At 71.4% G+C, this 56,296-nt stretch carries 49 protein-coding genes and 2 pseudogenes (1 of these 51 cut by a window edge); 26 read left to right on the forward strand and 25 right to left on the reverse strand.

The window, feature by feature from the left end:
- Positions 1-287: 287 nt before the first annotated feature.
- The 3 genes from ACZ4Z1_RS37130 to ACZ4Z1_RS37140 form a co-directional block, all read right to left on the reverse strand.
- Positions 288-1,820, reverse strand: coding sequence for a hypothetical protein (locus tag ACZ4Z1_RS37130; RefSeq protein WP_468491086.1), 1,533 nt, complete (start codon positions 1,818-1,820; stop codon positions 288-290).
- A gap of 482 nt (positions 1,821-2,302) precedes the next feature.
- The gene (locus tag ACZ4Z1_RS37135) at positions 2,303-2,938 is read right to left on the reverse strand and encodes a hypothetical protein (RefSeq protein ID WP_468491087.1); all 636 of its coding nucleotides are present in this window, start codon (positions 2,936-2,938) and stop codon (positions 2,303-2,305) included.
- A 521-nt stretch (positions 2,939-3,459) separates the two neighbouring features.
- Positions 3,460-3,735, reverse strand: coding sequence for a DUF6087 family protein (locus tag ACZ4Z1_RS37140; RefSeq protein ID WP_468491088.1), 276 nt, complete (start codon positions 3,733-3,735; stop codon positions 3,460-3,462).
- A gap of 525 nt (positions 3,736-4,260) precedes the next feature.
- On the opposite strand from ACZ4Z1_RS37140, the gene ACZ4Z1_RS37145 reads away from it, so the two are divergent.
- Positions 4,261-4,632 (forward strand): hypothetical protein, encoded by a 372-nt coding sequence (locus tag ACZ4Z1_RS37145; protein WP_468491089.1) that lies wholly within the window; start codon positions 4,261-4,263, stop codon positions 4,630-4,632.
- Positions 4,633-4,828: 196 nt separating this feature from the next.
- Here the strand turns inward: ACZ4Z1_RS37145 and ACZ4Z1_RS37150 are convergent, their stop codons facing one another.
- Positions 4,829-21,130, reverse strand: a complete 16,302-nt coding sequence (locus ACZ4Z1_RS37150) for a hypothetical protein (RefSeq protein WP_468491090.1) — start codon at positions 21,128-21,130, stop codon at positions 4,829-4,831.
- Positions 21,131-21,293: 163 nt separating this feature from the next.
- Here ACZ4Z1_RS37150 and ACZ4Z1_RS37155 point away from each other — a divergent pair, with 163 nt between their 5' ends.
- The 3 genes from ACZ4Z1_RS37155 to ACZ4Z1_RS37165 all read left to right on the forward strand — a co-directional run bounded on the left by ACZ4Z1_RS37155 (position 21,294) and on the right by ACZ4Z1_RS37165 (position 23,820).
- A complete protein-coding gene (locus tag ACZ4Z1_RS37155) occupies positions 21,294-21,998 on the forward strand; it encodes a hypothetical protein (protein ID WP_468491091.1) in 705 nt (234 codons plus the stop codon).
- 155 nt (positions 21,999-22,153) lie between these two features.
- Entirely contained in the window at positions 22,154-22,933 is a 780-nt protein-coding gene (locus tag ACZ4Z1_RS37160) for a ParA family protein (protein ID WP_468491092.1), read from the forward strand.
- A complete protein-coding gene (locus tag ACZ4Z1_RS37165; RefSeq protein ID WP_468491093.1) occupies positions 22,933-23,820 on the forward strand; it encodes a hypothetical protein in 888 nt (295 codons plus the stop codon). Before ACZ4Z1_RS37160 ends, ACZ4Z1_RS37165 begins: the two co-directional genes overlap by 1 nt.
- Before the next feature lie 166 nt (positions 23,821-23,986).
- Here the strand turns inward: ACZ4Z1_RS37165 and ACZ4Z1_RS37170 are convergent, their stop codons facing one another.
- The 18 genes from ACZ4Z1_RS37170 to ACZ4Z1_RS37255 all read right to left on the reverse strand — a co-directional run bounded on the left by ACZ4Z1_RS37170 (position 23,987) and on the right by ACZ4Z1_RS37255 (position 38,174).
- Positions 23,987-24,466 carry a DUF3307 domain-containing protein gene (locus tag ACZ4Z1_RS37170; RefSeq protein ID WP_468491094.1) on the reverse strand — a complete coding sequence of 160 codons (480 nt, stop codon included), beginning with the start codon at positions 24,464-24,466 and terminating at the stop codon, positions 23,987-23,989.
- Between the two features lie 92 nt (positions 24,467-24,558).
- The gene (locus ACZ4Z1_RS37175) at positions 24,559-24,873 is read right to left on the reverse strand and encodes a hypothetical protein (protein WP_468491095.1); all 315 of its coding nucleotides are present in this window, start codon (positions 24,871-24,873) and stop codon (positions 24,559-24,561) included.
- Positions 24,874-24,960: 87 nt separating this feature from the next.
- A complete protein-coding gene (locus tag ACZ4Z1_RS37180; RefSeq protein ID WP_468491096.1) occupies positions 24,961-25,353 on the reverse strand; it encodes a hypothetical protein in 393 nt (130 codons plus the stop codon).
- A 5-nt stretch (positions 25,354-25,358) separates the two neighbouring features.
- Positions 25,359-25,826 carry a hypothetical protein gene (locus tag ACZ4Z1_RS37185; RefSeq protein WP_468491097.1) on the reverse strand — a complete coding sequence of 156 codons (468 nt, stop codon included), beginning with the start codon at positions 25,824-25,826 and terminating at the stop codon, positions 25,359-25,361.
- A 165-nt stretch (positions 25,827-25,991) separates the two neighbouring features.
- Positions 25,992-26,486 (reverse strand): hypothetical protein, encoded by a 495-nt coding sequence (locus tag ACZ4Z1_RS37190; protein WP_468491098.1) that lies wholly within the window; start codon positions 26,484-26,486, stop codon positions 25,992-25,994.
- An 89-nt stretch (positions 26,487-26,575) separates the two neighbouring features.
- Complete coding sequence (locus ACZ4Z1_RS37195; RefSeq protein ID WP_468491099.1) at positions 26,576-27,982, reverse strand: ATP-binding protein; 1,407 nt, start codon at positions 27,980-27,982, stop codon at positions 26,576-26,578.
- Complete coding sequence (locus tag ACZ4Z1_RS37200; protein WP_468491100.1) at positions 27,982-28,824, reverse strand: hypothetical protein; 843 nt, start codon at positions 28,822-28,824, stop codon at positions 27,982-27,984. The genes ACZ4Z1_RS37195 and ACZ4Z1_RS37200 overlap by 1 nt, the downstream gene beginning before the upstream one ends.
- A gap of 94 nt (positions 28,825-28,918) precedes the next feature.
- Positions 28,919-29,338, reverse strand: a complete 420-nt coding sequence (locus ACZ4Z1_RS37205; RefSeq protein WP_468491101.1) for a hypothetical protein — start codon at positions 29,336-29,338, stop codon at positions 28,919-28,921.
- 4 nt (positions 29,339-29,342) lie between these two features.
- Positions 29,343-31,895, reverse strand: coding sequence for a hypothetical protein (locus ACZ4Z1_RS37210; protein WP_468491102.1), 2,553 nt, complete (start codon positions 31,893-31,895; stop codon positions 29,343-29,345).
- 144 nt (positions 31,896-32,039) lie between these two features.
- Positions 32,040-32,261, reverse strand: a complete 222-nt coding sequence (locus ACZ4Z1_RS37215; protein WP_359294115.1) for a hypothetical protein — start codon at positions 32,259-32,261, stop codon at positions 32,040-32,042.
- On the reverse strand, positions 32,261-32,728 hold the full coding sequence (locus ACZ4Z1_RS37220) for a hypothetical protein (protein WP_468491103.1): 468 nt from the start codon (positions 32,726-32,728) through the stop codon (positions 32,261-32,263). The genes ACZ4Z1_RS37215 and ACZ4Z1_RS37220 overlap by 1 nt, the downstream gene beginning before the upstream one ends.
- 97 nt (positions 32,729-32,825) lie before the next feature.
- Positions 32,826-34,814: a coiled-coil domain-containing protein gene (locus ACZ4Z1_RS37225; protein ID WP_468491104.1), complete on the reverse strand. Its 1,989-nt coding sequence runs from the start codon at positions 34,812-34,814 to the stop codon at positions 32,826-32,828.
- 62 nt (positions 34,815-34,876) lie between these two features.
- Positions 34,877-35,329, reverse strand: coding sequence for a hypothetical protein (locus ACZ4Z1_RS37230; RefSeq protein WP_468491105.1), 453 nt, complete (start codon positions 35,327-35,329; stop codon positions 34,877-34,879).
- Complete coding sequence (locus tag ACZ4Z1_RS37235; protein ID WP_468491106.1) at positions 35,326-36,135, reverse strand: hypothetical protein; 810 nt, start codon at positions 36,133-36,135, stop codon at positions 35,326-35,328. Before ACZ4Z1_RS37235 ends, ACZ4Z1_RS37230 begins: the two co-directional genes overlap by 4 nt.
- Positions 36,132-36,449, reverse strand: a complete 318-nt coding sequence (locus ACZ4Z1_RS37240; RefSeq protein ID WP_468491107.1) for a hypothetical protein — start codon at positions 36,447-36,449, stop codon at positions 36,132-36,134. Before ACZ4Z1_RS37240 ends, ACZ4Z1_RS37235 begins: the two co-directional genes overlap by 4 nt.
- Positions 36,446-36,772, reverse strand: a complete 327-nt coding sequence (locus ACZ4Z1_RS37245) for a hypothetical protein (RefSeq protein WP_468491108.1) — start codon at positions 36,770-36,772, stop codon at positions 36,446-36,448. Before ACZ4Z1_RS37245 ends, ACZ4Z1_RS37240 begins: the two co-directional genes overlap by 4 nt.
- A 109-nt stretch (positions 36,773-36,881) precedes the next feature.
- Complete coding sequence (locus tag ACZ4Z1_RS37250) at positions 36,882-37,298, reverse strand: hypothetical protein (RefSeq protein WP_468491109.1); 417 nt, start codon at positions 37,296-37,298, stop codon at positions 36,882-36,884.
- A gap of 216 nt (positions 37,299-37,514) precedes the next feature.
- Complete coding sequence (locus tag ACZ4Z1_RS37255; RefSeq protein ID WP_468491110.1) at positions 37,515-38,174, reverse strand: hypothetical protein; 660 nt, start codon at positions 38,172-38,174, stop codon at positions 37,515-37,517.
- Positions 38,175-38,625: 451 nt separating this feature from the next.
- Between ACZ4Z1_RS37255 and ACZ4Z1_RS37260 the strand changes: the two genes are divergently transcribed.
- The 8 genes and pseudogenes from ACZ4Z1_RS37260 to ACZ4Z1_RS37295 all read left to right on the forward strand — a co-directional run bounded on the left by ACZ4Z1_RS37260 (position 38,626) and on the right by ACZ4Z1_RS37295 (position 45,536).
- Positions 38,626-39,420 (forward strand): GntR family transcriptional regulator, encoded by a 795-nt coding sequence (locus ACZ4Z1_RS37260; protein WP_468491111.1) that lies wholly within the window; start codon positions 38,626-38,628, stop codon positions 39,418-39,420.
- A gap of 56 nt (positions 39,421-39,476) precedes the next feature.
- Positions 39,477-40,034: a UTRA domain-containing protein gene (locus ACZ4Z1_RS37265; RefSeq protein WP_468491112.1), complete on the forward strand. Its 558-nt coding sequence runs from the start codon at positions 39,477-39,479 to the stop codon at positions 40,032-40,034.
- A 63-nt stretch (positions 40,035-40,097) separates the two neighbouring features.
- Positions 40,098-40,454: a hypothetical protein gene (locus ACZ4Z1_RS37270; RefSeq protein ID WP_468491113.1), complete on the forward strand. Its 357-nt coding sequence runs from the start codon at positions 40,098-40,100 to the stop codon at positions 40,452-40,454.
- Between the two features lie 700 nt (positions 40,455-41,154).
- Entirely contained in the window at positions 41,155-41,301 is a 147-nt protein-coding gene (locus ACZ4Z1_RS37275) for a hypothetical protein (RefSeq protein WP_468491114.1), read from the forward strand.
- Complete coding sequence (locus ACZ4Z1_RS37280) at positions 41,298-42,521, forward strand: hypothetical protein (RefSeq protein ID WP_468491115.1); 1,224 nt, start codon at positions 41,298-41,300, stop codon at positions 42,519-42,521. The genes ACZ4Z1_RS37275 and ACZ4Z1_RS37280 overlap by 4 nt, the downstream gene beginning before the upstream one ends.
- A gap of 68 nt (positions 42,522-42,589) precedes the next feature.
- A complete protein-coding gene (gene dnaB, locus ACZ4Z1_RS37285; protein ID WP_468491116.1) occupies positions 42,590-44,017 on the forward strand; it encodes a replicative DNA helicase in 1,428 nt (475 codons plus the stop codon).
- A 758-nt stretch (positions 44,018-44,775) separates the two neighbouring features.
- A pseudogene (locus ACZ4Z1_RS37290) lies at positions 44,776-45,174 on the forward strand (transposase); the annotation flags it as partial.
- A gap of 86 nt (positions 45,175-45,260) precedes the next feature.
- Complete coding sequence (locus tag ACZ4Z1_RS37295; protein WP_468491117.1) at positions 45,261-45,536, forward strand: hypothetical protein; 276 nt, start codon at positions 45,261-45,263, stop codon at positions 45,534-45,536.
- Between the two features lie 8 nt (positions 45,537-45,544).
- Here ACZ4Z1_RS37295 and ACZ4Z1_RS37300 read toward each other — a convergent pair.
- A pseudogene (locus ACZ4Z1_RS37300) lies at positions 45,545-45,880 on the reverse strand (NF041680 family putative transposase); the annotation flags it as partial.
- On the opposite strand from ACZ4Z1_RS37300, the gene ACZ4Z1_RS37305 reads away from it, so the two are divergent.
- The 6 genes from ACZ4Z1_RS37305 (at position 45,831) to ACZ4Z1_RS37330 (ending at position 49,786) form a co-directional block, all read left to right on the forward strand.
- A complete protein-coding gene (locus ACZ4Z1_RS37305; protein ID WP_468491163.1) occupies positions 45,831-46,028 on the forward strand; it encodes a hypothetical protein in 198 nt (65 codons plus the stop codon). The pseudogene ACZ4Z1_RS37300 and the gene ACZ4Z1_RS37305 sit on opposite strands and share 50 nt — an antisense overlap.
- A gap of 581 nt (positions 46,029-46,609) precedes the next feature.
- On the forward strand, positions 46,610-46,828 hold the full coding sequence (locus ACZ4Z1_RS37310) for a hypothetical protein (RefSeq protein WP_468491118.1): 219 nt from the start codon (positions 46,610-46,612) through the stop codon (positions 46,826-46,828).
- 84 nt (positions 46,829-46,912) lie between these two features.
- Complete coding sequence (locus tag ACZ4Z1_RS37315; protein WP_468491119.1) at positions 46,913-47,479, forward strand: hypothetical protein; 567 nt, start codon at positions 46,913-46,915, stop codon at positions 47,477-47,479.
- A gap of 151 nt (positions 47,480-47,630) precedes the next feature.
- Entirely contained in the window at positions 47,631-48,290 is a 660-nt protein-coding gene (locus ACZ4Z1_RS37320) for a hypothetical protein (RefSeq protein ID WP_468491120.1), read from the forward strand.
- A gap of 106 nt (positions 48,291-48,396) precedes the next feature.
- Positions 48,397-48,984: a DUF6248 family natural product biosynthesis protein gene (locus ACZ4Z1_RS37325; RefSeq protein ID WP_468491121.1), complete on the forward strand. Its 588-nt coding sequence runs from the start codon at positions 48,397-48,399 to the stop codon at positions 48,982-48,984.
- Between the two features lie 172 nt (positions 48,985-49,156).
- The gene (locus tag ACZ4Z1_RS37330; RefSeq protein WP_468491122.1) at positions 49,157-49,786 is read left to right on the forward strand and encodes a hypothetical protein; all 630 of its coding nucleotides are present in this window, start codon (positions 49,157-49,159) and stop codon (positions 49,784-49,786) included.
- A gap of 120 nt (positions 49,787-49,906) precedes the next feature.
- Here ACZ4Z1_RS37330 and ACZ4Z1_RS37335 read toward each other — a convergent pair whose 3' ends face one another.
- Positions 49,907-50,122 (reverse strand): hypothetical protein, encoded by a 216-nt coding sequence (locus ACZ4Z1_RS37335; RefSeq protein WP_468491123.1) that lies wholly within the window; start codon positions 50,120-50,122, stop codon positions 49,907-49,909.
- A 121-nt stretch (positions 50,123-50,243) separates the two neighbouring features.
- On the opposite strand from ACZ4Z1_RS37335, the gene ACZ4Z1_RS37340 reads away from it, so the two are divergent.
- The 6 genes from ACZ4Z1_RS37340 (at position 50,244) to ACZ4Z1_RS37365 (ending at position 54,719) form a co-directional block, all read left to right on the forward strand.
- The gene (locus ACZ4Z1_RS37340; RefSeq protein WP_468491124.1) at positions 50,244-50,429 is read left to right on the forward strand and encodes a hypothetical protein; all 186 of its coding nucleotides are present in this window, start codon (positions 50,244-50,246) and stop codon (positions 50,427-50,429) included.
- A gap of 4 nt (positions 50,430-50,433) precedes the next feature.
- Positions 50,434-50,631, forward strand: a complete 198-nt coding sequence (locus ACZ4Z1_RS37345; RefSeq protein WP_468491125.1) for a hypothetical protein — start codon at positions 50,434-50,436, stop codon at positions 50,629-50,631.
- A gap of 366 nt (positions 50,632-50,997) precedes the next feature.
- Complete coding sequence (locus ACZ4Z1_RS37350) at positions 50,998-52,650, forward strand: DNA cytosine methyltransferase (protein ID WP_468491126.1); 1,653 nt, start codon at positions 50,998-51,000, stop codon at positions 52,648-52,650.
- 115 nt (positions 52,651-52,765) lie between these two features.
- On the forward strand, positions 52,766-53,986 hold the full coding sequence (locus ACZ4Z1_RS37355; RefSeq protein ID WP_468491127.1) for a helix-turn-helix domain-containing protein: 1,221 nt from the start codon (positions 52,766-52,768) through the stop codon (positions 53,984-53,986).
- A 113-nt stretch (positions 53,987-54,099) separates the two neighbouring features.
- The gene (locus tag ACZ4Z1_RS37360) at positions 54,100-54,528 is read left to right on the forward strand and encodes an ATP-binding protein (protein WP_468491128.1); all 429 of its coding nucleotides are present in this window, start codon (positions 54,100-54,102) and stop codon (positions 54,526-54,528) included.
- Positions 54,525-54,719: a hypothetical protein gene (locus ACZ4Z1_RS37365; RefSeq protein WP_468491129.1), complete on the forward strand. Its 195-nt coding sequence runs from the start codon at positions 54,525-54,527 to the stop codon at positions 54,717-54,719. Before ACZ4Z1_RS37360 ends, ACZ4Z1_RS37365 begins: the two co-directional genes overlap by 4 nt.
- A gap of 239 nt (positions 54,720-54,958) precedes the next feature.
- Here ACZ4Z1_RS37365 and ACZ4Z1_RS37370 read toward each other — a convergent pair whose 3' ends face one another.
- Positions 54,959-55,327, reverse strand: a complete 369-nt coding sequence (locus ACZ4Z1_RS37370) for a hypothetical protein (RefSeq protein WP_468491130.1) — start codon at positions 55,325-55,327, stop codon at positions 54,959-54,961.
- A 238-nt stretch (positions 55,328-55,565) separates the two neighbouring features.
- On the opposite strand from ACZ4Z1_RS37370, the gene mobC reads away from it, so the two are divergent.
- Positions 55,566-56,003, forward strand: a complete 438-nt coding sequence (mobC, locus tag ACZ4Z1_RS37375; RefSeq protein ID WP_468491131.1) for a plasmid mobilization relaxosome protein MobC — start codon at positions 55,566-55,568, stop codon at positions 56,001-56,003.
- Positions 56,003-56,296, forward strand: partial view of a relaxase/mobilization nuclease domain-containing protein gene (locus ACZ4Z1_RS37380; protein ID WP_468491160.1) — the 5' portion only. It continues 1,461 nt past the right edge of the window; 294 of the gene's 1,755 nt are visible here — the first part of the coding sequence; the start codon lies at positions 56,003-56,005; its stop codon lies off the right edge, out of view. Before mobC ends, ACZ4Z1_RS37380 begins: the two co-directional genes overlap by 1 nt.

Consider the following 56,296-nt stretch of genomic DNA (forward strand, 5'->3'; position numbering starts at 1 on the left):
CAACGTACGGGAACCCCCCCCCCACCCCCCCCCCTCAACCCCAACCCCCCCCCCCCCCCCCCTCCCTCCCACTTCGCCCCCCACCCCCCCCTCCCCCCCTCCCCCCAGCTTCGGGAGTACCGGGCCGAGCAGGAAGTTGCGTATGCGTCACGCCACGGAGCGTAGTGCAGCCGAGTGGCTGGGCATCCGGTGTTCAGCAAGAACCCCGAACGCACCGGAGGATCCTGGTGCGCAGTCGCGGGGAGCCCCGCCGGGCGGGAGGACGCCGACGGGGCTCCCGGTCGTGCTCAGGCGGGGGGCAGCCCGGGGACGCCGTGGCCCGAACCGGGGTGCAGGTACTCCGACAGGGCCCGGCGTACGTACACGTGCGCCCCGGCCGTGAAGTGCGCATCCGGGTTGGTGGCCAGGTAGGCGTCGGTGAGGTCGGCGACCCCGTCGACGATCTCGTGGCGCCGCTCCAGAGCGTCCAGGGCCGCGCGCAGCCGCAGCCGCTCCTCGCCTTCCGCCGCGCGCCGGGCCTCGTTGAGGGCGCGGGCGATGCACGCCGCACCGATGTGGAGGAAGTCCCGATACCCCTGGCCCCCGGCCCGCAGCCGGTCGGCGGCCTGGTCGACGGTCAGCGCGCCGTTGCTGCGCTCTGCGAGCGCAGCAACGAGGCGCTCCTCCTTCGCCCGAAGACGGGCGTCGGACCGGGCGGAGGATTCCGCGTGTGGCATGTCCGGGTGGTAGCCGGCCAGCGCGCGCCCCTCCTGCGTCCAGTCGTGGGCCCAGGCGTCCGGGTGCCGTGGCCCCCAGGTCTCGGCGAACGGGTACGGCCCGCCGGTGCCGACGCGCAGCAGCGTCGCCGCCAGGCTCCCGCCCGAACAGCCGCCGGTGACCCAGGCGAACGAGATCCACCCGGTTTCCTCGCGCCACACCTTCAGTTCGTAGGTCGGCGGGTGCTTCTCGCCCGGGTACCAGGAGGGTTCGGGCGTGGCCGGGGCGGACGGCGGCCGCCCGGGCGTCGGGGCGTCGTACGGCAGCCGGGGCACCAGGGGGCGGTCCGGGGCCGCGTCGGCCCGGTGGACACGGACCGGCAGCGTTCCCAGGTCCGCTGTGACGTGCTCCCAGACCTCCGCCCGCAGATGCCCGCAGTCGCCGCCGGCGGGCCGCGCGCTGGGGGCCAGCCGGTAGGCGACCAGCGCGTCGGCCAGCTCCCGGGCCTTGTCCAGATCGGTGCACCAGGCCTGGGTCCACCAGCCCGGTGCGCCGCCGAAGTGGTCCTCGCCGAGGACGCCGTCCGGGACGTCGTAGGTGCGCACCTCGTACGGCAGGTCGCGGCTGGGGCACACCGGGTCGAGGCCGTGCGGGAAGTCCCCTGGCTTTTCGAGGGACCATCCGTTGTGCACGAACCGCCAGAACGGCTGGTCGCTGGAGTGCCACACGATGGGCCACACCGCGGCGACCTCGACCCGGCCGTCGGGCAGCCGGTGCGGCACCGGCACCCGCGTGCCCTTGGTCACCGCCTTCATGCAGTCGGCGACTTCCCGGACGACGTAGCCGTCGACGGCGGCCTCGGCCACTCCCCACCGCACTCCCTCGTCCCGCTGGACCATGGTCGTGCGGGCACTCTCGTCCCAGAGCACCGTCACGGGCACGACCTTGTGCGCGGCGACGATCGCGGACAGTGCGTCCACGGCGACCTGCGCCCACCCGTAGCGCTCCGCGTCGGACGGCGCAGCGGCCGCCTTCCGCAGCCGCCAGCAGGCGTCGGTGTAGGAGATGCCCTCCTGGGCCGCGAGCTCGTGGGCATCCTTTTTGAACTGCTTGTTGCTGGTCACGGGCACATTTCCTTCGGCCGGCGAAGAGCCCACGCATCTCCGCCGTGAGTGCGTGACCACGGGCAGATGGATGCGGTACGTGAGTCGGAGCCCCTTTGTCCTCGGTCGCCGCCCCGGCGTGGGCGGGGCTGACTCGGAGTCAGGCCGACGTACGGCGGCCACCTTCAACAGTAAAGGCACCCACTGACACTGGATGGCGCCCAAGGACAAAAGACGGCGCTACTTGTCACGTACACCGCAGGGGGACCGATTTCGTGGAGGCTCCTGCGGCCCTTGTGAGAAGTCGGATGGCCCGGAGGTGCGATCCTTCCGGGCCACCCGACTTCTGACAGCGGCCGGGGGGCGGAGGCCGTGGTGCCGCCCGGCGCGCACCGGCACTAGCCCCCGGAGACCTTGCCGCGTCGGGCGGTGCCACGGAAGCGGGGGTCCGGGGGCCGGCGAAGGCCCCCGGCAGCCACGGCGCGAAGCCCGGGGCGGTTTTGCTACAGCTGCCGCGACCGGTTGTAGTGGGCTCGGCCCAGCTCCTCATCCGTCAGGGATGCCATGCACGGTGAGCAGGGGTGCTCGTACAGGTCGGTCGACGAGTCGTAGAGGATGCCGCACGGCAGTTTCACCCGCGGCCCGATGCTCCATGCCCCGCCGCACACCGAACAGCGGTACATATCCAGCCAGACTCCCGCCACGGTGCCGCTGCGGACGGCATCGACGAGCCGCCCGCGCCTGCTTCCCTCCTCGGAGCGGTAGTGCGCCCACTGCGGCGGCTTCGGATCACCCCAGCGCCAGCCTGCGGGAAACTCCGGGGTGTCCGGGTGGGGCAGGCAGTGCGCGCAGTGCGCCCGCAGGTACGTCACGCCGTCCGCCAGCACGAACAAGCACGCGTCCGTGCCCGCCGGGTCGGCGCCGACGGCGCCGCAGTGATGGCACCGCCAGGTGCGCGGCGCCTCCCAGGGCACCGACTCCCCGCCGCCGAAGACGACTTTGGTGACGATCAGACGTGGCTCCGGACCGCTGCTGCCGGACGCCGCGCCACTGCGCCGGGCCTCGGTGTACTTGGCTCCGCTGCGGTCCTGCCGGGCCCGCGCCCGTTCCTTGGGCCCGTTGGCCCCGTTCTTGGTCATGACAGCCTCTCTGCCGAGACCCCACGCCTCTCGTCGGCTCCATGGCACACGATGGACGGTGACTGGTGAAACTCCGCGGGCCCGCACCGAGGTCTCGGGGGTCCTTGGCCGTCGGCCAGCAGCGTGGGTGCCGGCGGACATGGAAGGCGTGCGGCGTGCGCGTCCTGCCGCTGCCGACAGCGTAGTGGCCCCGATTCGGGCGCTATGCCCCGACATCCCACAAGCCCTCGAAAGCCAGTCCGTGACGCTTTCCGTCCGCAGCCGGAGCCGGTGGCACCCGCCACCGGATCGAGCAGGAGGACAGCCGGAGTACGGGTACGGACACCACGGCCGGATACGCTGGGTCCGTCCCGAACGAAGGACAGGACCCGGCACCGTGCACCGCGCGTACTGGTGGCCACAGCCCGGTCTGCGCGTCGCCCACCGCAGCGCAGCCGCACCGTCCGACCGCGAGCCGGCCCCGTCACGGGGCCGCATCGAGGCCGCATCGAGGCCGCCGACGCGTAGCCGCACGCGGTTCTTCACCACGGCTCCAGCTCGACACCGTCCTCCTCGGCCGGACGAGGATGCATCAGGGCCTGCGCGGCGGCGAGGTTGTCGACGACCGCGACGAGCTTCCATCCGCCCCGAGCGCCGGTGCAGCGCAGCACCGCACGAGGCAGCTCGGGATCCAGATGAGCGGCCCGGGGCGGTCCGGGCCGCAGGGTGACGGCGCGCAGCCGCCCGGGCTGATAGGTGCGGGCGAGGATGCGGCGCCCGAACCGCTCGGCCAGCTCGGGCGGCCAGTCAGCTGTCATCGTCGTCGTCCCCCTCGTCCTCGTCGCCGGCATCACCCTGATCCATGGTCGAGAAGGGGGCCAGATCCTCAGCTTCGGCCCGGGTGACCTCCCCGTTCTGGGCTCGCCTGATCGCGGCTCATGTCTGGACAGTGTCCTCTCCTTGCCGCTCCGAGGCGAGGGAGCAGGGCGCCGCCCGGTAGCGACTCACCCTGAATTCTCACCTCTTAAGAGGTGAGTTGAGCGCAGCTGCGCGCGGTGCCACCGAGATCAATGTCGGTGCGAAGGGGAGTCACTGGGCCTGTCGAATCCCGCTTCAGTGCTCTTCTTCCGTGCTGGCCGTTGCCCGAACCCGCCACCGTCCCGCACTGTTCAAGCAACCTTGACCATCTGGCCTTTTGGTGACCAGCGGACCCGCGCGGGTTATCTGGCCAGACTTACCACCAGGATTCGCGCCGCTGACGCCGGAGAGGTGATCTGATCACCACAGAGTGACCTTTCCAGAACGGGCCGACTCCCGAGCCGGGGACGACCGTTGGGCTGGGCATGCGAAGGATCACCACTGCTATCGCCGTCGCTCTGGCTCTGCTCGGGCTGGCGGCTCCGGACGCCGCGGCGTCCGCCACCATTCACGACGGCCCGGTCGTCTTCCGTGTGGTCGGCGACGGCCTGCACGTCAAACGGGCGTCATCCGCATGGAACGGCTCCCACCACGCCTCCGCGCGGTTGACGCTGGTGCGGCGCGGCCGCGACCACGACAGCGTGACCGGCTGGCAGCGCGGCCGGGTGCACCGGGCCGCGGGCAGTACCTGGACCGACGTGGCCTGGAACCTCAAAAACCGCCGCTTCCCGGACGGTTCGCGGCTGTGCGTCCAATGGGAGGCGCGGTCGTACGTCTGCGCTACGATCCACGACTGATGGCACCACTGCTTCCATTCGGCTCGGTCACATGGGCCGAGCTGCGGCGCGCTGTGGCCCGGTGGCGACGCGCGATCACCGGCGCTGGAGCCCGGCGGGCGAAGCGCCCGCCGGTGACCCCGGGCGATCGTGGACGCTGAAAGGCGGCCCCACGATCGCCGCGGCGGCTGCTTCCTGCCGGGAACCAGGCGCCCGGTCAGCGCTGGTTGGGTTTGCGGGTGGCCTGCTGCTCAGGGCCGCCTCCCCGGAGGTGTCCGGCCTGCTCGCTGCCGGTGGGCCTCTTCGGTGCCCGCTTCGCCGTGGTGGTCGACCGGCCGCGCGCGGCCGCTGCGGAGACCCGCTTACCGGTGCCCGGCATCGGCCGGTTCAGGGCCTCCCCCAGCTTGCGCATCGCCGGAATGTCCACCGTGGTGGCCGCGGCGTCCCGCGACGCCGGCGGCGGCCCGCCGGGGGAGCTGTAGGCAGCCGCAGCATCTGCGACGTTGTGCAGTGCCTCGGCGGCCGGTGCGTCAGGCTCGGCTCCGTCGCCCCGCCGCCGCAGGCGTTCCGCCCCCGCCTGCGCCCACTGGGCGATTCGTTCGCAGGCGCGGATCGAGACCCTGCGAAGGAACTCGCCGACGCGGGTGTCCCCCATCAACCGGTCGAAATGCTCCCCGGCCCGCTCCCTCATGACGCGGAACAGATGCCCCACCGCACCGCGCACTGTTTGGATCTTCTGCCACTCCGGAAGGTCCTGGAGTACGGCGGTGTGCGTATCGGCCTGCTGCAGAGCGGTGTTGACGGCGGCGGCCTGCTGCGGGCCGGGCGCGGGCACCTCTGCTTCCGTCGGCTCCTCGGTGGGGGTGTCCGTCTGGCCCGGGGCGGCGGACGGTGTTGCCGGCGCGGGCGGCGCGACGGCCTCGGTGAAAGCGCGCTGAAGCACGGTGAGGTCGGCGTCGAGATCGGCGACCAGGTCCTGGGCCGTGCCGTGCTCCGGCGGCACGTGTTCGGTCCAGGCGTCGATGACCGCCTGCCACTCGGCACGGACGTCGGTCAAGGGCTCCGTCGCCGTGGTGTCCGACGCCGCGAGCGAGGCCTCCGTTTCGGTCCACAGCGGCACCTCGCCGGACGGCACCGCCGCCTCCGGCTGACTGGCCCGCAGAGCATCTGCCAGGGCCCGGCGGAGACCGTCGACGGCGGCATCGGGGGCCGGATCACCGTCACCCTCGGGAGCCGCGGCACCGTCCGGCAGTGCTTCCTCCCGCGCTGTACCGGCCCTCTGTGAGTTGGAGACTTCAGGGCTTCCGGACTCCGGGGTGGCCTGCTGCGGCCCGGCGGACGCCGCCATGGCGGCCTCCGCTGTACGGACGGCTGTCCGCTGATCCAGCCACTCGCTCCAGCCCAGAGGCCCCGTGTACTGCTCAAACTCATTCTCCAGATCGCGCGCCGCGGCAGCGTCTTGCTGGTCCTCTCCATCCAGCTGCTGCCATTCGCGGTAGGCCGCGGCGGCCGCTTCGTCGCGTGGCGAGCGTCCAGCCCGGTAGTCAGCGAGGTAGCTGGCATTGAGCGCGACGGGATCGGCAGGCGCGGGCGCCTGGGGACGGGCGGCCTCCCGCTCTGTCTGCACTGCGGCGGGCGCGGGCTCGGCCGGCCGCTCGGGCGCCACCGCGTCGGCAGTTTCACGGACGGCAGCCTGTTGGGCCTGCATGGCCTCCAGGGTGGCCTGGAGGAGATCGCGATTTCGTGTGATGTCGTACAGCAGGTGGGCGAGCGGGAACGCCAGGTGCTGGCGCTCGTCGCGCGAGGCGTCCGCGGGCAGGGCGGCACCCCAGGCGTTGACCGCCTGCTGGACGGCGGTGAGGTGGGCGGCCATCTGCCGGGATCCGTGAGCATCCATCACGGCTCTGGCCATGTCGCCGAGCCGGTCCGCCAGTTCCTGGTAGTAGGGATTTTGTTCGTAGTCCGCCGCCACCCGCGCGGCCGCCGCCGTGATCGTGGCCTGGTGGCGGAGCGCAGCGTCCCGCAGCTCGGTGCGCAGCATGTCCGCCGGGGACAGCGCCCCGTTGGTGACGGCCGGAGCGGGCTGGTCCCGGTAGGGCGTCCCGGTGAGCGCCGAGAACAGGATGGCGGCCTGGTCCGCTGTGTCCTGCGGGGAGTCGGCCGCAGGCGTGACATCGGGCAGCAGGTTCTCGGCCGTCAGGCGTGCGCTCCAGTGCCCGGTCGCGGACCGGTGCAGGGTGGCGATGGTCGTGTCGCCGCGGCGCAGTGCGCCCGATTCGACTCCCTGCCCGTCTCGCCCGGTCAGGTGGAGCTGGTAGGCAGGGTCGGCGGCGAGCGGAGCGGCGTCGGTGAAGGGTTGGGGCTCGGGCGGGTCTTCGACCGTCACGAAGTTGTCAGTGTCAGTGGGCAGCGGTGTGGCCATCTGCCTCTCCGAATCGGTGGCCGAGTCGCGGTCTGTGGTGGCCGGCGCCGGTGCGGGGTCGGCGGCGGGCGACAGGCCGTCCGCCGTGTCAACGGCGGCGGTGGGGTGCTCGGCCGGTTGGCTCTGCACGGCCGGTGAAGCGGAGGCGGCGGCCGCCCGTTCGGCTTGCAGCGTGTCCAGGGTGGCCTGGAGCTGCCCCTGCATCCGTGCGGTGTCGTACAGCAGGTGCGCCAGCGGGAAGGCGAGCGCCATCCGCACGGCGGCACCACCGGCGGGCAAGGCCTGGTGTCCGGCCGTAGCCGCCTGCCGGATCGTGTCCAGGGCGCGGGTCATCTGGCGGGCGGTGTAGCTCTCGTCCACGTCCTGCGCCACCTGCCCCAGTTCCTCGGCGAGTACGCGGTACGGCGGGGGCACCGCGTGGGGCTGCCAGATGTCGCCGGCTGCGGCGGTGATGGCGTCGCGGTGCCGCAGTGCCGTGTCCCGCAGGGTGCTGCGCAGCACCGCAGCTCGCTCCTGGACGGTGCCGTCGGTCACCGGGGCAGGCTGCTCGCCGTAGGCCGTGCCGGTGAGCACGGCGTAAAGGATCGCTCCTTGGTGTGCGGCCTCCAGCGGCCCGGTGGTCATGGAGGTGATGTCCGCGGGCAGGCCGTCCGCCGCCATCCGGGCGAACCAGCGCCCGTCGATGGACCGGTGCAGCGTGGCTGCGGCCGTCCCGGCGTACCGCAGCTCCCACGCCTCGGGACGCTGACCGTCCGGGCGCAACCGGAGGAGTGTGTAGGCCGGGTCCGCCGGAAACGGGGCGACTTCGGTGAAGGGCTGCGGTTCGGGCGCCTCCTGGCGCTCAGCTGTGCCCGCGTCCTGCCGGTCGGGCCCTGTGCCCGGCGGGGTAAGGGGCTCAACCGGCGCCGCTTTTGCTGCGGGGGCGGCTTCGTGCGCCGCCTCGTCGCCGAACGGGGCTTCCTGCGTCTGTGCCACCGTCTGCTCCTCCTGGTCCGGGTCCGCCTTGGGCTGTGGTGGGTCCGCCTGTACGACCGGCGCGGCGGTCAGCGTGCTCGGCGGCTGGGCCGTGGTGCTGCGGGCGTGCTCGCGGGTCCACTCCAGTACGGCGTCCCACTGCTCGTAGCGGCCGCTGGTGTGGTCCGGGCCCGTGACGGCCAGCCGGTGGCCGTCGTCTCCGGGCTGCCCCTGCTGGTAGACCATCTCCACGACGTACGCGGCCGCGCCAATGGTCAGCTCCCAGCGCGGGCCGTGGTCGTACGGGCCGCTCCTGCGCGGCCCGGTGTCCTGGGGTACCAGGGCCTCGCCGTCGTGCAGCACCAGCTTCTTGGCAGCCTCGCGGTAGCCGAAGTGGGCCATGGTGTCGCCAGTGGTGGGGTGAGTCTCCGCCGTGCGGCCCAGTACGGCCCGCTCGACAACCGGCCGTACGCCGGAGATGCCAGCGCTCACTCCCTGGGAGACGCCGTACAGGTCGCGGGTGACGAAGCCGCTGTGGCTGCTGGCCGACTCCCGTGCAGTGCGGTACCGCTTCCCGGTGGGCACGTGGACCGAGGTCCATTCGTTGTCCGCTGTCCGGCGCACCATGACATCGTCGTGCAGCCGGGGCTTCGGCTGGATGCCGCGGCCACCGCGCTGCGCCTCAGCGCGGTCGGCGAGACGGGCAGCCTGGGGTGCGGGCACGCCCACGGTCGCCTCGGTGCAGGGACCGCATTCGGCCGCCAGGTCAGCGCTGGACTCATCGGTGCCGTACCAGTGCCACACGAGGGTGTAGCGGTCGGTGTCGGGGGTGCCGCAGCGGTCGCACTCGCCCCGGTCGGCGTGCCCGTACACGCCCAGGCGCCCCTCCTCCGGAGCGCCGTCGGTGCCAGGCGGGGCGGCGGGCTCGGGCTCGCGCCCGCCCGGCCGCCGGTGCGCGCGCCGCGGCCGCGGGGCCGGAGCCGGTGCTTCCGTCGGGAAGAGGTCAAGCTGTGCTTCTGCTTCCTGTGGCTCGGCTTCGGCGCTGTCCGGCACAGGGGCTGCGGCCTCGTTGTCGGCGGGCGCCGCAGCATCGAGCGGGCTGCTGGTGCGGTTCTGTGCGGCCCGCGGGTCCTCGGGACGGAAGACGTTGAGGAAGACGCTGATCATGTCCGCCCGGCTGTGCAGGCCCCGGCGCACGTCGCCGTCGGGCTGGGCGGCCGCCAGCCACAGCAGGCTGTCGTGTGCGGTGGCCAGGTCCTCGGCGATGGTGGTGCCGCGGCTGCGGCCTTGCCCGAAGGCCTCCAGGACGGCCGCCAGTTCGGCGTACCGGGCAACGGCCGCCGGATCCGCCTGCATCGCCTCGGGCAGCTGCGGCAGCCCGACCGCGGGGCGCACCAGGTACTCGGTGAACGAGGCGGTCATGGCCTCGTTCAGGCGGTCGGGGGCCGGCGGGCCCTCACGCAGGGCTTGTACCGCCAGTTCGGCCAAGGCCGCTTCCTGGCTGCGGAAGCGCGCCAGACGGCGGTCGCCGGTACCGAAGACCGGCTCTGCGTTCCACAGCGGCGCCGCGTCCGAGGGGCCGGAGTCGGCGATGTCGGCGATGTCGGCGATCCTGCCGATCATGCGGCCGTCCAGCCAGATGTCGGCGCTGGTCGCGGTGAGCGGCGACGGGGCGGGCACCATCTGTACGCGGGCGGCGAAGGCGTGCAGCCGCTCGGGGCCGCCGAACCGGGCTGCGGCCTGGTCGGCGGTCTCCGCTCCGACGATCCGCCAGTAGGGGGCGGGGGCGATCGAGTGCGCGGCCGCGACGAGGTCCGTTTCACCGGCCGGGGGTGCAGCGGCGTCGGCGCCCTGGGCCGCGGGCTGCGGCTCGCCCCCGGAAGAGGCCTGTGCCGGTGTCTCGCTGGAGACCTCCGCCGTGGTCGGGGCGGGAGGATGCGGCGGCGCGGCCGCCGCGTCGGACTGCGGCTCCTGCGGGCCGCCACCTCCTGCCGGCGCACTGTCCGTGCCCGCTGGCCGGTCCGTATCGGCATCCGTCCGGTCGTCCGGCGTATCTGGGGCCACGTCGCCGAACAGCCCGAGCTGTTCCGTGTCGGTGCTGCGGGAATCCACGCTCCTTCCTTCCTTCGTGCGGTCGGTGGGCCGGTCCGAAGCGGGCTGGTCCTCTGTGCCGTGGCGCTCGGCGGCGGGGCTTGTCTTCGCCGACGTCGCGGCGGCCGCGCGTTCGTCCAGGCGCGCGGCGGACGCACTCAGCCGGTGGGCCTGCGCGTCCAGGTGCTGGCGCAGCCGGTGCAGGTCCAGGCCGACGTAGTGGTTGAGGAGGTCGTCCTCGGTGGCGGCGAACAGCGCCGCGGCGGCGGCCGCCGCGGTCTGCATCGCCGCGGCGTTGGCCCGGTAGGCGTCCGCCTCCCTGGCGGTGGCGTCAATCGCCCCGATTGCCTCGCTGAGGGCGCGGAGTTCGTCCTGGGGGCCGGTGCCGTTCGGCCACACGCGCTCCGCCGCCTCCGTGACAGCGGCGTGCAGGTCGTAGGTCCGTTGGACCTCCGATGCCACCTGGTGGTGGCTGCTGTGGCGGCCGAACACCGCGGCGACGTCCTGCGGTGTCCTACGCTCGCGGGGCACAACTCGGACCTTGTCCGTGAGGTTCAGGGCGAAACTGTTGCTGGTGCCCTTGGCCACGTCGCGGGTGGAGAACGCTAGGACGCTGCCCCGGCGATTGCCGTCCGCGAACCGTAGTTCGGTGATGGTCTCGCCTCGCGTGCCGCCCTCTGCGATGAGGTCGCCCAGCCGGACCTGTGCCACGGTGCGGGTCTCCGGGCGCAGGTCCTCGCGGTGTTCGGCCGGGAGGAGCCGCGCCTGCGCGGGCATCTGCCGGATGAAGACGCTATCTGCGGCGGTCACCTCCTTGCCGGTCTGGTCGCGGATCACGGCGTCGAGCAGCGTGGTCCTCTGGTGGTAGTCGCGGTACCCGGGATAGACGGTGCCGGTGACGGTGGCCGTTTCCGGCACGGGCAGTCCCCAGGCCTCCCCGTCCCATTCAATGCTCCTGCCGCTCACGACGACTGTGATCCGGTTGCCGCCCTGGAGCGCCTCGCAGGCGACCTCGTGCGGATCCTGCGATGCATCGGCGCCCGCCTTCTCCTGTGCGACGGCATCTTCCGGCGGCTCGACATCGGCCGGCGGGGCGGCGGCCGCGGGTTCGGCAACCACGCGGGTCCCCCAGATCTGGTGGACGCGGGCGAGTTTGCTGACCTCGGACATCTCCACGTCGAAGGTGGACACGACGTGTTCGATGCACAGAGGGTCGCTGTCGCCGACACGGTAAAGCGGCTGGGGTTCGGCATCGTCCGCGTGCAGGTTGTGCCGCGCGCACCTTCCAACGGCAGCCGGAGCGAAGTCGTAGTCGCGGTGGCGCGCGCGGAGAGGCTTGGCAGCTTCCTCGCGGGCCTCCCGGGCCACACGCTCGCAGATCTCGACCGCCCCGCCTCGGCTCTCCGCGCTGCGGAACGTCAGGACCGTTTCGCCGTCGATCTCGATGCGAGGAGTGAAGATCCGGACGCCGCTGGAGTCGTGACGGGCCACCGTGACCACGAACGGCACGCCGTCCGCGAGGACGTCGAAAACCAGCTCCGGCCCGCGCGGTGTGATCTCGTCGACCGTCACCGGGATCGGCTCGCGCACCACGGCCAGGCCCTTGCCCGGCACATGGTCGGCGTACGACGTGAGGGGCTGGGCGGGGACGGAGTCCACGGGGGGCAGGTCCTCGAACGGCACCTGTTCCGGAGGCCCGTCGACGGGCCGAAGGTCCGTAGCGGCGCCGTTGAGGGCGTAGGTGTAGCCGGTGTCCTTCTTCCCGCTCCGGCTGAGGACGTGGTACTCGCCGGTGACGCCGGTCCGGTCGGTGCTGACGTACCACGTGTCCTTGCCCGGGCCGGGCGACATCACCTGTCCGGTCACCTGCTGTCCGTCCGGCCCGTCCCGCCAGGTCACCCACGAGCCGATGTCGTACTCCGCGGGGATCAGCCCCGGGGCGTCCTCCCGCTGGGGCAGGCGCAGGGAGGGCGGCGGCCCGAACGGCTTCAGGCCGTTGGCCGTCTTGTAGGTCTGGCGCCACCGGTTCAGCTGGTCCGCTTGTTCGGCGGGCGTCTGGGCTGCCTGTTGGTTCTTGGCTTCGACGACGGCAGCGAATTCGCTGCGACGCCGCTGGTAGCCGTCCACGGCCGCCTGGTGGAACCCGGCGTCGGCAGGGACCACGTGCAGGGTGAACACCAGCCGTCCGTCGGCACTGGTCAGACGTACCCGCCCGTGGTCGGGTTTGGCGGCAGCCTCCGGCTTGGCGGGGGCTGCTTCGGGCTGGGCCTCTTCCCCGGTCGTCTGGTCATCCGAGGCCTCAGCGGCGTCCGCCGGGCCGGGAGCAAGTGGCCTCTCCGGTGCCGGTTCTGCCGAGTGGCCGGGCATCTGGCCATGTACGGCGTACGCGATGCCCGCCCCGGTCAGAGCGTCGAGCAGTCTGCGGACTGCCTGATGCTGCTCGTCCTCGGAGTGGTCCGCCCTGGGCCGCCATACGCCCTCGGGTACGGCACTGGGGTCCCACCGGAACCCCTGTGCTCGCAGTACTTCCCCGGCCTTGCGCCGGCGGTAGGTGTTGAAGACGGCATACCCCGTCTGCGGATCATGGGCGACGACGACTTTGCCGGTGGGGACAGCCGCGGCCAGGCGCCATTGCGGGGTGTCGGGCAGCGTGAATCGGGAGCCGGGGGCGGCCAGGATGCTCGCCAGGTCGATCCCGTACGGCTCTCGTTCCTGCCGTACGTCGGCAACCCCCAGGGCAAGGTCCGTCAGGTGCCGGTGCAGGGTATGGCGGTCCTCGCTGACGTCCCGGATGGTGATCTCGCGGCCGCGTTGGGAGATATCCCCGACCCGGTCTGCGCGGCGCGCGATGTCGTCCAGCAGACGGTCAAAGGGATCCTCGGAGGCGGGCTGACCGGCGTGTTCGGGGGTCTTTTCGCCGGTGAGGTAGGAGACCGCGTCGGCACCGCTGAGCCCGACTACCGCAAGGAGCGGCTCGTAGTGCCGTAGCACCGCGGCGGCGTCGTGGTCGGCGGCCCTGCGCTCCTCAGCAGCCGCATGCCCGCGCTCGTCACCGGCCTCCGTATTCCGCTCAGGGGAAGCCTGCACCTCGTCCACGGTCATCTGTCCGTCCGGCACGCCGGCGGATTCCTCGGTCTCCGTTTCCGGGTCGGGTTCGTCCTGCGGCACCGGCGCCGGGACACGTGTGGGCTGCGTGAGGCCGAACTCGTCGTACAGGTCGGCCGTCCCGTACCCGTCGCCGGGCGGCTCGGTGGTCTCAGTCGCCGGTTCCTCGGTGCTGTCGCCGCCCGGCTCCGGCGCCGGAGCCTGACCCTCGGTGCGCTCGCCGACGGGCTCGGCGGCCGCGGCATCGTCAGCGCCGTCCTCGGGTGCAGGAGCAGGCTCGTCCGCCGTGATCGGGGCGCCCACCCCAGCCTCCCGGTTCTGCTGAACGATGATCCGTTGCCGTTCCCGCCACTGCTCAACGGCCTCGTCGGTGTCGTTGTCCTCCGTCCAGGGGTTGACGAGCACCACGGGCTCGGGGGCGGGGTTCTCATTGTCGAACGTGAACAACTTGTGAGCCGCCGCGACCACGTTGGCCTGGTGAGGTGCCCGCTTCTCCGCGTTCTCCTGGAGGGCCTTCTTGCGGCTGTTCTCGGTGGGGTACTTCTTCGGGTCGAGCATGGATTCGGTCAGCTCAGGGATCTTGTCCCGCTCGGTGATCGCGCCGACGATCCCGTCGAGCAGCTCGACCCGGCGCCGTGCGTGCTCGATGGCGGGCCCGTAGTTCACCGCTTCCTGCCAGGCCCTCAGGACCTCCACCTCCTTCTCCAGGCCGGGCAGGCGCTCACGGTCCATCAGCTGATGGTCCTCGGCCTTTTCGAGGGCAGTGGCCAGGCGACCCAGCATGGTGGCCCCGATGTTGCCCTTGACCAGGTCCTCCACGGAGCACCGCGATTCGCTGTGGCGCAGCTCAGGGAACCCGACGTACGCACGGACCTCGCCGCTGCCGTGGGCGACCTCCGGCCGGACGGCGAAGTCGAGGCCGCCGAAGGTGCCCAGCTTCTTCCACGGGCCGATGCCCTCGCGCTGGTGGGCGCGCACGGCCTCGGTGACGACCTGGCGCAGGACCGGGGCGGCCTCGCCGAACTTCTCGTACTCGCGCCCGCCGATACGGATGCGGAAGGCGTCGCCGCGGATCGTCTCGGTGATCTTCGGCAGGGCCTTCTCGCGGGCCGCGATGGCCAGCCGAGTACCGGCCAGTTCGCCTTCCTTGGTGCCCAGCAGCTCCAGTTGGCGGACGCGGTCGGCGGCCGCGTTCCGGCGGTCGGCCTCCAGGCCCTGGAGGTGGATCTTGGCTTCCATGAACTGCCGCATGTACGGGTTGCCGCCGATCTCGGCGGCCATCGTGGCGTAGTCCCAGTCGCTCGCGCCGATCTCTTCGACGGTGTCGCCGTCGTCGTCACCGACGCCGGGCGGCCGCTGAATGTCGCGCAGGCCTTCCGCCTTCGAGGTGAGCAGTCCGACCTGCCAGGCGTCCATGCTGCCCTTGGTGGCCAGGAAGTAGATGCTCACCTCCTCGTGCTGATTGCCCGGCCGCAGCGCGCGGGAGTTGCGCTGCATCATCATCGCCGGGGTCCAGTCCTGGTCCAGATGCATCAGAGCGTAGGCCCGGTTCTGCCCGTTGAAGCCCGTACCGAGGACTTCGCTGGAGCCCATGAGGACCGCGATGCCGCCGTTGTTGGCGGCCTTGGTCATCTCAGCTTTCTGCTCCGGGGTCCGGTGTTCCTGCGCGAACTGGACCATGTCGCGGGGGACGCCGCGATCGGCGAGCAGGTCACGCAGCTCGGCGTACGCGTCGAAGCCGCCCTTGTTGTTGCCGCCGGGGGTACCGCTGTTGCAGAAGACGAAGAACAGGCCGCCGGGGACCGGGTGCAGGGTGTCGTCGCGGCTGGAGACGGCGTAGGTGCGGTCCTTGTGGGCGTGGTAGCCGGCCGCGATGATGTCGGCCGCCTGTACGAGCTTGTTGCCCGCGGGTGCGTTTGCGTCCACCAGCCGGGGGTCCAGGGCGACCGCGCGGCCCTCGCCGGAGACGGCCAGCATGTTGTCCTCGTCGCGGGTGACGTCCCCGGCGTGGATCGCCTGCCCCCGCACAACCAGGGACTGAAGCCGGCTCCGCTGGTCGGCGGTCGGCTCCACCAGCACCAGCTGCGGGGCGCCGCCGGCGACCCGGGGCCGCTCGATACCGACCTCGTCACCGGTCTTGGTGTCGGTGGCCAGCCCCCACATCGTCTTCATCGTGGACTTCGACACGAACCGGGAGAACCGCTCCACGATCGTCAGGCCGCTGCCGTCCGGCGCCTGCTCGATGCGCTGGACCGTCTGCCCGAAGTTCTCCGCCCACAGGTCAGGGCCGTGGACCCCGAACTGGTCCAGCAGCCACGGCGTCGCCAGTTCGAGGCACGAGTACTGCTCGAAGATGGAGTTCTCCATCGGCGTGCCGGTGCCGAGGGTCACGGTGGGGCGGCCGCCGTCGTACTCCGCCATCCGGTGGTGCCAGCTGAGCTTCTGGTGCAGATCCACCGCGCGGACGCTCGCGGTCTCGCCACCGGCCTCCTTCGAGCGGAAACCCACGGCCGTGAACCGGTGCGCCTCGTCGATGCAGGCGTAGTCGAACCCCAGGTCCTCCCAGTACACCTCGCCCGGAGTGCGCATCGGCGCGTCGTTGCGCCGGATACGGGCCTCTACTGTGGCCAGACGCTGTTCCAGCTTCATCAGCGCGAAGGCGTTGTGCGGCACCCCGCGCTCGCGCTCCAGCTGCTCCTTGAGCGACTCAAGCTCGCGGAAGACGTACAGCTCCTGCTGTTCGGGACTCATCCGGATCGACTGGAACGCGCCCTCGGTGAAGATGACCAGGTCCGGGGTGTTGGCGCGCAGCCACTCCAGAACCGGGCGCCGGTTGCCGTCGGCGAGGTCGTCGGAGGTGATCAGGCGGATGTCGGCGTTGGGGTAGAGCAGCTTGGCCTCATCCAGCCACTGCCTGCCCAGGCCCGGCTGGACGACCGCGAACGGCTTGCTGATCTGCCCGGAGGCCTTGAGGGCTTGGGAGCCCATGACCATCGTGGTGGTCTTCCCCAGGCCCATTTCGTGCGCCAGGATCACGCCGCGCTCGTACTGCATCCGCGCGGCGCCCGAGAGCTGCCACGGGTGCGGCGTCCGCTCGGTGGTGAACCCTTCCAGGGTCGGGGCGAGGCCGTCGTAGCTGCGGACGACGTGCCCGTTCATCTGCCGGTTGTAGGCGTCGGTGAGCTGGGTGACCCGCAGGGTGCTCGCGGTGCAGTACTCCTCGAACGCCGAACGCATGGCGTCGGCCTTGTAGCGCATCGCACGGGTGGCGTCCTCGTCGACGCCACTGCCGTCCAGATGGTTGACGACCATCGACGCCTTGCCGAGGAGGGCCTTGGCGATGTGCACCGCCGAGCGCCGCTCGGTGCCCTTCAACGCGTTGATCGCGTCGGGCACCTTGCCCGCGGCCAGCGACCAGCCGTAGCGCTCGTTGTGGCTGACCTGGAGGGTCGGGTCGCCGAGGTACTCGCGCAGGAAGCCCTGTACCAGCGGCGCGGGAATCCAGTGGGCGCCGAGCTGGGCGGTGAACTGCCCCAGCCGCTTCGGCGGCGGCTGGACCACTTCCAGGGCGGCGACGTTCACCGCGTACTTCGGGTCGGTGGCGGCCGCCTCGCGGGCCTGCTCCAGCTTCTGCCGCACCGCCCCGGACAGGTACGCCCCGGCGTGCTCCAGCTTCTTGGTGACCGGGTTGTCGAAGACCTCGGTGCCCAGCCGCAGGCGGGCCTCTTCGGCGGTGGTGCCCAGCAGCGAGGCGATCAGCGGCAGATCCACGCGGCCGGTGGCGCCCATCACGGCCGTCAGTGCCGTCTTCGGGTCGTCGGTGGGCTCCAGGTCGCCGCGCCGGGTACCCGGCCGCCGGGTCAGGACCTCGGAGGGCACCGCCCGGTCGTTCGCCCGGTCCCAGTGCTCCAGGCCCAGGACGACGGCGGCGTGCGGGTCCTGGCGGAACCAGCCCCAGCCCGTGGGGAGCCGGTCGCCGTCCTCCAGGGTGACGCCGGCAGCGCGAGCGGCGGCCGCCGCCTCCTCGGTCGGCAGCGCCAGCCGGGTCTGCCGGGGGCGCGACAGCGGCCCGTGCTTGGCGGTGTAGGCGGCGTGCAGCCGGGCGAGCTGGTCGCGGATCTCGCGCGCCCGGTCCGGGTCATGGCCGGTGCGGTCCAGCTCCTGCAATTCACCGGCGACGTCGCGCAGTGACAGCAGCATCCGCAGCTGCTCGGTGCCCGCGACGCCGTCCGCGGTGATGACCCGGACGGGGTCCGCGCCGTTGACGTGCTGCCAGATCCGCGCCTGGTCGTCGGTGTAGAGGCGGCCGGTGAAGTCGGTGGCGTGCTTGAGCCGGGCGGTCTGGAGGAGGAGGGGCTCGCGGTGGGGCCAGTCCTCGTGGTGGACGTAGCCCAGGCCGTCGGCGACGGCCGCGGCGGCGGTGGCCTCCATCCGCTCGCGCAGCAGCTGGGGAGCCTCGCCGGGGTCGCCCTGCACGGTCACCCGCGGCCCGTACGGTCCCGTCTCGGTCGTGAGGCGGCCCAGCACGTTCTCGGGGTGCTCGGTGAAGTACGCGTTCACGGTCACGGCGTTGCCGCTCAGCTCCCGCTCCGGCGCCTCGATCCAGCTCTGATCGCGCGGTTCCTCGCCCTCCGCGCGGCGGCGGAAGACGAGCACGTCGGCGACGACGTCGGTGTCGGCGGTCTCGCCGAAGGTGCCCTTGGGCAGCCGGTAGGCGGCCGCCAGGTCGCCCCAGCGGGACATGTCGCGGCGGGCGGCGGTGTCCTCGCCGTCCAGCGTCCACCGCGAGGTGATCACGGCCATGTAGGCGCCCGGCCGCAGCAGCGCGAGCTGCTTGATGATGAACCCGTTGTGCAGGGAGTGGCCGCCCGCCCGGTAGCGCCGCTCACCGAACGGGGCCTGCGCGAAGGGAACGTTGCCGATCACCGCGTCGAACGTGCCGAGCGGGGCGTCGGTGTCGGTGAACGACTCCGCCAGCACATTGGCGTGCGGGTAGATCCGTCCGGCGATCGCCGCGGTGGTGGGGTCCAGCTCGACCCCGGTCAGCCGGGCGGCCGGCGGGGCGACCCCGAAGAAGGCGCCGGAGCCGCACCCGGCCTCCAGCACCTCCCCGCCGTCGAAGCCGAACGCGGCCAGGCCCTGCCACATCGACTCGGCGACGGACTGCGGGGTGTAGTGGGCCGAGAGCACGGCCCGGGACGCTGCCCGCCACTCGAAGGGGTCCAGCAGGTCCCGCAGCTCGCCGCGCACCCGGGAGTACGACTCCCACTGTGCGTGGTCTGTCTCGAAGCCGCCCTCCCGGTCCCCGCCGGGTGCGTAGATCGGCTCGTCGGGGTCCGGCTCGTCCAGGAACACCGCCGGCACCGAGCCCCACCCCGACCAGCGGGCCAGGGTGCGCGCCTCGTCGACGGTGGTGCCGCGGTTCTCGCGCTCCAGCGTCCGCAGCACCTTGATGGCTTCGAGGTTCGCCTCGGCGCGGGCCAGCGGGCCGCGCGGCAGGTCCGCCGGGTCAGGGCGGAACCGCCGCGTCGCTACAGGTTCTCCAGCTCCCTGCGGATCGCCGCCAGCTCCACCGCTTCCGGACTCAGCGGCGCCGCCTGGTCCTCCGCGTCCTCCGGCGGCGGCAGCATCTCGCGCAGGACCTGCTCCCGCGCCGTCGCCGAGATCTGCGCCATCTGCCCGACCCGGGCCTGGTACTCCGTCTCCGGCTCCAGCGCCTCCTCCAGGTCCTCCTCCGCCGCCGCGATCGCCTCGCCCATCTGCGTCCCCAGCGTCCGGAAGTACTTCTCCGGGTCCTCCATCGCCGCCAGCTCCCGGGGCCGGAACTCCTCCCAGTGCCGCCGCAGCAGCGTCGCGTACTGGCTGTTTGCCGCCATCGTTCTCGCCTTCCTCTCGCTCGTCGACGGTACTGGCCAGCGCTGCCATCTGTGCCGCCAGCCGTCCCTGGTCCACGCCGCGCCGCTCCACGTCGCCGCCGGCGTCACGCACCTGCTTAATCACCGCGTTGATGCCGATGAGCGCGGCGCCCATCGCCGGGATGCGCCGCTTGGCTGCCTCCCGCTCCCGCTTGGGCAGCTGCTCGTTGAGGGACTGCTCGCGCAGGTCCTCCGTGGTCCGCTCCGCGATCCGCGCCAGCTCCCCGAGCAGCCCCTCCTCGAAGTAGAACGGATAGGCCCGCATCACCTTGTTCGTGAGCGGGTTGATCTTCTTCGTCTGCGTCGGCAGCTCATACGGGGTAAGGATCTCCAGCACGCGCGCATACTCGCGGGAGGGCTCCCCAGGCCTGCGGCGAAGCCACGACACCAGCGGGTCGTAGCAACTGTTCGGCAGGTCCACCTCCCGCGCGTTGCCCCAGGTGCGCCGCGGCAGCGTCTTCGGGTCCTGGTCGTAGCGCCGCACGAGTGCGGCCATCGCCGCTGGCCCGGAATCGAAGTCCCCGATGCTGCTGCGCTGGTCCCAGCTGGCCAGGGCCCGGAACTTCTTCCCCTGGCGCTCCACGTAGCCGTAGGAGCGCTCCGAGCCGTCGATCAGGACCGGCCGCTTGCCGCTGAGTTCCGAGCCCAGGACCGCGCGCGCGGCGTCCGGGTGCTGCTCCAGATTCCGCTGGTGCCACTCCGCGTCCACGAGCTTCAGTCGCTTTGCCCGGGCGTCCTTGACCGCCTCGCTGTAGGAGTAGGCGGACTGCTCGTTACTGGCCCCCAGCGGCGACGCCAGGTCGGCGCTCTCGGCGGCCAGGTCCTCCAGCGTCATCTCGCCCACCGGCGTCCGCTCACTGTAGGACCGCGCCCGCCGGGCGACCCGTTCGCCCTGGAGGCTCCTGCGGTAGTCGGCGACCTGCCCGTTCAGCTCGTGATCGCCCGGCAGGCGCGTCCACACCGGGCCGATCTGCTCGCAGGCGCTCTCCAGCGCCTCATCGTCCAGGTCCGCTGCCGCAGGGCCCGCCAGAAGGATCCGGGCGGTGCGGGCGTACCGCTCGGTGCGCACCGCCTTGTTGCGGCGCTCCAGCGTCCGGTACTTCTCATCCGAAGAGGGGAACGGCGTCTTGTGGAGCGTCTTCTGCCACCACTCATACTCGGCGGCCAGTTCCTCGTTGCCCAGCTCGGTGACTGCCGCCGCCGTCGCCACCCGGTCCAGCAGCCGCTTGCCGCGCTCCTCGCGCAGGCGCTGGTACCGGGCCTCCACCGCGGTGGTGTACCGCCGCGACCGCTCTGTGGCGGCCGCATCCTCCGCCGCCACCAGGTCCTCGTACGAGAGACCTGTGAAGTCCTCCGGCTCCGGCTCCGGTGCGGAAACGGGCGGCGCGGCCGTCAGCGGCTCCTGCTGCTCCGGGATGGCCGCGGCCGCGAGCGTGGTCACTGTCGGCGAGGCGAACAAGCCCTCCGGGGTCTGGTCCGGCCCCAGCACCATGACGTTGCGATCCTGGCGGGAGAACGCCAGCAGCACCTGCGCGAGGTTGCGGTCGCGGGTGCCCGGGTTCCACTTCCGTCCCGTCGCCCACCCCTGACGCTGCCCCGACCAGTACAGGTTCCCGGCCTTGACCGCCCGCCGGTCATCGCCGTCGTGCTTGTGGGTGCCGTACACCGCGGCTACGCCGTCTTCCTCCCACCGCACCCACACCCGGTCGCGGACGCCCGGATCGGCCACCGCCCGGTGGTGACGCGCGGCCAGGACTGCGAACGACGTCAGCATCCCGTCCCCGAGCCCGTCGCTGACCAGCCGCGTGTCGCCGACCCGGCCCACCAGGGCGTCGTTGTACCCCCGGCGGGCAGCGGAGGCGATCTCGGCGCCGTCCGGACCGAACACGGTGACCGCGCCGCCCTTGACAAGGGCGTGGTAACCCGGCACCCCCTCCACCGGCTGCGCCTTTTCGGGCAGCGGCAGCGGACCAGGCGAGACAGCCGGATCCGTCTCGGGTCCGGTCTCCGCCTCCGCGCTCCGCTCCCCCATGCGCCCTCCCCGTAACACCCCGCTTGGCGCGTCGGTGAGCCCGCGCCACCCCGTACGGACCGGACCTTACCGACCAAGGTCACCGCACTTCTATCGATTAGGGCTATGCCCAGAGCGCCGACCGCTGCACAGGCTGGGACAGTTATCTGGCTACATTCCCTCCATGGCGAACATGGCGAAAGCGTCGTTCTACGTGGCGGTGACCAAGGCGGCTTTGACGCGACTCAACGATCACGCCAAGAAGGAGCGGGAACGCGAGGAGGACTGGATCGCCGAACGCCGACGGGAGCTGCTCGTGCCCGGCCTGTCGCGGCGCGCGGCCGCCGCCGTCCGCCGTGACATCCGGGCGCAGGTCGCCCGGATGCGGCGCAGCGGCGAGTTCGGCGGCACCCGGGACGACATCGTGACCCGTGCGGTCCGCGAGGAGCTGCGGGAGCGCGGTTTGGACCGCGAGTGGCCGGAACCACCAAAAAACAAAGTGGATGCCCCGGGCCGCCGCTGGGGCACTCCCCCGAGCCGGCCGATGGGCGAGGGCGGATACACCTGCCGTGTAGCGGTGAATCTGCCGCACGAGATAGGTGAGACCGTACGCCGCGCTGCCTACTGGACGAGCCAGGCGGCCGTGGAAGCGCTTCAGGAGTGGGCCGACCGGTGGGGCGACGGCGTGGATGTGGCCCTGCGCGAGGCCGACCGGGACGGCATTCCGCCCGAGCTCGCCCTCGCGGCCGCCGCCGGAAATCTGTCCGCTCCGCAGTCCGCACTGGAGATCCGGGACAGGCTGCGCGGGCAGGTCCTGACCACGGGTGACGTGATTCGCGCCGCGATCGACCGGGTCACCGGCAGGTCACAGCCGGAACTCCCTGGATAGAAACAACAGTTTCCAATCCGTTCGATTCGAATTCGAACAGGTCTGCGCGGTCCGCCGGGCGCGGTGCGCAGCGCCTTCGTGATCGTCTGGCATGCTGTCTGCGATCCGAGTAGCCGCACCGCACGGTGAAATCACGGAATATGGAAGGCCAAGCAATGACAACCACGCTCCAAGCGGCCACCGATACGGCCGCCAGGGCTGGAAGAACGGCAAAAGTAGTCACCGTCATCCAGCAGAAGGGCGGCGCAGGCAAGTCCACCATCGCGGTCAATGTGGCCGCGTGCGCGGGCCGGTCGGCAGTGCTGTCGAACGCAGACGACTCCGCGGGCTCCCCGGTTGTCGCGGCCGGCATCGACGTGCAGGGCACGCTGGAGAAATGGTGCGCCGCCGTCCGCGAGGAAGCCCTGCCTTTCGACTACTTCGTCACCCACGGCAAGCTGGGCATTCTCCCGGAGGTCGTGGCCGATCCCGAGCGGCGCCGTATCCTGGTCGATACACCGGGCTTCATGGACGTCGACCCCGATGCCGCCTGGGGCGCTGACCCTCTGGGCGATAGCCGCACAGCCGACGCCCTGCGCGAGGTTCTGGAGGTGACGGACCTGGCACTGGTGCCGATCACCCCGTCCAAAATCACCTGGGACGAAGCCGAATTCACCATCGAGCAGATCCTCAAGCCGCGACGCATCCCGTTCCTCGTCGTGATCAACATGCACGACCCGGGCAAGGACAAGAGCGAGAAGCAGCTCGACAAGGTCAAGTCGTTCATCGACGAGCGGGACTACCCGCGTGTCGCCGACCCGATCCGCCGGTACACCATCCACGAGCACGCCTACGAAAACGGGACTCTGGTGACCGAGTACAAGATGAGCGGCACAGCCCTGAACGCCCGGGAGGACTTCATGCGCGTGGCACTGACGATGGAGCAGATGCTCTGATGGGTAGGGCAATCAACACGGGCAAGGCCCCCGTGGGCCCTGGGCGGCCGGACAACGTCGTGGAGCTGGCCCGGGCGATCGGCGAAGCCGACAAGCTCCCCACCACGCAGCTCACCGATACTCCGGCCCTCATCGCCCGGGAGCAGGACATGCTCCTCAAGTGCGAGGCCGCCATCGAGAACCTGCGGTTCGCCTTCTGGGCCGCCGGCAAGGCGCTACAGGTGGTGCGCGATGCCCGCCTGTACCGGGCGGAGTTCGCCACCTTCGAGGAGTACACGCAGGCCAAGTGGGATATCACGCCGCAGTACGCGGGCAAGCTGATCCGGACCTGGCGCGTGGCCGAGGCTCTGTTCCTCGCGAGGCCAGGCGGTGGTTTGGAAACAATTGTTTCCAAAAAGCTGGGCTACGGGCAGGCCTGGGCGCTGGTCCCGCTGGTCGAGGAGCACAGCGTCAAGGCGGCGACCTACCTGTATCTGGCCCTGCTGAAGGTCACGGGCGCGGCTGTGACGGCGGCGCTCGTCAAAGGCGCCGTCGAGGCCCTGCCCGCGGACGCAGTGGGCCACCAAAGGAAGACCGAGGAGGCCGTGGTGGACTACCTCGCTTCCCTGGAGGGGGAGCAGGGGCAGCAGCCCGCCGTGGACCCCGTCAAAACGGTCCGGGCGCTCGCCAAGGCGTGCAAGGCCTTCGACTCCCAGGCCCTGCACGCGGCCATGGAGCACAATCCGAAAAAGACCCGTCAGGCCGCACGCGCCCTGATCGAGGCCCTGTCGGAGACGACCGGGATCGAGGTCATCATCGCCCCCGAAAGCGAGCCGGAGGACACGGCAGCGCCTGCGGGCACGGCGTCCGGCGAGGACGCGCCGGCAGGATCGGCAGCCGCCGCCTGACAGCGACAACACGAAAGCGGGCCCCGTCCGAGGACGGGGCCCGCTTTCGTGGGGGCCAGCTCAGGTACTGGGCGCAGGCCCGGGCGAACAGCGCAGTGAACGGGTCGCCCCGGCTCCTGGAGGAGTTCCCACCAGACGAGCGAACCAGACGGCGGCGGCCCCGAGATCAGATGACGGCGACCAGGAGCGCGGCGATACCGAGCCACAGGACGTGCCACGCCTGGTCGATTTCATAGGCGGCGGTGCCGGGCCCGGTGGCGTCCTCGGCCTTGCCGGGCTTGCGCACGACGGTGCAGTAGTCGAGATAGCCGCCGCGGCGGATGGCCCGCACCAGGCCGAGCAGCGTAAATCGCCTGTCCGCCCAGTAGTGCGAGGCGATGTCCAGCGCGCCGCCCACGACGAGCCCCGAGATGGTCACCGGCAGGTGCAGCGTCAGAATGACTGCCCCCAGGATCCCGGCTTTGGTCAGCGTGAGGGTGGCGACATGGCTGGCGCAGGCGAGCCGCCCCGGCCACCCCCGGGCGTCCTTTGCCTCAGCCTGCGCGCTGCTTTGCGCGACGTGGTCGCCGAGGAGATGGCCGATGTAGAGCGCGACGAACACCGCCGCGAACGTGGCTGCGGCCAGGGCCGATTCGATGTCGTGCATACAGGCAGGTCCTCCTGGACTGCGTGAGGGTGGCCCAGGCAACGCCTGGGCGGACGGGTCGTCATCTGTCGGTCAGGAAACAGCGGATCGCCCTACACGACGTCGAAGAGGCCGATCTGCATCTCTTCCATCGCCTGGCGGCGCTGTTCGGCGGCGCGGGCCCGCGCGGCAGCCAGGGCGCCTCGCCAGCAGTCCCAGCACCAGGGGCGCAGGGTCTCGACCGGGGCGGCCGCGTTCTGCGTATCGGTGGCGTGCGGAGCCTGCGGAGCGGCCAGCAGCGGCTTGCCCTTGCCGCTGTGCCTGGCGTTGCACTGCTGGCCCGTGTGCTCCTTGCCGCACGCACCCTGGCACACGCAGCGGCCGGCGTGGGCCTGGAGGACAGCGGTCAAAACGGTCGTCCGGTTCATGGTCGTTGTCTCCTCGCCTGACGGATCTCGGGACGGTGTGTGCGGCTGCCGCCCGCCCGGGTCCGGAGCGGGCGGCAGCAAGGGGTGTCAGCGGGACGCTGACGAATCGGGACGGCCGAGGTGGGTGATCTGGACCGGGATCCCGAGCGCGCGTAGCTGCTCGGCGATCTCCTCGGCCACGGCGGGCGCCCGGAGGCGGCCGTCGGGGCTGCGGACGTGGACGTCGACCTGGCCGCCGGGGCCGATGCGCTGGCGGATGCGGGCCAGCGCCCGGCCGACGACGAGCTGCCCCTCGGGGCTGCGGGTGATGGAGCGGCGGATGGCCGGGTCGCGGCCGCCGAGCTGCTGGCCCGAGCGCGAGACGGCGGCCGGACGGGGCAGCAATCCGGCATCGACGACGACCGGCCGCAGGGCCTGCGGGGCGTCGCGGTGCGCGGTCCCGTACGAAACGATGACCACGGTGCTCAGCGGGGCCGTCATGGCGCTCAGCGCGGTGTACGGGTGGTGTCGGCCCAGACCGGCAGGCCGCGTAGGGCACGGGCGGCGCGGCCGTGGCCGAGACCGACGTGCAGGTAGCGCAGGATCCGACGCCCCTGCGCAGCGAGCGGCACGAGGTCCGTACGGGAGGTGTAGGCGCGGAGCCGCTGGACAGCGCTCTTGAGGAGGGTCATCTCCTCGATGAGTACCGGGATCGTGGCGGGCTCCCGGCCCTCGGCGATCTGCGCGGCACCCAGACGCTGGTGCAGGGTCTCCAGAAGGCTCTCGGCCTCCTGACGGTCGGCCAGCTCGATCATCAGGGAGACCGCGGCCTCCAGAATCTGCTCGACGGCGGGCAGGTCCCCGGTCGCCAGGGGAGCGGCGACCCGGCCGGAGGCCGCGTCGGCCGGCGGCCGCGGAGCAGGGACGGGGACGGGGAGGCAGGCGGTCGTACGACGGGCGAGTTCGATCTCCATGGTGTTTCCCTTCCGGGCCGCCGTGTGGCGGCCGTCGTGGTGTACGTACGGGGCGAGCTGGGGTTCAGGTGGCGCGGGGTGCGGTCGGCGGCCGGGCATCACGAGACGACCCCGGCCGGTTAAGGGTGTTGGGGCTAATGGGCCAGATGGGCCGTGAACTGGGTTTCAGCCGCGCAGTTCGTTGCGGGTGCGGGCGACGATGCCGCGCGTCTGGCTGGTGACGGTGCGGTGGTCCTGGAGGACGGGCGCGTTGTAGTGGTTGTGGATCTCGGGCGGCGCGGCCGCGGTGGCCTCCTTGGCGCGCTTGAACACGCGGCTCAAGGCGGCGAGGAATGCGGCGGGCGCCCCGGCGACGAGGCCCACGACGACCGGGTCGACGTGGCCCGCGGTCCACAGCACCAGGGAGACCGAGCCGCCGAGCGAGACGGTGGCGACGCTGCCGGCGAGCAGGAGGCCGCTGAGGTCGGTGGCTTTCTGGCTCATCGGGGGCCGGCCGGGCTGCGGTACGGGCGGGGCGGTGCCGATGGCGGGCACGGGAGTGGGGTCGCGGTACGCCGTCAGGGTCTTCGCCCGGTAGGCGTCTTCGACGGCCTCGATGAGCAGGCGGGCCTCGGCGGCCGCCTCGGATTCGTCGAGCCGCGGGCCAGGAACGTGCTTCACTGATGCTCCTTCGCGTGTGGTGGGGGAGTGGGCGGGGCTCGGCAAGGGCAGGGCCCCGGCGGTCTCCGGGGCCCTGCTGTGGCGGTGGATCAGTCGGCTGCGGGTACGGGCACGACGCGGCCGGAGCCGTCCGGGCGGGCCACACGGCCCTGTTTGCGCAGGGTGCTGAGCGTGGTGCGCAGGGAGCCGCGCTTGACCGGGCGGCCGCCGTCCGCGTTCAGCGCGTCCAGCAGATCCGGCTCGGTCATACCCTCGGGCGGCAGGAGGGCGAGGATGCGGTCGGCGGTGGATGCCGGCGCCGTCATCTCCTCGGCCGGTTCTGGTACTGCGCCCGCGTGCGGCGATGCCGGATCGTCGGGCATCTCGCCGACCGCCTTGATTTCCTTGGGCGTCATGTAGGCCGGGAGGTAAAGCCCCTCGCCCGGCGGGGGCTCGTCTCCGTACAGGGCCAGGGTCAGCGGATCGTGCCCTTCGCAGGGCGCAATCGAGCCGACCCTGAAAGTGCGGGCCATACTCACCGGACGCGGTCCGCTGAGGTGATAGAGCATCCCTTGGGAATTCACCTTCTCAACACCGCTTTTGACCGGCTCGTTGAACCGGCGGATGCGGCGGACCTTGCCGACCTCCTTCGGGATGGGCTGGAGGGCCTCGCCCCGGGGGACCAGGCCGTCGCCGACCAGCTGCTGCATCATGCCGGACGACCAGCGCAGCAGAATGACCTCGCCCTCTTTGAGCATGGCCCGCAGCGTGTCGCTGCCGCCGAGCTCGTCGAGGTGTCCGGCCTGGGCGGCGATGATGATGCCGACGCCCACGCTGCGCCCCGTGCGGCCCAATTCTTTGATGAGCGCGGCCCCTTCTTCGCGAAAAGGCGCGGTTTTTTCCAGAAGGCGGTTGGCTTCGTCGACGATGCCGTACACCAGCGGGTCGGGGCGCCCCAGGACGAAGCCGCTGCGCCCCATCTCGGCGTATGCCTTCATGCGCCGCTCCGCCTCGGCGACCAGGCCGCGCAGCATGAGGATGGTCTCGTACTGCGTGGTGACGCGGGTGGCGACCTGCCCCCTGGCTTCGGGGACACTCTGGCCGTGCTTGAGGTCGGCCAGGTGCACCACAATGCCGGAGCGCTTACAGGCAATCAGGATGGCCTGCACCAGCCGGGATTTCCCCGCGCCGGTCGTGCCGAAGATGGCGCCGCGCTGCGCGTTGCCGGTGTCGGGGTCGAACAGGCGGAATTTCAGGGGCTCGGCGTCGTAGTAGGCGCCGAGCACGATGTGGCCGTCCGCGTCCATCAGCAGGTCGTCCGGCCGGATCGGGCGCATGTTCATCAGCGGATTGGCCGGGTAGATCCGGACGATCGCCTCCCGCCCGACGCCCTGCTCGAAAATGACCCGGGATCTGTCATCGACTTCCAGCAGGTCGCACAACGCATCGTGGTCGTATCTTTTGATGCCGCCCGGCGGTGTGCGCAATACGTATTCCTTGACGACGGCGGCCGCCATCAGGTCAGCTCCTTCACGGTGTAGGTGTTCGCCTCGACCAGCTCCACACCGGGCATCGCCCCCTGGGCGATCACCGTCCAGGTCTCCTCGTCGTCACTGCCCTTGGCCGTGACGGGCTGCGGGCGCTCGCCGAGGAGCACGAGCCTGACGCCGGCGCCGCGGCCGGGCACCGGCTCTATCGCGATCAGGGGCTCCGGGAGGTCGGTGAGGGCCGACAGACCGGCGGGCTTGATCTCGGGGACGGGGGCGCCGGGGACGGCCGAGCCGATGACCAGGGCCACGCACCGGTCGCTGATCTGCTCGTGGGCCAGCAGCACGGTGCCCGGTGCGGGACCGTCCTCGGCGGCCACCACGGTGGCCCACCAGCGAGCCGCTTTGCTGGCGGGCTCCGGCTGGGCTGCCAGTGCGGGCGCCTCCTCCGACGCCTCTTCCTCGGCCGTCTCCTCGGCGGCCTCGGCCACTTCCTGGGCCTTGGCCTCGTCGACGACCGTGCGGGCCAGGCGTCCGGGGCGCAGGTACCAGGTGGCGCCGGTCCACAGCGCCACGGCGCTGGCCTGCCCCATCAGCCAGGCCGGGCCGCTGCCCTGCGGGATGAGGTGTTCGCCGACCAGGAGGGCGGCGCATCCGGCGTGCGGGGCGGCGTAGAGGGCGACGGCCGTCGCCCGTACGGCGCGCGGCCCACGCAGGATCTTGAGGTTGGTGGCCAGGCCGATCCCGGCGGCGGCCGCCGCGGCGGCCAGGCCCGGCAGCATCGCCGCGTCCGTGAACAGGCCGCCGGACAAGACGGTGGTGCCGGCGAGGGTGGCGATACGGCCCGTACGGTCACGTACGCGGTCCAGCATTCTCGGCTCTCCCAGGTATCGGGAGGGCGGCCCGGAAGCTCCGGGCCGCCCTCAGGGGGTGGCGGTGCTTCCGGTGCCGTCAGTGCTTCGCTGGCTACCGGTTGCTGTAGTACGTGCGGTCGGCGACCTGGCCCGGTTTGGTGGTCATGGCCTCGTGCACCGGGCCGTAGTCGGCCTCGTGATCGTTCTTGGCGTTCTCGAAGTCCGAGGCCATCTCCTGGGCTTCGGCGGCCAGGGCCTCGGCGTCGGACAGGACGGTGCGCGCGGCCGCCGCCGCGTCGACGTGCGCGCTGATGACGGCCTGGTCCACGTTGAGGCGTCCGGCCGTCTCCGCGATCGTCAGGACCTGCTGAGCGCAGCCCTCGACGTAGTCGTAGGCGCCGCGCACGGCCCTGCTGAGGCTCATCATCGACAATGACGCGGAGGCCAGCCGCGCCGTGATGATGGTGAAGGTCACGGCGTCTTTGGCGCTGTCGACGATCTTGCCGCCGATGCGTTCGAGTTCCAGTCCCATGTGGTTACTCCTGGTGGTATGAGGCGTCAGCGGGCGCGGTGTGGCCCATGTCCTTGACGACGTCGGCGGGGTGCTTGTCGTAGTCGGCGGCGACCTGACCGGCATGGCGGATGGCCTCCGAGGCCCGCGGCAGGCCCGCGGCCAGCGCCTCGGCCCTGCTCTCGACGACCCCGGCCCGGTCGATCAGGCGGACGCACCAGCCGAGCAGTGTGCCCGGCACGTATTTCGCGGTCAGCTCCGCCCGCACTTCCTCCAGCGAGGACTTCAGGTCCTCGCAGCGGCTCGCCACGTACTTGACGTGCTCGCTGCCCGCGAGGATTTCCTCGGCCATGTCCTCGTCCGCCTCGATGACGTCGTAGACCGTCATCTCCGCGTCCTCGAACTGGACACTCTCAACCGGTACCGGCGACGCTCCGCTCATGGGGCGCGCTCCTTTCTGTGGTGCTGGTGACGGGCCGGACGGCTCGGAGACGACCGGCCCGCCGGCGGCCGGTGCGGTGGTCGCCGTCCCGGGCGCCGGCGCCGCGGGGGCGTCCGGGCCGGGGGCGGCTCCGGCTGGCTCCGGGGCGGCTGCGGCCGGCAGGGCCGGGCGGCCCCGGGTCAGTGCGGCGGGCCCCGCCGGGCGCGGCGGCTTCTGCTTCTCGGGCCGGGTGATCGTGACGGTGTAGGTGGCCGTCATGCCGGGCGGGGGACGCAGCCACTCGCCGTCCGTACGCGGCGTATCGCGCGGCGGCGGACTCTGCTGGCGCTGCCTGCGCGAGCGGGATCCCGGCGAGCCCGGCGGGGAGCCCGCCGCCCCCGCACCGCGCCGCGTACCGCCGCGCCCCTTGTAGCTGGCCGCCTTCGGCATCTTGGCCTTCTTGCCGCCTGCCTTCTTCCTGCCCCGCCAGGGACGCGCGCCGGGCTTCCCGCCCGGAGTGTGCGTTGCCCCAGGCGGCGGCGAGGTGGCGGTGGAGCCCTTGGGCGGCGCCGCCGACGTCCCCTTCGGTGCCTTCGGCTTCTTCTTCAGGTCGACCTTCGGCGGCTGCGGCGCTGCCCCGCCGCCCGCCGCTCCGGGCCGCGAAGTAGGGGAGGGGCCGTTGGGCGCCTTCGGGGTTTTCGTCAGGTTGATCTTCGGCGGGCTCTTGGGCGCCTTCGTCAGGTCGACCTTCGACGAATCCGCGGCGTCCTTGTTGTTCTTGCTCAACACGGGCGGGTCGAGATGCTTGCGGCGCCGCTCCAGCCGCTGCTGCGCCTGGTCCATCGCGAACTTGGGCAGCGTGGTGCGGGCCGCCTTGGCGGCCGCCGCATCCTCCTTCTTCTTGCGGCGGTTCTCGGCGCGGTCCTGGCGCTGCTGCTGCTTGGCCCCGAACCGGGCGTCGCGGACCTGCTCCTTACGGTTCTCGTTCGCCTTCCGCCGCGCGTTGCGGATCTTGTCCTTTGCGGCCTGGCGGTCGCGTTTCGCGCCGTCCTTACGGTCCCGGGCCGCGTCACGGTCCTTGGCGCGGTTCTCCAGCCGGGCGGCCTGCCGGTCCGCGTGCCGCTGCAACTTTGCGCCCTGGCGGTCCGCGGCCCGCTGCTGGCGGCTGCGGGACCGCTCCAGCGCGGGGCTGGAGGCGCTGGAGCTGGGCGACTTGCCGCCGGACGGCGACTTGACCCCCGAGCCGGACTTGCCGGACCCGTGCTTGCCCGACCCCGACGAACCGGACCTGCCGCCCCCGTTCCCTCCGGAGCCGTTCTTCCCCGAGCCGGACTTGCCGGAGCCGGACTTGCCGTCCGACGACTTCAGCCCGGAGCCCGAGCCCGAGCCTGAGCCGTTGGTGGGCTTCGTCTTACCGGACCGGTCCTTCCCCGTCCGGCCGGAGCCGGGCGATGTCGGCGAGCCGGAGCCGGACCCACCGGAGGAACCCGACCCCGAGGACTTCTTGCCGGACCCGCCGCCCGCCCTTCCGGTGCCGGACCCCGACCCACCGGAGGACCCGCCCCCCGAGGACTTCTTGCCCCCACCCCCGCCCTTGGCGGCGCTCTTGCCGAACTCCGTGGGGGACTGGACGGCCTTGGCGCGCTGCTGGACGCTCTGGTCGCGCAGCTTGGCCATGGCCACCTCGTGGTCGGCCCGCGCCTTGAGCTGCTCGGCCTTGGCCCGGGCGGCGGCCTCACGCACCGGCGCCTCGTCCTGGAACCGCTGGCGGCGGTCGGCGAGCCAGCCGGCCATGCCGCGCAGCGCGGCGACGGCGGCGCCGACCGCGACCACCATCGCGCCCTGCGCGGCGCCGTGGCCGTCGCCGTCCTCCTCGTACTCGTACTCCTCCTCGCCGGCGCCGTCGGCGTACACCGCGGCCTCGGTGTTCTGGGCGAGCAGCGGCGCGGGCAGCACCGGCGGGGGAGGCACCGCAGGAGCGGGCATCTCCAACTGCGGCCACTCGTCCTCGTCGGCCGCGTCAGCCTCCGGTTCCGGTTCCGGCGCCGCAGGCGGCGGAGGGCCCGGCGGCGGGGGAGGCGGAGGCGGCGGTGCGCCCCCGGTCGGCCGGAACGGCAGCACCCGCCCCCCATCCGGCCGGTCGTCGTCGTTGCTCACTTTCCCTCCAAAGGTGTTGACAGACGGTGACGGCCTCGCGTACGCGCGCGCGTGTCCGCGCGCCCGTGCGTCCGCGCGTCCGCATTACGCGCGTGCGAGGCCGTCACAGCCGGGTTTGAACGGTGGATTGATTGACGCGTGCAGTCACGCTTCGTAGCGACTGCACCAGGTGGCCAGGGTCCTCGCGAGGTCGTTCCACGCCTCGGGGTCACCGGCCCGCTCCCGCTGCGCGGCGATGGAACGGGCCCGCTCGGCCCACGACTCGGCCCGGCCGCGCGGGCCGCGTTTCTCGCGTTCCGCTTCGCGCTTCTCGAAGTGCGCCAACCGGTTGAGTGCGGCCCGCTCGGCCTTGGTCTGCGCCGCCATCAGGCGCCCTTGCGCAGGCTCTGGAAGACGGTGTTGAACGGCCCCTTCTCTTCCTCCTCGGTGGGGGCGGGCGCCGTCTCACCGCCCGCCGGCGCGGACTCGATGGCCTGCGGCTGGCCCTGGCCCTTGGCCAGCGCCTTCTGGGCCCGCTTCTCGGCCCGCTTGTGCGGCAGCTCCTCGTACGAGCGCTGGTACCTGGCGTTGAACGCGATCAGGTCGGTCAGCGCCTTCTCGACGTCGTCCGCGGCCTTGAACAGCGGCCTGACGGCGTGCCAGGCCCGGATCCGGTCCTGGTACGGCCAGTCGCCCTCGATCTCGCCGGCCTCTTTGAGCTCGGCCTCCATCTCGCGGGCCAGGCGGCGCAGGTCGTCGACGATCGGGTGGAGCTGGGCCCGCCGCTGTTCCAGATGGATGGCCCGGCCCGAGGGCTCCTGAAGACGATCCGGCGTCCACATGTTCGCGCTCATGAGTCATGCCTTTCGCGTGGTTGTGCAGGGGGAGGGGCCGGGCCCGCCGGGTCGGAGCGCGGCGGGCCCGGCAGGGCGGTGGTGCTCGCCGTCCGCGTCAGAGGCGGACGGCGGGGTTCAGGTTCGGGTGCGCTGCTTCGACCCGGTCGCGGATGCGCTGAGCGGTCGGCCGGGAGGGAGCGCCCATCCCGGCGGCGCTCAGTGCGTCGCGGATCTCGGTCCACTCCGGGCGGCGGCCCGCTGTGTAGAGCCCGCGCACGATCTCGTCCTGGCGCTCCTTGAGCGCGGCGCGCTCGCCGGTGTGAGCGCGCTTGGCCTGACGGCGCTCACGCTTGGGGCGCCCAGCAGGTGGGCGCTCATCGCCAGCGTTCCGAGCGCGCTCACCCGTGGGGACCTGAGCGCGCTCAGTGTCCGTACGGTGAGCGCGCTCAGTGTCCGTACGGTGAGCGCGCTCAGTGTCCGTACGGTGAGCGCTCCCAGTGTCCGTACGGTGAGCGCGCTCGGCGGTGTGCGGCTGAGCGCCGGACCGAGCGGGCGCGGCACCGCGCTCAGGCACGCTCTCGCTCTCGGACTGAGCGCTCGGCTTCGCGGTGCCGTGATCGCCTTCCTGAAGCTGGTGGATGCGCCAGACGATGGCGACCACGACGATCACAGCGATGACGATCAGCCAGACGCTCGGATGCTGTTCACCGTTGACCACCGTCATACCGGCGCCGGTCCGGTCCGCCACGTGAAAAGTGATGTTGGTGGCGGCCATCAGGCCGAGGGCAAAGCCCACGTCCTTGCGCTTGCGGAACGCAGTGATCGCGTAGACGTCCAGGCCCAGCGGCAGGGCCCATCCCGCGTCGCCGATCGGAGTGTCGCCCAGGCCGACCAGCCGGGCGAACTGCCACTCCCCGCTGGCGGTCAGGACGATCACCGCCGCCAGGCCCACCCACAAGGCGGCCGCCTTGGCGATCTCGCCCGCGCTGTGCTGGCGCTTGAGGCTGGCCGCCCGCTGCTCGGCGAGCCGGTGGTCCTCCTGCGCGGCCCGCAGCTCCCGGTTGGCAGCCTGACGGGCCTGCTGGGCTGCCTGGAGTTCCTGTTCGGCATCGCGGCGGATGTCCGCGACCGCGGCGCGGGCCCGGGCTTCCGTCTCCCGGCGCAGGGTCTGCGCCTCGGCGGCCGCCCGTTCGCCGAGCTGCCCGGCCTCCCGTTCGGCCCGGGCCCGGATGGTGTCGGCGTCGTTCTCGGCCTCGCGCCGGGCCGTGTCCCGCAGTCCGGCGGCCTCCGCCTCGATGGCGCGGCGCCGGTCGGCGAGGTCCTCGTCCAGCTCCAGCCGGGCCGATCGGCGGGCCAGCTCCAGGTCGGAGTCGAGCGCGGACCGCGCCGCGTGGATCTCCGCTGCCTGGCTCTGGGCTTCGTCCAGGATCTTCGCGGCGTCGGCGAGTGCGTCGCGGTAGGCGGCCTCGGCCGCCGACCGGCGCAGCGCAGCCACGCGTTCGGCCTGCTCAGCGGCCTCCGCCAGGATCTGCTGGGCCTGCCGCTCGGCCTGGGCCAGCAGGTCGGCGGCCTGGTCCTCGGCGCGGTCGCGGATGGCCCGGGCGGCGCGGTCGGCGTCCGAGCGCACCCGGCCGGCGGCCGCGCGGGCCGAGGTGGCCATCTGCCGGGCCTGGCGGCGGGCACCTTCGTGCAGCGCCTGCGCCTGGTCCCCGGCGGCGGTCCGGACGGCGTCCGCCTCGGCGGTCGCCTGCCGCAGCCGGTCCCCGGCCTCCCCGGCCGCCTCGGCCAGGACCCGGCGAGCGTCGGCGGCGGCCGCCCGGCGGACCGTACGAGCCTGCTCCTCGGCGGCGACGAGCAGCCGCGCCGCCTCGTCGGCCGCGCGCTGCCGGGCGCCGTCGAGGACATCGGCGGCCCGGTCTGTCAGGTCCGCGGCCCTATCGCGCAGGTCCGCGAGGCGGGCCTCAGCCTCCTCCCGCACCTCCGGGCTCGGCGGCACGGTCGCCGCCCCGGCCGGGCGGCGCGGCGGCGGTGTCGTCTTCGTCGGCGGCGCCTTGGCCGTCTTCTTCCGGGGGGTCTTGCTGCGGGTCGCGGTACGGGCGGCCACGCCATCAACTCCTTGTCTACGTACGGAGGTGACCGCCCGGTCGGGCGGTCACCTTGGCGTGGTCAGTCCTGGGTACTGCGGGCCCCAGCGCTGTCCTTCTCGCGCGGGGCGAGGTTCTGGTGGATCTCGTAGGCCGTCGCGTCCCACCGCTCGTCGACCGGGTCGCCGTGCTCCTGGCGGAAGTCCGCGGCGGTGTCCGCCGGGATGCGCCAGGACTCCTCCAGCCCCAGGTAGGCCAGGTACTCGGCGGCCGTCGCGCCCTTGAGGTACCAGCGCTCGATCACCTCGCACGCCCACGGCTCGGCGAACAGCCACCACAGCAGCAGGACGGCGAGCCCGGCCAGCAGCGGGTACGTGCCGCCCGTCGAGTGGAGATCGATGAGATCCGACGGCCCCTGCGCCCCGAGCGCCGGGATCAGGGAGGCGCCGACGGCCGCGCCGGTGAGCACGAGCAGCGGGGCGATGCCGTGCACCGCGAAATCCACGGTACGGGCGATCCAGTAGCGCCTGCTCATACCGTCACCTCGGCGGTCTGCTCGGCGCGCACGCGGCGCAGCATCTCCTCGCGGATCCGCTCCGCCGACTTCAGAGCCCCGGCGTCGCGGGCGGCCTGATGAGCGCGGACCAGGACGAGGTTGCCCACCTGGGACAGCGCCTGCGCGCAGTCCGCGCAGCCGTCGGCGAGGTGCGCGGCGAGGACGTCCGGGTCGTGGCTGTCATGCCCGTCGATCGGTACCGGCGGAGCGGCGGGCCTGCGGGCCTCCAGGGCCCGGTAGTACGCCTCGATGTCCGCGGCCTGCGGCGCCGGCGGCACCTGCGGCAGAGCAGGCGCCGAGTGCCACCAGCCAGTGGCCGGGATGGCGCCCTGGCGGGACGCCCACGTCATCAGGTCCGGCACGTCGGGATCGGCGCGGCGTACGGCCTGCCCGGCAGCGGCCTTCGAGCGGTGGACGCTGTGCAGGCGGCCGTCGCGCACCAGTACGTGGACGGGCCGGTCGACGGCGTCGGTGTAGTAGTCGAGCGCGCCCTCCAGTAGCGCCCGGATTCGGCGCAGTTCGGCGAGGTCGCTGTCGGCGGTGTCCAGGTCGGTGCCGAACCGCTCGGCACGGGCCCGCTCTGCGGCCACCGCGCTCTCCAGTTCCTCGATCCGGCGGGCCTGCCCGTCGACGCGCTCGGCCAGAACGCCGACGCGCCAGTCGGCAAGGTCCCGTTGGTTCTTTACGCGGGCCAGTCGCAGCTGGACGGCCTCGATGCGGGCCTCGGCGTGCAGCCAGTCGGCGAGGAGGCGGGTGTAGCGGCGCGGGCTGATAAGCCAGTTCATGCGGAGAACCCCCTGACACCCGCACGGCGGCGGGCGGAGATACGGCGGGAGAGGCGAAGAGCGTGGTGGACGGCGCAGCGTCCGATCAGAACGGCGCCGAGCAGGCCGGGCGCGGCCGCCGCCGACGCCACCAGGACGTCGACGACGGCGCGCAGCACCGGCTCCAGGAGATGGCCAGCCCCGTAGCCGAGGCCGGTCCCGAGCAGGGCCAGCGCGGCGAGCGCGGCCGGGTGCAGCTGGTCGGTGGTGCGTAGCAGGCGGCGCCAGGTGCTGCCCAGCCAGCGGGCGGCGGGTGAGGAGGGGGAGCCGGTCATCCCGGCCCCTCCTCACCGCCGTGTTCCAGGACGCGGCAGGCGGCGCGGATCTGCGCGGCCGCGGCGGGCGGCAGCCCGTCGGCGCCGAGCGCCTCCAGCAGGTCGACGGCTCGGGTCCGGCGCAGCCGGGCGACCGTCAGATCGTCGGTCGCCGCGTCCAGGAGCCGGGACTGCTGGCCCACCCGGGCCCGCAGCCGCCGCAGCTCGTCGTCCTTCAGCGTCAGGACGAACAGAGCGGCGGCGTGGTGGACGAGGTGGGCGCGCAGCTCGGCGAGGGTGGAGTCCCGCACGAGACGCACCCGCACCGGAAGCAGCTTCTTCATCGGCGTTCCGGCGGCCCTCATGCGACGACCCCGGTCTTGCCGTACTTGTGCGCGGAGCGGCTGTTCGCCTCGTCGACCTTGCGGTCCAGCTCCCTGCGCTCTTCCTCGGTCATGCCGTCCACCCCGCCACGGACCTCGCGTCGGCCGGGACGGCGTCGAGGTCGGTGTCGACGGAGGCGACCAGGGCCTCGATCCTCTCAACGGTGATCTCGGCGCTGTCGACGGTGATGCAGAGGTGGACGCGGCCCTCGCACATCGTGCCGAGGATGCGAGCGCCGCCCGGGGTGCGGGTGATGCCGCTGTCCTCCAGCTCCACGATCAGAGCAGGCAGGAGGTGGGCGGCCGCAGCGCTGACGGTGAGGTCGGCGGTGATGGTGCCGGGATTCACGTTGACGGAGACGTCGACACCGACCCGGGCCAGGCTCTTGACGTCCTCGTAGACACTCCAGGCCTCGGAGACGACGTCCTCAACGCCATCGGTCAGTGCCGCGGGACGCAGCGGGATGGCGGCTGAGATGATGGACATGCGGATCAGCTCCTTGTGAGATCAGGTGGTCCGTGACAGCCCCCGGCACACATGGCGTCTCCAGCGCCGTACCGGGGGCTGTGCGCCGTCGATCGCGATCGATCGCGGCGCCGTGAGCGGGGAAGGATTCGAACCTCGGGCCGTTGGCCCTCCGGACCCGCCCTATTGAGCAAACGGCCGCCTCTGCGCAGAGGCGGCCGTGGTTGTTCTGGCTGGTCAGGCGACGTGCAGAAGAGGCTGTTCCGGCAGCCGCGCGGCGAACGCCTTACCGACGGTGCACGGGTCGCCGCTCTCGCAGGCCGGGCAACCGGCGCGGTGCTGATGAAGGCCGGCACGCAGCTGCCCGTACATCGACGCGGGTACCGTGGCCTGCCTGACCCGGCGGATACGCAGCCGCAGTTCGACGGCGGTGGCGCACCGCCCGGCGGCCTGGCACCGGGAACAGTCACCCACGTGCTCAACGAGCCGTTCGCGCATCGCCCGGGTCGCGATGTTCATCTGGGTCGCCGCGGGCGTGGGTGCGGGCTTCGGTTTGCGCACGGTGCGCTTGGAGCGCGTCCCGGACGCGGTGCTCTCCGCGGCCAGCAATTTCTCGCTCCACTGCTCGGGTGTGATGTCCATCGTGATGCGCTGCGCACTTCCGTCACAGCGGGGACCGGTCGACGACCGGAGCGTTTCCGCGTCACCGCGATAGCGGCGATCTTCGCTCTTGGGCGCGCCGATGGGGTCACGGTGCGGCATGACCATCGATCGCTTGAGGCGCCGCCAGGTCTTGCAATCCGGGCAGACCGCCATGCGAGGCTCGCCGTCCCTGAGGTTGAGGTGTTCCGGCCGCATCTGGCTGGCCAGCAGTGGTGTACGTCCGTTGTGACGCATGGTGTTCTCCCTTGCGATTGCGTTCTCCTTCGGTCAGGAATTCGCAGATCCGCAGATCACAGCGGGTTTCCCGACCGGAGGGCAGCGCAATAGCTGCGGGATGGCGCACCTGGCTGCCGCTCTCGAAGGACCGCGTCGAACTCGTCACCCCGAGCCAGCATGTAAGCCGGACAGCCAGACGTATGGAGTTGAGGAACGGCACAGCTGTGCCCTAGGTGTCCAGCCAACCCACTGGTTAACTAGTTAGGCCGCCGGGCACTTCGATTAACCCACCCCAATCCAACCGTGTCAACCTGTCTAGTCATCCTGCGCGAGTCGTACCGATTGACCTGCTTCTTTTCGTCAAAAGGACGCTGACGGGGCATCCCAACTTCCGGAAGACAACTAGACATGTCATGCTGGGCCCAGTCGTGGGAGGGAGTCCCATATCGAGCCCGAGACGGAGAGAGGCATGACCAAGAAGGAGCCCGGGAAGGTGCCGCGCATCGCCGCGAGCATCGCGGCGATGATCGAGCGGGGCGTATACCCGCCCGGGTCTGCGCTCCCGAGCGTCCCCGACCTACAGGCAGCGGAGGGAATCGCGTACCAGACCGCACGCGATGTATACGGGCTGCTGGAGGACCAGGGGCTAGTTTTCTCCCGCCGCGGCAAGGGGACGTACGTGAGCCTCGTGCTCGGGAAGGTGTTGCGTGACAGCACCGGCCGGTACCTGCCAAACGCGCGGGCCGAGGGCGGCGCCGTCGGCGCCTTCGACGCGGAGATCCGCCGTATGGGCTTGGTCCCCAAGCCAACCCCCGTCGTGATCGCGCGGGAGCGTCCGCCGAAGCGCATCGCTGATCTGCTCGGTCTCCACCACGCATCGAAGGCGCTCAAGCGGGAGCGGGTCATGCCCGTCGTCTCGCCCGACAACACCGAGGTCAGCGAAGTCGTACAACTCGCAACCTCCTGGTTCCCCCCGGACATCGCCGACCAGTGCCCTCAGCTGGCCCAGCAGAACACCGGGCCCGGCGGAAGCAAGTCCAGGCTGGCGGAGGCCGGGTACGCGCAAGTTCGCCTGCGCGAGGAGATCGAGGTCCGCCCGCCGTCCGAGCAGGAGGCCGCCAGCCTCGGGATCCCCACCGACCAGGCCGTCCTAGAGCTGACGCACCAGGGCCTCACGGCGGAAGGACGAATTGTCGAGGTCTGCCTTCACGTCATGCCGCGCACCAAGTGGCGGCTCGCGTACGAGTGGGTCATCGGCTCGTAGTCCGCACAACTGCGCTGGTCACCAGAGAACCATCACCAACCAAAGGAGCAGTTCGCATGGCTAGCAACACGATCGGCACCAACGGCGTCATCCTGCGCGACGCCCGCAGCCGGTACCGGACCGAGAACCGGGAGGAGGCTGGCGCGCACGGCGCGTATGACGCCGAGATCCGCCGCAGCGGCGGCGCCCCTCGCGCCGAAGTGGAGGTCCGGCGTGAGACCGCCCCGGCCGACGTCGCCGAACTCCTGGGCTCCCAGGGTGAGGTAGTAGTCCGCGCCCGCAAGATGTACGACGGTGACCGCCTCATCCAGCTGGCGAAAACGTTCATCCCGGTCGACGTGGCCGAGGCCGCCGGCATCGAGCAGCTCGACACGGGCGTCGGCGGCATCATCAGCCGCATGAGGGAAGCCGGTTTCGACCAAGGCCCGGACGCGACGGAGGACGTCGAGCTGCGCACCGCCACCGACGACGAGGCCACCGCGTTGGGCCTGCCGAACGGCGCCTCGGTCCTCACGATCAATCACGTGGGCCGCGCTCAGGGCCGCGTCGTCGAGGTCACCCAGCACGTCCTCAGCAACGGCTGGAAGCTGCGGTACGCCGCCCCCCTGGCCTGATTCGCTTAGGGCCCCGGCTGAGTCCGGGGCCCTACCTGCCTCTTCCAACAGGAGATCGATCGGATGAGCACCCCACGCCTGTCGGCCACCGAGATCGTCAACGAGCTGCGTTCGGCGCTCACCGATACGGGGTGGCTCACCGCACGGACCGCATCGGCTGGTCCTGCTCCGCTGCCCACCGACGCCAGCCTCGCAATGATCGCCGAGGCCCTGCACGCTCACAGCCGTACGGCAGTCGTCCCGGAACCCGCGGCTGTACAGCTCAAGCGGGCAGCCGCTGCGGCGGCCGCCGCCCGCGACGTGGAAACGGAGCCCAGTGCCAGTCCCGAGCTGTACGAACACCTCGGGACTGCCCTCGCCTACCTCACGCGAGCGCGCCGAGTCGCCCTTGATCTCGACGCGCCGGATGCTAAGGGCTGACCTTCCTGTGCCCGCAGGAGGAGGAAGATGGCCCCACATACGCGAGCAGGCCCCCGCGTGCGGGAGCCTGCCGGTCGCAACGTTGGTGTGTGGAAGCCCGACGCGCGATCAAGCACCTGAAGCAGATGTGGAGGTGCCTGCGTGGTCTGCAGGCTACGCGTAACCACGGTCGTGTGGGCGCAGCAGAGGCGATACGACACGCCGCCCGGACGCGGGTTCTCTCCCGGAGAACGGGATGACGGAACCCCGGCGCTCGCAAACGCGTTCCACACACCACGCCACCAGGTGCACCCCCCGCTCGCTGCACCTTTCCCACGTGATTCCCGGTTTCCCGAACCGGAGAAGGGCCCGGACCATGCTGTCCATGCCTCAGCCCCCGTGAACATGACGATGGCCGCCCCTGCGCCAACAGGGACGGCCATCTAAGTCGACTCCGCAGAACCTTGCCCAGTTCCGAGTCGTACGTCGGCGGTAACGCCGGGCACCAAGCCCCAGGGGCCCGGCTACCACACACCAGAATAGCTACCCGCAGACACGCTGGACAGCACGTCCAGTGTGTTCCCTGCCTCCATCTGGTGATCGTTCGACGTGCGGCTCCTGTACCCCGAAAGGGACCGCACAACCCATGCGCCACCCCCGCCACCACCACCCGTCACGGCAGCCCGCGACAGTAACGTCCGGCGCCACCTACACCAGCGCCGTGACTCAGACACAGACGAAGAACAGTGCCCTGACCTGCCACGACGGCGGTGTCCGCTTTGACGCATACAACGGCCGTGTGACGAAGACGCCCGTGCCCGAGAGCACCACCTCCCCGTCCATCACGGCCGCCAAGGCGGTGGCGTGATGCTGAAGCGCCCTTCCAGGCCCCAGCGGTTCGCCGCCATCGAGAACGACGCGATCGACGAGCTGCCGTCGCTCCTGGCCGTCGGTCTGCTCACTCGCCTGATCCGCGCCCAGAGCGGTGAGGACGTCACCGTCGAGTCGCTGTGCGCCGAGTACGCCGAGGGCGAGACCGCCCTGTCCAAGGCGATGCGGGCCCTCGTCGACCACGCGTTCGTCGTCAAGTTCAAGGTCCAGCGGGCGACCAGCGAGCAGGTGCTCGACGAGGCCGGCGAGCAGGTGCTGGATGAGTCCGGCAAGCCCGTCGTGAAGCGGGGCGGCTCCTGGTACACGACCTTCAGCGTCGACACCCACCGCTTCACTGCGGAGGACGTCGCGGAGATGGTCGACGCCATCTTGGCCAGCGGCAACGTCAAAGCGATCCGCGTCGAGCCGGAGCGCCTGGACCCGCGCAAGCAGGGGAAGGCCGCCGCTTCCTCACCGGCCCCGCCCTCACCGGCCCCCCAAAATGCGGGTGCCGGTCCGACCAGGGAAAACACCACCTCGCGACCGACCCCCCCTTTTCCGGGGGCCGGTCAGGGCGGGGCTCTTTTTAAGGAAGAGACTGTTCTTGAAAACTCTCTCTCCCCGTCCGTCACAGACGACCCGTTCGCTACCGGTGGCTCGGGAACGGAGAGAGAGAAGGCTGCGCCCACCAAGACCAACCCCGACGCTGCTGGTGCCGCTGCTTCGGCGGAGGTCTCCACGCAGGAGGTGCAGGCCGCCGCACGGCGCAAGGCCGCGACGGACTTCCTGACCCACCTGCCCGGCCGCCTCGGTCCGAAGGCTGTCCGGTCCCAGGTGCCGTTGGTGCTGGACGCGATGGCAAACGGCTGGATGCTCTCGGAGCTGCGCCGTTTCCTGATCGCCCGGTGCGACCTCACGGTGGTGCGTTCCCCGGCATCGATCTACCGCGGTCTTCTGGACGACCTCCCTGCGCCTACCCGGCCCGCAGCGACGGAGTCCTCCCGGCAGCAGGCGATCGATGCGTGTGACTGGTGCGACGCGTACGGCCAGCTCGAGCGGGACGGCAAGGCCGTGCTGTGCAAGCACGATGCCCCGCCCGCCGCCGACAGCCCCTCCTCCGCCGCCGAGCCGGAGGCGTCGCCCTCCGCTGATGAAGTTGCGGCGAACACCGCGAGTCTGCGCGAGCTGTTCGCGTCGCTGAAGCAGCCCGCCTTCTGACAACGCAAACGGCGCCCGGAAGACCTTGGCCGGCCCGGGCGCCGCACGACCTCATCAGGAGATCACCGATGACTGTAGTACCCCCGCAGCACGCCGAGGGCGGCCGCCGGCCGCGGCGGCAGGAACGCCCCGACACCGGAGATGCCACGTCGCAGGAGGCGTTCAAGCAGGCCACTCTCGTACGGCAGCCGCCGTGCAACAAGGACGCCGAGCAGTCGGTACTGGGCAGCATGATGCTCTCGGCACAGGCCGCCATCGACTGCCAGGATGTCGTCCAGGACGAGGACTACTACTGGCCGGTCCACCAGACCATCCACCGCACCATCGTCGACCTGCATGCCCAAGGCCAGCCGTGCGACCCGATCGTCCTCGGCGCGGAACTGCAGCGGCGCGGAGAACTCGCCCGCATCGGCGGCCACGACTACCTCCACGGGCTGATCGCCGCCGTCCACACGCCCGCCAACGGCGTCGACCACGCCGAGATCGTGCGCGAAGCAGCGATCCTGCGGCGCCTGGTCGAAGCCGGCATCGCCATCACGCAGTCCGGCTACGCCGCCGAAGGCGACATCGACGACATCGTCGCTGAGGCGGCCGCCACGGTCGCGGCCGTCGTCGAAGGCAGGGGCAAGGAAGACGACTTCCTGCTGCCGCGCCAGACCATGGAACGCACCCTCGACCTGATCGACAACGCCAAGAACGGCACTGGGCTGGCGGGCCTGTCCACCGGCTTCACCGACCTCGACTCCCTCACCAGCGGCCTGCAGCCCGGGCAGATGGTCGTGGTCGCCGGCCGCCCCGGCATGGGCAAGTCCACCTTCGCCATGGACCTCGTCCGGGCCTGCGCGATCAAGCAGAACGTCCCGGCCGCCTTCATCTCGCTGGAGATGGGCATCGACGAGCTGAACATGCGCCTGCTGTCCGCCGAGGCCAGGGTCGCCTTGCACCACCTGCGCAACGGCACCACCACCGACGAGGACTGGACCCGGATCGCCCGCACCCTGCCCCGGGTCAGCGAGGCCCCGCTGTTCATCAACGAGTCCGCGAACACCCTCGGCACCATCCAGGCCAAGCTCCGCCGCCTGAAGTCCCGCCAACCCGACCTCGGCCTGGTCGTCATCGACTACCTTCAGCTCATCACGCTCGGCGGCCGGCGCCCGGACTCCCGCGAGCGGGAGGTGTCGGAGATCAGCAACAGCATCAAGCGGCTCGCCAAGGAACTGCATCTGCCCATCCTGGCCCTCGCCCAGCTCAACCGCGGGCCCGAGATGCGTGCGGACAAGCGGCCCAACAAGGCCGACCTGCGCGAATCCGGATCGCTGGAGCAGGACGCCGACATCGTCGCCCTGCTGTACCGGGACGACGCCTACGAGAAGGACAGCCCGCGGGGCGGGGAGGTCGACCTCATCATCGACAAGCACCGCAACGGACCCACCGCCACCATCACCATCGCCAACCAGTTGCACTACAGCCGGTTCGTCGACATGGCGGCGACGTGACGGCAGCTGTGGGGTCTCATGAACCGTGGCACAGTCTCACGATCTTGGCATCGAATGCGGCATCGAACAGGGATGCCGCAGGTCACCGACTCGTAGCTTCGGGCGGATCCGCCCGAAGCTACGGGAAGTGCCACGTTCGTGAGACTGAGCGGCTGTGCCATCGGCCTGAGACAGCGACAGCGCCCCTGGTCAGCGGTCATGGCCTGTGCCACGAGCGGCGAGACCCTACACAGCATGTAGGGTCTCACGCCCCGTGTCGTAATCTCACGGCCGATGTCGTATGGCTGTCATATACGACATCATCGTGAGACAGCGCAGGTCAGAGACTCGCCGCTTCGGGCGGATCCGCCCGAAGCGGCAAGGAAATGACACAGAGCTGAGAATCCAGCGGATGACACGGCGTGAGACACCCAAGGAACACCCAGGCCAGAGGCCCGGAAGATGACACGGGCCGCGAGAACCTACAACACACCCACCGCTGTTCACCGGCCTGTCCGACGTCGATGCGCTGACTGGATCGCTGCCCGCCGGGAAGGTCACAGCCGTCGTCGGCAGGCGGCTGGCCGGTGTGCTGGCGAATGTCGACGTGGCCGTCTCGGCGGCCGCCACCGTGTACTTCGAGACGCAGAAAGCCAGCGCTCCCGCGCATACGGTCGCCCGCGGGCGTACGGGCACGGCAGACTCGAAGCAGAGGGAAAGGGGCGCCACGCGATGACCGCACAGCCGATCCATCCGCACGGGCCGGAGCGGGTGCCGCGCAACGCCGACGGCATCGGCGCCGCATTGTCCGGGGAGCGCCGCATGGAGTTCTTCCGGCAGCTGCTGGCGGCGACCTGACAGCGTTTGGCACCCCGGACCGGCTGGCGGGCTTCGCTGGTCTGGCCCCAGTACCGCGCGATTCCGGCCGCGTCCGCGGCAATCTGCACCGGCCCCGCCGCTACCACCGCGGCCTGCTGCGGGCCTGCTACCTCGCCGCGATGGCCAGCCTCCGCTGCTGTCCCGTCTCGCAGCGCTACTACCAGCGCAAACGCAACGAGGGGAAGACTCACATCCAGGCCGTGCTGGCACTGGCCCGCCGACGTCTCAACGTCCTCTGGGCCATGATCCGTGACAACACATCCTACGAACTTCGTCTCCCGACCCCCGCAGCTGCTTGACGCACGCTATTGGGAAGTTCTTTAAGGTCTGAGCCGCCTGAAAGCGTGCGACAAGGCCGATCCAGCCCCTGAGTAGGGTTGTGGCCATGGCCAAGGGAATGGGGCGGCGGCCCAAGGTGGATCTCGACAGCGGCGTCGAGGACGCGACGCTGCTCATCCTGGAATGGCTCGGCGAGCAGGGTGTAGGTGCCATGATCCGGGTCGACGCGGAGCGCATGCGTGACGGTCGGCCGGCGTGGACATTCGCGGCCTCTGGCGGGCCCCTGGATGGTGGGATGAGAGCCGATGGGACCTCGGCCGCCGAGTGCATGGGCAGAGCATTGCTTCGATTGCGAGAAGCCGGGCTGGTCGTTCCCTTCTGAAGCCGTGTTCAGCGTCTGAGCTGGTCGCGTTCGGTGATGCTTTCGGGGCGTCTGGTGGTCTTGCCGACGTCATAGCGGGTGGCGGGGCGCCGGTTCTTCGAGCCGAGCGGCCTGCCGGGGCCGGGCCGGTTGGGTTTTGGCGCACGGGCCGGACAGGACAGGTTCGGGCGGAGGTTCCTGAACCCCCGGCGGACACGGGCCGGGGTGAGTCGGCCGGGCTCGGCCAGCTTTTCCCATGGACGACGAAGGTCGGCGACCAGGGGCCGGGCGAGGCGGAGTTGGGTGTGGGCGGCGATGATCAGCCAGGTCCACCGGTCCGCCGCCGCGGGCGTGCGGAGCTTCGGACCCCCCCTGACCGTCCGCCCCCCTGCCGACCTGAAGGCGGCCGCCCAGGCGGCCCTGGACGACCGCGGCCGCGAAATGCGCGCCTTCGTCGTCGCCTGCCTCGCTGCGCCGCCGGGAGGTGACGCGGTGCCACCCTCGCGCCCCTGATCCCGCACGCCGCGGCCGGGCGGTGCGCGCCGCCCGGCCGCGGCACGGCCGGAGGGGCCGGGGTGCGGAGACTGTGGGCGGTTTACGTGACACCACCGCCGCCGTCTGCGGCAGCTCGATGGTCCTGTCGAACCGGGCTGGCTACGGGAGGGGTGGGCCCGGTGGCTATTCCGTTTTGCCCAGGTATTACCGATGTTGGGGCAGGCCGCCGTACCGCCGCCGTCCCGGATGCATGCGCGTGAGCGGACCTGCGAACCGGTCGCGGGCCGAGGGGGAGCGGCTGCTGCCGCGATGTGGCCGGGCCCGGCATCGCTATCCAGCGCCGCGGGCATCGTCGTGGCGCGCGGTCCAGTCCACTCGCCGTCGAGGCCAGGCATGGGCGGGGGCAGCCCTGCGGAGATGGAGCGGGCCGCCGCACCGAAAACTTCCAGAAAATGGGCTCTGACCTGCGGGTTTGCGGGTGTCGAAGGTTGACTTGGACCCCAAAACTTGAGAGTATGGTCCATGTCGGAAGGGGGCGGGAATCCCCTCCCGGCACCGGGCCCCCGGGCCCTCACCGAAAACCTCAACGAAGGGTTCTCATGAAGACCGGACGCATGGACAGCCGCGAAGGGTTCAGCAAGGGCGACGCCGTGCGGCGAGCCGGAGGCCAGGTCGCAGACCTGCCGGAAGACGGCGTGGTCGAGGGCTGGCTCACCTACGAGTACGCGCCGAACAAGTGGTACTGCTGCGTCACCTGGGGCGGCCAGTACATCGGCCGCTACCAGGCGCACGAGATCGAGCACGCCACCCAGTCGTAACGACCGACGACCGGCGGGGGCGGGGCGGGAATCCCGCCCCCCGCCGGGGCCCATCACCGAAAAACCTCAACAAGGAGCACAACCATGAGCGCCACCCTGGAAACCCGCATCGGAGAGCCGGACATCCAGTGCCGCTACCCCGTGATCATCGGGGAGGACCGGGTCATCGGGCAGGCCTTCCGCTGGCACCGTGACTGGCTGGTCGCCACCAGCGAAGGCGAGCACAACCTCCGCCGCCCGCCGACCGGCACCCACGGCATCGACATGGCCGCCGCGTACCTCGCCGAGGAGTACGCCGCCGGGCGCATCACCGCCGTCGCGCTGGAGCAGATCCGAGCCGAGGCCCCGAAGCCGCTGACCGGCCCGGTGCCCCTGCTGCACCCGCGGATGCCCGCCAGCCCGCGCAACATCAAAGGCGCCAACACCGCGTTCGCCGGACTGGCCGAACACCGCTGGAGCGCCGTGGCCCACGGCTTCCCGGGGTCGGACAACCCCTGGTACCTGCGCTGCGAGCTGTGCGGCTGGTCCGGCGTCCGTTACTGGAGCCACCTCCGCGGGCGCAACGGCAACCCGCCGTCCGCCCACCGCCACGACGGCGGATGCATCGGCGAGGACAAGGTCCGCGAGCTGATCCCCGCCTACCAGAAGTAGCCCGCCGCCCGCCGGGCCCGGATCTCCCCGGGCCCGGCGGCACCGGCCGCACCACACCGCCCGGCCGCCGCCGGCCGGGGAGCAGGGCGGGAATCCCGCTCCCCGCCGGGGCCGAGCACCACACCGAACACCTCAACGCAGGAAGGCAGTCATGAACATCGAGCTGTACACCGTGGATGGCAGCGCACACGGCCCGTACGCCGCCACCCCCGTTCCCGCTCCCTGGGGGCCCTACGAGCCGATCAGCGTCACCCGTGTCACCGCCGAGCAGATCGTGTTCGACCTGAACGTGGAAGACGCCGGATGCGGTCTGACCGCCGCATGGGACGGCCCCAACCTGGTCTTCACCTGGGACGAGCGCTACCGCGGCGAGGAGGGCAGCGAGACGGTCACCCCCGACGCCGAGGGGCGCTACCGGATCGGTGACCTGTGGCCGTGGCAGAGGGTCCAGACGGACCGGCAGTACGCGCTGTTCACGGCGGGCGCCATGCTGCGCGCCGCCCTGGCCGAGCAGGGCATCACCGTGCACACCGACGGCATGAGCCCGAGCTGGGCGATCCCGCTGGACCGGGCCACCCCCGCGCTGGAGGTCTACGCCCGCCCGCATCTGCTGATCGCTGACCGCAGCCCGTCCATTGAGCGCGCCCCGGCCGCCCACACCGGGTGGGTGATGTTCCTGCACGACGAGAACGGCGAACCCGCCGGTGACCGGCTCTACGGCTCCGGGAACGGCACCGACCCGGTCGACTGCGTCACGGACTCCGTGGAGGCCGCCGCGTTCATCGCCGACTGGCTCGCCACGCAGCGCTGACCGGACCCACCGGCCGGTCGCCCGGCGGGGGAGCGGGGCGGGAATCCCGCTTCCCCGCCGGGGCCGCACACCCCACCGAACCCCTCAACTGCCGAAGGACCGCAGCATGAACCACGTCATCCGCCGCCCGCAGCGCACGCTGACACCGCAGGAGCGCGCGACCGTACAAAACACCGCCGCCCTGAACCTCCAGGGGGGCTTGATCATGGGCATCATCGACCCCGTGCCCAACCCCTCGCCCATGAGCGAGGACGAGGGCGCGTGGGTGCGTGAGCAGGTGTGGCCCGCGTTCTTCACCGAGATCGACAAGAAGTATCCGTTCGGTTTCTGGCGCTGGTCGACGTGCGAGCGCGGCACGTGCTGGAACTGCCTCAGTGGCCGGTGCGAGCTGTGCGTCCACCGGCAGGAGGGCGGCCCGCACGTGGACGACAACGTCGAGTGGGTGCACAACCCCCGGGGACAGTGCGTTGCCAAGCTCATCGTCCGGCCCGACGACGCGCCGTGCGTGTGGTGGTGCCGGTGCCCCTGCCCCAAGGACGGCTCGGTCACCATCGAGCCTGCGGAACCGGTCGAGGGTGAGGGCGGACCGGAGGAGCCGGGCTCCGGCCGGCGGCCGGAGCCCGGCTCCGCGTGCCGAGGAAGCCGTACGCGGGGATGCCAGCCTGTCGACGAGGCGCAGTACACCCTGTTTTGACGGCGGCCCGCGAGCCCGGGGCCGCCCGGCGCCGGACGTCGAGCGGCCCGGCGGGGCGCAAAAGCGTGGGAATCCCGCCGGGCCGGCGGTCCGGCCACCGAGGGCCCTCAACAGGCCCATAACCGAACCAGTCACCATCGTACCTACGACCAACACCACCAGGAGCACACCCGTGAAGACCGTCGACGGCCGCCAGTGGGCGCACCGCGAGGACCTGATCGAGCACAGCGGCTACAGCGCGATGACCTTGAAGAGGCTGTGGCACGACCGGCGGGCCAATGGCCACCCCGAGCCCCGCACGATCGACGGCGTCATGCACTGGGACCTGGAGGCGTGGGATACGTGGCTCAAGCAGTACCGAGAGCGGCGCCGCGATCTGTCCGGCGTCGACCGCAGCGGCGACCCGGATGAGGAACTTCCGCCGGCGGGACAGGCCCGCGTGCTCGGAGTCGATCCCGCCCGCATCACCCAGTACTCCAAGAACCCCCCGCCGGAGTGGCCCGACCCGGTCCGTGTCGAGGAGCTGCCCACCCGCACCCGCGAGTACCGCACCCGGGCCCAGCTCTGGAAGTGGGTCGACAACCCCGTCAGCGGGTTCGGCACCAGACGCGCCCCACGGACTCGCGCGGCGCAGGCGCCCGACCCACGCGTCCGGCTGGCCGCCGAGGCGCTGGCCGCGATGCCCGGCCGGAAAGCCGGTGAGGTGGCTGCCGCCTTGGCCGAGTGCCACGGCCAGTCCGTAGGCACCTGGAAACGGATCGTCACCCAGGCCGCAAGGCTTGGCAATGACGCCCCGCGGTAGGGGCGGTGGCCAAGGCGGCCCGGTCGCCGGTCTTCCCGGATCCCGGTCTCGCCTCTAGGTATGTCACCGTCAACTCGCTGGTGACCGTCCATGGTGAACGGTGGCACTGACAACGATCCGTCAGCGCAGGTCAGCAGACTCCAGCTCGCCTCTGTTGGATCGCGGCGCAACGTCGTGCTCGCGCTGCTTCTTCTTGACCCAGTCGTGCATGGCTTCGATGAGCGCGTCCGAGGGCGAGCGGTCTTCGGCCTTCGCCAGGGACTCGAACTCGTCGCGCAGCGGCTTGGGCGGTCGGAAGCCCATGACCTTGGTCTGCCCGGTGGCGGGTCGTCCCATCGCTCCCCCTCGGTTTGTGTTTAACAGAATCTAGCACCCATCTGCCCCGATGGGTTGACGGTGGGCAATGGGTGGGGCATTCTTGTTAAACATAAACGGGTACCGAGCAGGGGAGACGGACATGACCAGCATTGCCACCGCCGACAGCCTCACCCGCAACGACCGCGTCGTCCGCGAGGGCGACCCGTTCCCGTACCTCGTGGACCGTGTCGAGGATCAGGCGGACACGGTCGTCGTTACCTACTCCAGCGGCGACAAGGTCACGTACCCGAAGCGCCAGCCGGTGATCGTCGTCGACAGGGGCTGACCCGGTGACCGCCCTGGAGTCCGCGCCCGACCCGATCGGTGCTCTGTACGCCGCAGCACTCCAAATGGAGACGGCAGCCGCCGCCGCGCGCGTCATCGCGGAGCAGCTCGCCGCCGGGGCCGCCGACGCCCGACGTGCCTACGAGACCGCATCGCGGGCCGCTGACGGAGCGGGCTGCGACAGAGACCCCCGCAACATCTGATCCACCTCGCCCGCCCCTTCCTGGGGCGGGCGCGCGCCGTCCACCGCATCGCGCGACGAACGAGGTTCAGCCGTAACCAACCTCATGAGACAGCACATCTAGGTGAGTTCACGGACCGGGGCCCTCCAGCGGGGCGTCGTGCGGCGTTCCGCGAAGGGCGTTCCACGAAGGGCGTTCCGGGGGTGATCGGCGCACCGGAATTCCCGGCAAATAAGCCTTTGACCTGCGGTTTCTGACGTGTCGAGAGTTGACCTGCACCGCAAAACTTGAGAGTATGGTCCATGTCGGAAGGGGGCGGGAATCCCCTTCCGGCGCCGGGCCCCGGGCCCGCACCGAGAAACCTCAACGACACCAAGGACGTAGATCATGGGCAACACCCATGCCTCCGGCGTGCCCGCCGACGGGGCGCTGAGCATGCTCTACCCCGGCACGGACTTCGCCGCCGACGCCGCCGATCAGGAAGCCCAGGACGCGGCCGCGCTCGCCGCGGCCGCCGGCCACCCCGCGCTCGCCGAGTGCCAGCAGGCCGCCGAACAGCTCATTGAGCTGGCCGACGCGCACCCCGGCGACCTCGAAGCCGAGGAGTGGGCAGACGATGCCATCGAGCGCGTCACGGAGTGCGCGTACGCCGTGGTCGAGGGCTACCACGAGCGCGTCGAGGAGCTGGCCCGCGAAGCCCGCGGGGAGCGCGCCGCCCTCGCGCTGGGGCGGTTCGAGGACCAGGGCCCGGTCACCGCCGAGCGGATCGCCGCCCTGGATGCGGAGACCCGCCGCCTCCTGGAGTGGTACGCGGACCCGTTCCCGATCGAGTGGCTGTGGGCCCCCGCGCGCGACGCCTTCGGACGCATCCTCCGCAAGCGCATGGTCGTGCTCTTCCACGGCCCCGGCGGTCTCTCCCTCGGGCTGCGCGACGTCCTCGGCGCGGACGTCGACATCATCGGCATCGACCTGGACAGCGGCGCCGTCGCCACCGCCACCGCCGCCGGATTCCGCGTCATCCACGCCGACGTCACCGCCCTGGACCCGGAGTGCCCCGCCCTCCAGTTCGTCAGCATCGTCGCGCTCACCCCGCCGTGCCAGGCCTTCACCCCGAGCGGACTGGGCAAGGGCCGCTACACCGCCGCCATCGACCTCATCTGCCGCGTCATCTGGGAGGCAGGCGCGGCCGCCGGATTCGTGCCCTGGGAGCACTCGCCCACCGGCTACGCGCCCCGCTCCGGCGACACCTGGGAGGACGTCCGCGCGCCGCTTGCGCAGCTGGAGGACCCGCGCGCCGGACTCATGGCGGAGGTCATCATCTGGCCGCTCGGAATGCTCGTCCGGCCCGGCAGCCTGCTGGAGTGCGTCATGGTCGAGCAGTCCAGCGCGCTGCCCCGGCAGATCGAGGAGGCGCTGTTCGCCGAGCTGATCCAGGCCGGATGGCACACCACGGAGGCCTGGACGCTGGACGCGGTCGACTACGGGGCCTCGCACCGCAAGCGCCGGTTCCTGTCCGCCTACCGCGGCACCGCGACGCCGTTCGTCGAGGTTGTCCCGGCCGAGCCGATCCCCGCCCCGACCTTCGCCCAGGTCGTCGGCTGGCCCACCGGCCGCACCTACCTGACGCGCGGTCACCGGCCCGTCGACCCCGCCACCGGCCGGGCCAAGGGCGGCGGCAGCCGCAGTGCCGATCTCCCGTCCACCTGCGTCACCGCGACCGCGTACGGGTGGGCCGACGCCGAGACCGGCGAGCGCATCACGCAGGCCGACATCGGCCGCCTGGTCGGCTTCCCCGCCGACTACCCGTGGACCCACGTCGGCCGCGGCCGCGGCGTGCGCAACGTCGCCCAGCAGGCAGCGGACGCGGTCAGCCCCATGGTCGCGGCCGCCGTCTTCGGGCGGATCACCGGAGACCGGAGCTGGGAGGCGAAGGTGCGGGCGTACGTGCACGAGCTGTACGGCATCAACACCAGCCGCACCCCGGTGATCGAACAGACGGTGCTCTTCGCCGACGACGACCTGACACCCCAGGCGGCGTAGGCGAACAGCGCCACCCGACGGCCCGCCTCCCCCAGGGGAGGCGGGCCGAAGCGTGTTCCGGCTGCACGGGCACCCGGTACCGTCCCAAGTGCGACGTCAGAACGGAGAGTTCATCATGACGCACGATGCAAATGACCCGCAGACATTCGGCAAGCGGGTCCGCCGAGAACGCGAGCGCAAGGGACTGTCGCGGCCGGTGCTGGCCGGGCTGGTCGGCCGCAGTACGGAATGGGTCAAGGCCATCGAGGGCGACCGCCTTCATCAGCCGCGGCCGCCGCTGCTGCTGCGTCTGGCGCAGGCGCTCGGCGTGGACGACCTTCGGGTGCTCACCGGGGACGAACGGCTGGCGATCACCACCTACAGTCAAGCAGCCCACCCGGCGCTGATGACGGTGAAGAACGCGCTCACCGACTGCAATGTGCTGCTCCGCGACGAGGAGCCCGCGCCAGCGACAGCGCTGGCGATGCGGGTGCAGCAGACCTGGCAGGCCTGGCACGGTCTCGGCGACCACCGCACCCGCGTCGCCGACGTCCTTCCCGCCCTCCTGGCCGACGTGACCTACGCCGCCCGCACGCACGAGGGCACCGAGCGCCGCCGCGTCCAGGTGCACCTGGCGCAGGTCTACCACCTCACCCAGCTCTACCTTTCGTTCCAGCCCGTGCCGGAGCTGGTGATGCTCACCGGCGACCGGGCGATGGCAGCCGCGCAGAACGCCGACAGCCCCCGCGCCATCGCGGCCAGCGCCTGGTACCTCAACCACGTGTATCGCGATTCAGGCGAGCAGCATGAGTCCCGGGTGGACCTGGCCATGCGGGCAAACAAACTGCTCGACCCGGACCGGGGCGTCGAGGACATCGCGCTCACCGGGTTGCTGCATCTCGCGGCCGCCCTGTCCTACGCCAAGGTCGGCCAGAAGGGCAGCGCCGAACGGTATTGGGGCATGGCCGATGCGGCGGCCCGCCGCCTCGGTGACGCCTACATCCACCCGTGGCTGCTGTTCGGCCGCGGCATGGTCGACGCGTACGCGATCACCATGGCCAACGACCTCGTGCGGGCGGGGGAGGCCGTCGATGTGGCCACGCACATCGACCTGGGCACCATGCCCTCGGCCACCCGCCGCAGCTTCCACCTCGTGGAAACGGCCCGCGCCTACAGCCTGGAAGGCGAGCCCTTCGCGGTCGTGCACCTGCTGACCAAGGCGTATGAGGCATCGCCGGAGACCGCGCGCTTCAACCTCTTCGCCCGGGACACGGCCGCGGAGCTGGCCGAGCGGGGCAGCCCCCTCATCCGGGAGGAGGCGCGCGGCCTCGCGCGTCAACTCGGCGCGGCCAGCTAGGGGTACAACTTGTACCCCGAAACAAGGGGGTACAAGTTGTACCCGCCGCTGCCTTCTTCGGGCCTTACGGTCGTGGGCGACCCATCCCCAACCGAGGCCCGGCGATGTCTGTCATGACCGCAGTAAGACCCCGCAGCACGGGCTGCCCCGGCTACACGGTCACGCGGGAGCGCACAGCGAAGTCCGCGAAGGAGGCCCGGCGCCTGGCCCACGTCGCGCTGTGCACCTGGGGCCTGGAAGACGATGCGGAGATAGCGGCCCTGCTGCTGTCGGAACTGGTGACCAACGCGGTCCGGCACGCCCGCGGACGGTCGGTGCGCATCGTCGTTGACCGCCCCGCGATGGACCGGTTCCGCGTGGCCGTGGTCGACCGGTCGCCCCGGCAGCTCCCGCAGATGCGCCTCCCGACCGTGGACGCCGTCGATGGGCGAGGACTCGTCCTGGTCCACGAGCTGGCCGACCGGTGGGGGTGCGACCTTTTGGGGCCCGGCAGGCGGCCGTGGGGCAAGCGCGTCTGGGCGGAAGTGAGGGTGTCGAAATGACGACGACTGACGTGTTGCCGGAAGTCGGCGACGAGGTGATGGAGGGCCAGGTCCGTGCGATCGTCACCGACATCCGCGGCGGTGAGTACTGGCTGCGTGCCCCCGGCCGGGAGGAGTGGCCGGCGCAGGACTCGAAGCGGCTGACCGTACGTCGCACCCGCGCCGAGATGATCGCAGCAGGCGAACTCTGACACCGGCGTGAGCGGGGCAGTCCCCGCGCGCAAAGCCCCGCTGCCTGTGCTCCCCCGACGTGGGCAGCGGACGGAGGCGGTGCTCCGGAGCCTCACCCGTGAGAGGTTCCGGGGCACCGTTGCGTGCGGAGGCCGGGAGGCGCTGAAGCCTCTGGCCGGGCATCGCACCGGCCGGGAAGGGGGGCCGAGCGACGCGAAGGGCCCCGCGTCACGGGGCCCTTTTCTCTGCGTTCTCGGTCTCAGGCGGACGCGTTTTCGGTGGACGCTGCCGCGTCGCCCGCAGCATTCTGCGTGGGCACCTGGGCCGTCGGCGAGGAAGGCGTGGAAGCCGATCCAGCTGTCTTCCTCTTCGTTGCTGTGCCTCGCGCGCGGGGGCGTCCCTTCGGGCGCTTCACGGGTTCCTCGGCACCGAGGGCCAGCAGCTCCTCCGTGGCCCAGCCCGCGGCCTCCGCCGCGACGAAGGCCTGGGCGTACGGCTCGTCGAGAGCGGCCAGTTGCTGTTTGAGGTTGTCCCGCTGCTCCAGGAGGCCCAGCAGGGGGCCGAAGGCCTCTTCCCGTGCTGCTTGGATCGCTTGCATCTGCCGTCTGATCTCTTGAACATCCGCCATGCAGTGATCGTACCGGTCGCCCCTTTGCGGCAGGCAGGCGAACGCCTCAACGCCGCAGGGCACAGGGTTTTTTGACGTCTACCCAGGCACTGCGGGCACCCTTCCGGCGGCAGTAGCCGCCGGAAGCGAGTTAGTGGTTACTGATATCAGTAACCAGGATCTTCGGCTGCGGGCCACTAGGGTGGGCAGTCATCGATCTTGGGTCCGAGCACGGACCGGGGTGGGGGAGGGGACTGTCGTGACGCAGCCACCAGCAGCGGACGGCCGACGGCGGGCGGCCCCCGTGCGCCGCCGCGAGCGCGAAGCCGGCGGCCGTCGCACCAATCGCTTCCTCGTGTCCTACAGCGATGCCGAACTGTCGATCGTCAAAGAGGCCGCTGACCGCGACAACCAGGCGCTGGCCTCCTGGGTCGGCAGCGCCGCTCTTGATGTGGCTGCCGAGAAGGTCGTGCCGGTTTCCACCGACGCTCGCGATGTCGTCGCCGAGCTGATCGAGGCCCGCCGCCAGGCGGCGCGGATCGGCAACAACGTCAACCAGGTCGCGAAGGCCTTGAACGCCGACGGCACGGTGACCGCCGCCCAGCTCGCAGCGGTACTGGATGGCGTACGGAAGGCCATCGGGCGGATCGACGAGGCGACCCGTCAGGTGATGCGTGAGCGGCGGCCGCGGTCGTGATGCCGAAGAAGGCGCGCGAGGGCACCGACACGGCGGGGCTGTTGAAGTATCTGTACGGTCCGGGCAAGCGGGACGAGCACGAGGATCCGCGCATGGTGGCCGCGTGGGATCCGTACGTGGACGATCCGGCGCGGTCGCCGGACATGACGATCGCCGATCTGGCGCTGATGCTGGACGCGCCGGTATACGCCTTGCTGGGGAAGAAGCCGCCCCGACACGTGTACCACGTGGCAGTACGCAATGCCCCCGAGGACCCAGTCCTGACGGACGAGGAATGGGGCAGGGTGGCCCGC

It is taken from the genome of Streptomyces sp. NPDC030165, assembly GCF_055573595.1.

Bases quoted from the DNA above. Each gene is read 5' to 3' on its own strand.
- ACZ4Z1_RS37370 (WP_468491130.1), bottom strand. From the start codon at position 55,327: ATGGCGGATGTTCAAGAGATCAGACGGCAGATGCAAGCGATCCAAGCA.
- ACZ4Z1_RS37165 (WP_468491093.1), top strand. From the start codon at position 22,933: ATGGGTAGGGCAATCAACACGGGCAAGGCCCCCGTGGGCCCTGGGCGG.
- ACZ4Z1_RS37245 (WP_468491108.1), bottom strand. From the start codon at position 36,772: ATGAAGAAGCTGCTTCCGGTGCGGGTGCGTCTCGTGCGGGACTCCACC.
- ACZ4Z1_RS37230 (WP_468491105.1), bottom strand. From the start codon at position 35,329: ATGAGCAGGCGCTACTGGATCGCCCGTACCGTGGATTTCGCGGTGCAC.
- ACZ4Z1_RS37170 (WP_468491094.1), bottom strand. From the start codon at position 24,466: ATGCACGACATCGAATCGGCCCTGGCCGCAGCCACGTTCGCGGCGGTG.
- ACZ4Z1_RS37315 (WP_468491119.1), top strand. From the start codon at position 46,913: ATGAGCGCCACCCTGGAAACCCGCATCGGAGAGCCGGACATCCAGTGC.
- ACZ4Z1_RS37340 (WP_468491124.1), top strand. From the start codon at position 50,244: ATGACCAGCATTGCCACCGCCGACAGCCTCACCCGCAACGACCGCGTC.
- ACZ4Z1_RS37135 (WP_468491087.1), bottom strand. From the start codon at position 2,938: ATGACCAAGAACGGGGCCAACGGGCCCAAGGAACGGGCGCGGGCCCGG.
- ACZ4Z1_RS37235 (WP_468491106.1), bottom strand. From the start codon at position 36,135: ATGAACTGGCTTATCAGCCCGCGCCGCTACACCCGCCTCCTCGCCGAC.
- ACZ4Z1_RS37185 (WP_468491097.1), bottom strand. From the start codon at position 25,826: ATGGAGATCGAACTCGCCCGTCGTACGACCGCCTGCCTCCCCGTCCCC.
- ACZ4Z1_RS37250 (WP_468491109.1), bottom strand. From the start codon at position 37,298: ATGTCCATCATCTCAGCCGCCATCCCGCTGCGTCCCGCGGCACTGACC.
- ACZ4Z1_RS37270 (WP_468491113.1), top strand. From the start codon at position 40,098: ATGAGCACCCCACGCCTGTCGGCCACCGAGATCGTCAACGAGCTGCGT.
- ACZ4Z1_RS37295 (WP_468491117.1), top strand. From the start codon at position 45,261: ATGGCCAAGGGAATGGGGCGGCGGCCCAAGGTGGATCTCGACAGCGGC.
- ACZ4Z1_RS37260 (WP_468491111.1), top strand. From the start codon at position 38,626: ATGACCAAGAAGGAGCCCGGGAAGGTGCCGCGCATCGCCGCGAGCATC.
- ACZ4Z1_RS37350 (WP_468491126.1), top strand. From the start codon at position 50,998: ATGGGCAACACCCATGCCTCCGGCGTGCCCGCCGACGGGGCGCTGAGC.
- ACZ4Z1_RS37320 (WP_468491120.1), top strand. From the start codon at position 47,631: ATGAACATCGAGCTGTACACCGTGGATGGCAGCGCACACGGCCCGTAC.
- ACZ4Z1_RS37145 (WP_468491089.1), top strand. From the start codon at position 4,261: ATGCGAAGGATCACCACTGCTATCGCCGTCGCTCTGGCTCTGCTCGGG.
- ACZ4Z1_RS37215 (WP_359294115.1), bottom strand. From the start codon at position 32,261: ATGGCGGCGCAGACCAAGGCCGAGCGGGCCGCACTCAACCGGTTGGCG.
- ACZ4Z1_RS37365 (WP_468491129.1), top strand. From the start codon at position 54,525: ATGACGACGACTGACGTGTTGCCGGAAGTCGGCGACGAGGTGATGGAG.
- dnaB (WP_468491116.1), top strand. From the start codon at position 42,590: ATGACTGTAGTACCCCCGCAGCACGCCGAGGGCGGCCGCCGGCCGCGG.
- ACZ4Z1_RS37175 (WP_468491095.1), bottom strand. From the start codon at position 24,873: ATGAACCGGACGACCGTTTTGACCGCTGTCCTCCAGGCCCACGCCGGC.
- ACZ4Z1_RS37150 (WP_468491090.1), bottom strand. From the start codon at position 21,130: ATGGGGGAGCGGAGCGCGGAGGCGGAGACCGGACCCGAGACGGATCCG.
- ACZ4Z1_RS37205 (WP_468491101.1), bottom strand. From the start codon at position 29,338: ATGGGACTGGAACTCGAACGCATCGGCGGCAAGATCGTCGACAGCGCC.
- ACZ4Z1_RS37240 (WP_468491107.1), bottom strand. From the start codon at position 36,449: ATGACCGGCTCCCCCTCCTCACCCGCCGCCCGCTGGCTGGGCAGCACC.
- ACZ4Z1_RS37335 (WP_468491123.1), bottom strand. From the start codon at position 50,122: ATGGGACGACCCGCCACCGGGCAGACCAAGGTCATGGGCTTCCGACCG.
- ACZ4Z1_RS37310 (WP_468491118.1), top strand. From the start codon at position 46,610: ATGAAGACCGGACGCATGGACAGCCGCGAAGGGTTCAGCAAGGGCGAC.
- ACZ4Z1_RS37265 (WP_468491112.1), top strand. From the start codon at position 39,477: ATGGCTAGCAACACGATCGGCACCAACGGCGTCATCCTGCGCGACGCC.
- ACZ4Z1_RS37160 (WP_468491092.1), top strand. From the start codon at position 22,154: ATGACAACCACGCTCCAAGCGGCCACCGATACGGCCGCCAGGGCTGGA.
- ACZ4Z1_RS37220 (WP_468491103.1), bottom strand. From the start codon at position 32,728: ATGAGCGCGAACATGTGGACGCCGGATCGTCTTCAGGAGCCCTCGGGC.
- ACZ4Z1_RS37200 (WP_468491100.1), bottom strand. From the start codon at position 28,824: ATGCTGGACCGCGTACGTGACCGTACGGGCCGTATCGCCACCCTCGCC.
- ACZ4Z1_RS37325 (WP_468491121.1), top strand. From the start codon at position 48,397: ATGAACCACGTCATCCGCCGCCCGCAGCGCACGCTGACACCGCAGGAG.
- ACZ4Z1_RS37305 (WP_468491163.1), top strand. From the start codon at position 45,831: ATGATCAGCCAGGTCCACCGGTCCGCCGCCGCGGGCGTGCGGAGCTTC.
- ACZ4Z1_RS37155 (WP_468491091.1), top strand. From the start codon at position 21,294: ATGGCGAACATGGCGAAAGCGTCGTTCTACGTGGCGGTGACCAAGGCG.
- ACZ4Z1_RS37195 (WP_468491099.1), bottom strand. From the start codon at position 27,982: ATGGCGGCCGCCGTCGTCAAGGAATACGTATTGCGCACACCGCCGGGC.
- ACZ4Z1_RS37180 (WP_468491096.1), bottom strand. From the start codon at position 25,353: ATGACGGCCCCGCTGAGCACCGTGGTCATCGTTTCGTACGGGACCGCG.
- ACZ4Z1_RS37140 (WP_468491088.1), bottom strand. From the start codon at position 3,735: ATGACAGCTGACTGGCCGCCCGAGCTGGCCGAGCGGTTCGGGCGCCGC.
- ACZ4Z1_RS37355 (WP_468491127.1), top strand. From the start codon at position 52,766: ATGACGCACGATGCAAATGACCCGCAGACATTCGGCAAGCGGGTCCGC.
- ACZ4Z1_RS37360 (WP_468491128.1), top strand. From the start codon at position 54,100: ATGACCGCAGTAAGACCCCGCAGCACGGGCTGCCCCGGCTACACGGTC.
- ACZ4Z1_RS37255 (WP_468491110.1), bottom strand. From the start codon at position 38,174: ATGCGTCACAACGGACGTACACCACTGCTGGCCAGCCAGATGCGGCCG.